General features: G+C 66.2%; 53 protein-coding genes and 1 pseudogene (2 of these 54 only partly in view). 32 read left to right on the top strand and 22 right to left on the bottom strand.

Annotated elements, in window-relative coordinates; genetic code table 11:
• Window positions 1-125: the final stretch of a rhodanese-like domain-containing protein gene (locus DAD99_RS07525; RefSeq protein WP_193341007.1), read on the top strand. The gene continues 1276 nt to the left of window position 1, outside the view; the window shows 125 of its 1401 coding nt (coding positions 1277-1401); its start codon lies beyond the left edge, outside the window; the stop codon is at window positions 123-125.
• A 286-nt stretch (window positions 126-411) separates the two neighbouring features.
• On the opposite strand, the gene DAD99_RS07520 is transcribed toward DAD99_RS07525, so the two are convergent.
• The 10 genes from DAD99_RS07520 to DAD99_RS07475 all read right to left on the bottom strand — a co-directional run bounded on the left by DAD99_RS07520 (window position 412) and on the right by DAD99_RS07475 (window position 12929).
• Window positions 412-1248, bottom strand: a complete 837-nt coding sequence (locus DAD99_RS07520) for a hypothetical protein (protein WP_193341006.1) — start codon at window positions 1246-1248, stop codon at window positions 412-414.
• A gap of 53 nt (window positions 1249-1301) precedes the next feature.
• Entirely contained in the window at window positions 1302-2519 is a 1218-nt protein-coding gene (locus tag DAD99_RS07515; RefSeq protein ID WP_227007780.1) for an N-acetylglucosamine-6-phosphate deacetylase, read from the bottom strand.
• Window positions 2520-2584: 65 nt separating this feature from the next.
• The gene (locus tag DAD99_RS07510; protein WP_185262204.1) at window positions 2585-3268 is read right to left on the bottom strand and encodes an N-acetylmannosamine-6-phosphate 2-epimerase; all 684 of its coding nucleotides are present in this window, start codon (window positions 3266-3268) and stop codon (window positions 2585-2587) included.
• Between the two features lie 85 nt (window positions 3269-3353).
• Window positions 3354-4298: an ROK family protein gene (locus DAD99_RS07505; protein WP_193341004.1), complete on the bottom strand. Its 945-nt coding sequence runs from the start codon at window positions 4296-4298 to the stop codon at window positions 3354-3356.
• 6 nt (window positions 4299-4304) lie between these two features.
• The gene (locus tag DAD99_RS07500; protein WP_193341003.1) at window positions 4305-5234 is read right to left on the bottom strand and encodes a dihydrodipicolinate synthase family protein; all 930 of its coding nucleotides are present in this window, start codon (window positions 5232-5234) and stop codon (window positions 4305-4307) included.
• 48 nt (window positions 5235-5282) lie between these two features.
• Complete coding sequence (locus DAD99_RS07495; RefSeq protein ID WP_193341002.1) at window positions 5283-6098, bottom strand: ABC transporter ATP-binding protein; 816 nt, start codon at window positions 6096-6098, stop codon at window positions 5283-5285.
• On the bottom strand, window positions 6095-8230 hold the full coding sequence (locus DAD99_RS07490) for a dipeptide/oligopeptide/nickel ABC transporter permease/ATP-binding protein (RefSeq protein ID WP_193341001.1): 2136 nt from the start codon (window positions 8228-8230) through the stop codon (window positions 6095-6097). The genes DAD99_RS07495 and DAD99_RS07490 overlap by 4 nt, the downstream gene beginning before the upstream one ends.
• Window positions 8231-8233: 3 nt before the next feature.
• Window positions 8234-9190 carry an ABC transporter permease gene (locus DAD99_RS07485; protein ID WP_193341000.1) on the bottom strand — a complete coding sequence of 319 codons (957 nt, stop codon included), beginning with the start codon at window positions 9188-9190 and terminating at the stop codon, window positions 8234-8236.
• Between the two features lie 161 nt (window positions 9191-9351).
• Window positions 9352-10974 (bottom strand): ABC transporter substrate-binding protein, encoded by a 1623-nt coding sequence (locus DAD99_RS07480; RefSeq protein WP_185262209.1) that lies wholly within the window; start codon window positions 10972-10974, stop codon window positions 9352-9354.
• 176 nt (window positions 10975-11150) lie between these two features.
• Window positions 11151-12929: an exo-alpha-sialidase gene (locus DAD99_RS07475; RefSeq protein WP_193340999.1), complete on the bottom strand. Its 1779-nt coding sequence runs from the start codon at window positions 12927-12929 to the stop codon at window positions 11151-11153.
• A 66-nt stretch (window positions 12930-12995) separates the two neighbouring features.
• On the opposite strand from DAD99_RS07475, the gene DAD99_RS07470 reads away from it, so the two are divergent.
• The 4 genes from DAD99_RS07470 (at window position 12996) to DAD99_RS07455 (ending at window position 16017) form a co-directional block, all read left to right on the top strand.
• Entirely contained in the window at window positions 12996-13934 is a 939-nt protein-coding gene (locus DAD99_RS07470) for a PfkB family carbohydrate kinase (protein WP_193340998.1), read from the top strand.
• Window positions 13935-14012: 78 nt separating this feature from the next.
• The gene (locus tag DAD99_RS07465) at window positions 14013-14831 is read left to right on the top strand and encodes an HAD family hydrolase (RefSeq protein WP_193340997.1); all 819 of its coding nucleotides are present in this window, start codon (window positions 14013-14015) and stop codon (window positions 14829-14831) included.
• A 103-nt stretch (window positions 14832-14934) separates the two neighbouring features.
• The gene (locus tag DAD99_RS07460; protein WP_185262213.1) at window positions 14935-15183 is read left to right on the top strand and encodes a hypothetical protein; all 249 of its coding nucleotides are present in this window, start codon (window positions 14935-14937) and stop codon (window positions 15181-15183) included.
• A gap of 27 nt (window positions 15184-15210) precedes the next feature.
• On the top strand, window positions 15211-16017 hold the full coding sequence (locus DAD99_RS07455) for a glycerophosphodiester phosphodiesterase (RefSeq protein ID WP_309233221.1): 807 nt from the start codon (window positions 15211-15213) through the stop codon (window positions 16015-16017).
• Between the two features lie 60 nt (window positions 16018-16077).
• On the opposite strand, the gene DAD99_RS07450 is transcribed toward DAD99_RS07455, so the two are convergent.
• The 3 genes from DAD99_RS07450 to DAD99_RS07440 all read right to left on the bottom strand — a co-directional run bounded on the left by DAD99_RS07450 (window position 16078) and on the right by DAD99_RS07440 (window position 20513).
• Window positions 16078-17028: an EAL domain-containing protein gene (locus tag DAD99_RS07450; protein ID WP_227007764.1), complete on the bottom strand. Its 951-nt coding sequence runs from the start codon at window positions 17026-17028 to the stop codon at window positions 16078-16080.
• Between the two features lie 270 nt (window positions 17029-17298).
• A complete protein-coding gene (locus DAD99_RS07445) occupies window positions 17299-18837 on the bottom strand; it encodes a bifunctional diguanylate cyclase/phosphodiesterase (RefSeq protein WP_193340995.1) in 1539 nt (512 codons plus the stop codon).
• A gap of 20 nt (window positions 18838-18857) precedes the next feature.
• Entirely contained in the window at window positions 18858-20513 is a 1656-nt protein-coding gene (locus DAD99_RS07440; RefSeq protein ID WP_309233220.1) for an ATP-binding protein, read from the bottom strand.
• Between the two features lie 103 nt (window positions 20514-20616).
• Between DAD99_RS07440 and DAD99_RS07435 the strand changes: the two genes are divergently transcribed.
• The 3 genes from DAD99_RS07435 to DAD99_RS07425 are packed head-to-tail and all read left to right on the top strand — an operon-like array spanning window position 20617 to window position 23077.
• The gene (locus DAD99_RS07435; RefSeq protein WP_219729678.1) at window positions 20617-21003 is read left to right on the top strand and encodes an STAS/SEC14 domain-containing protein; all 387 of its coding nucleotides are present in this window, start codon (window positions 20617-20619) and stop codon (window positions 21001-21003) included.
• Window positions 21004-21055: 52 nt separating this feature from the next.
• Window positions 21056-21913 carry a class I SAM-dependent methyltransferase gene (locus DAD99_RS07430; protein ID WP_193340993.1) on the top strand — a complete coding sequence of 286 codons (858 nt, stop codon included), beginning with the start codon at window positions 21056-21058 and terminating at the stop codon, window positions 21911-21913.
• Between the two features lie 39 nt (window positions 21914-21952).
• Window positions 21953-23077, top strand: a complete 1125-nt coding sequence (locus DAD99_RS07425) for a glycerate kinase (RefSeq protein ID WP_193340992.1) — start codon at window positions 21953-21955, stop codon at window positions 23075-23077.
• 110 nt (window positions 23078-23187) lie between these two features.
• Here the strand turns inward: DAD99_RS07425 and DAD99_RS07420 are convergent, their stop codons facing one another.
• Window positions 23188-23682 (bottom strand): DUF6328 family protein, encoded by a 495-nt coding sequence (locus DAD99_RS07420; protein WP_193340991.1) that lies wholly within the window; start codon window positions 23680-23682, stop codon window positions 23188-23190.
• A gap of 188 nt (window positions 23683-23870) precedes the next feature.
• On the opposite strand from DAD99_RS07420, the gene DAD99_RS07415 reads away from it, so the two are divergent.
• The 4 genes from DAD99_RS07415 (at window position 23871) to DAD99_RS07400 (ending at window position 27130) form a co-directional block, all read left to right on the top strand.
• Window positions 23871-24770 carry an SDR family oxidoreductase gene (locus DAD99_RS07415; RefSeq protein WP_193340990.1) on the top strand — a complete coding sequence of 300 codons (900 nt, stop codon included), beginning with the start codon at window positions 23871-23873 and terminating at the stop codon, window positions 24768-24770.
• A gap of 42 nt (window positions 24771-24812) precedes the next feature.
• On the top strand, window positions 24813-25328 hold the full coding sequence (locus DAD99_RS07410) for a hypothetical protein (RefSeq protein WP_193340989.1): 516 nt from the start codon (window positions 24813-24815) through the stop codon (window positions 25326-25328).
• A gap of 123 nt (window positions 25329-25451) precedes the next feature.
• Window positions 25452-26270 carry a GAF domain-containing protein gene (locus DAD99_RS07405; RefSeq protein ID WP_193340988.1) on the top strand — a complete coding sequence of 273 codons (819 nt, stop codon included), beginning with the start codon at window positions 25452-25454 and terminating at the stop codon, window positions 26268-26270.
• Complete coding sequence (locus DAD99_RS07400; RefSeq protein ID WP_193340987.1) at window positions 26267-27130, top strand: SGNH/GDSL hydrolase family protein; 864 nt, start codon at window positions 26267-26269, stop codon at window positions 27128-27130. The genes DAD99_RS07405 and DAD99_RS07400 overlap by 4 nt, the downstream gene beginning before the upstream one ends.
• 16 nt (window positions 27131-27146) lie before the next feature.
• On the opposite strand, the gene DAD99_RS07395 is transcribed toward DAD99_RS07400, so the two are convergent.
• Window positions 27147-28499, bottom strand: a complete 1353-nt coding sequence (locus DAD99_RS07395; protein ID WP_193340986.1) for a uracil-xanthine permease family protein — start codon at window positions 28497-28499, stop codon at window positions 27147-27149.
• A 187-nt stretch (window positions 28500-28686) separates the two neighbouring features.
• Here DAD99_RS07395 and DAD99_RS07390 point away from each other — a divergent pair, with 187 nt between their 5' ends.
• A complete protein-coding gene (locus DAD99_RS07390) occupies window positions 28687-29292 on the top strand; it encodes a malonic semialdehyde reductase (protein WP_193340985.1) in 606 nt (201 codons plus the stop codon).
• Between the two features lie 117 nt (window positions 29293-29409).
• On the opposite strand, the gene pgm is transcribed toward DAD99_RS07390, so the two are convergent.
• Window positions 29410-31080 (bottom strand): phosphoglucomutase (alpha-D-glucose-1,6-bisphosphate-dependent), encoded by a 1671-nt coding sequence (gene pgm, locus DAD99_RS07385; RefSeq protein ID WP_193340984.1) that lies wholly within the window; start codon window positions 31078-31080, stop codon window positions 29410-29412.
• 269 nt (window positions 31081-31349) lie between these two features.
• On the opposite strand from pgm, the gene DAD99_RS07380 reads away from it, so the two are divergent.
• Window positions 31350-32150: a nuclease-related domain-containing protein gene (locus DAD99_RS07380; protein WP_193340983.1), complete on the top strand. Its 801-nt coding sequence runs from the start codon at window positions 31350-31352 to the stop codon at window positions 32148-32150.
• 78 nt (window positions 32151-32228) lie between these two features.
• Window positions 32229-32795 (top strand): DUF4190 domain-containing protein, encoded by a 567-nt coding sequence (locus DAD99_RS07375; protein WP_185262228.1) that lies wholly within the window; start codon window positions 32229-32231, stop codon window positions 32793-32795.
• A gap of 117 nt (window positions 32796-32912) precedes the next feature.
• Here DAD99_RS07375 and DAD99_RS21565 read toward each other — a convergent pair whose 3' ends face one another.
• Together DAD99_RS21565 and DAD99_RS07370 are read right to left on the bottom strand one after the other, a co-directional pair.
• Window positions 32913-33116 carry a hypothetical protein gene (locus tag DAD99_RS21565; RefSeq protein ID WP_227007763.1) on the bottom strand — a complete coding sequence of 68 codons (204 nt, stop codon included), beginning with the start codon at window positions 33114-33116 and terminating at the stop codon, window positions 32913-32915.
• Window positions 33117-33199: 83 nt separating this feature from the next.
• A complete protein-coding gene (locus DAD99_RS07370) occupies window positions 33200-34681 on the bottom strand; it encodes an amidase (protein WP_193340982.1) in 1482 nt (493 codons plus the stop codon).
• Window positions 34682-34795: 114 nt separating this feature from the next.
• Between DAD99_RS07370 and DAD99_RS07365 the strand changes: the two genes are divergently transcribed.
• From DAD99_RS07365 to DAD99_RS07355, 3 genes are all read left to right on the top strand, one after another.
• Complete coding sequence (locus tag DAD99_RS07365) at window positions 34796-35122, top strand: rhodanese-like domain-containing protein (RefSeq protein WP_193340981.1); 327 nt, start codon at window positions 34796-34798, stop codon at window positions 35120-35122.
• 38 nt (window positions 35123-35160) lie between these two features.
• Complete coding sequence (gene pheA / locus DAD99_RS07360) at window positions 35161-36099, top strand: prephenate dehydratase (RefSeq protein WP_193341018.1); 939 nt, start codon at window positions 35161-35163, stop codon at window positions 36097-36099.
• Window positions 36100-36223: 124 nt separating this feature from the next.
• Window positions 36224-36433, top strand: a complete 210-nt coding sequence (locus DAD99_RS07355) for a hypothetical protein (RefSeq protein ID WP_185262232.1) — start codon at window positions 36224-36226, stop codon at window positions 36431-36433.
• Window positions 36434-36445: 12 nt separating this feature from the next.
• Here the strand turns inward: DAD99_RS07355 and DAD99_RS07350 are convergent, their stop codons facing one another.
• The gene (locus DAD99_RS07350; protein WP_193340980.1) at window positions 36446-37504 is read right to left on the bottom strand and encodes a diacylglycerol kinase family protein; all 1059 of its coding nucleotides are present in this window, start codon (window positions 37502-37504) and stop codon (window positions 36446-36448) included.
• A gap of 90 nt (window positions 37505-37594) precedes the next feature.
• Here DAD99_RS07350 and serS point away from each other — a divergent pair, with 90 nt between their 5' ends.
• Window positions 37595-38875 carry a serine--tRNA ligase gene (gene serS, locus DAD99_RS07345; protein WP_193340979.1) on the top strand — a complete coding sequence of 427 codons (1281 nt, stop codon included), beginning with the start codon at window positions 37595-37597 and terminating at the stop codon, window positions 38873-38875.
• Window positions 38876-39060: 185 nt separating this feature from the next.
• Window positions 39061-39918, top strand: coding sequence for an HAD family hydrolase (locus DAD99_RS07340; protein WP_193340978.1), 858 nt, complete (start codon window positions 39061-39063; stop codon window positions 39916-39918).
• 147 nt (window positions 39919-40065) lie between these two features.
• On the opposite strand, the gene DAD99_RS07335 is transcribed toward DAD99_RS07340, so the two are convergent.
• Window positions 40066-40665: a hypothetical protein gene (locus DAD99_RS07335; protein ID WP_193340977.1), complete on the bottom strand. Its 600-nt coding sequence runs from the start codon at window positions 40663-40665 to the stop codon at window positions 40066-40068.
• 161 nt (window positions 40666-40826) lie between these two features.
• Here DAD99_RS07335 and DAD99_RS07330 point away from each other — a divergent pair, with 161 nt between their 5' ends.
• A complete protein-coding gene (locus DAD99_RS07330) occupies window positions 40827-43262 on the top strand; it encodes a phosphoketolase (RefSeq protein ID WP_193341017.1) in 2436 nt (811 codons plus the stop codon).
• An 83-nt stretch (window positions 43263-43345) separates the two neighbouring features.
• Here DAD99_RS07330 and DAD99_RS07325 read toward each other — a convergent pair whose 3' ends face one another.
• Window positions 43346-44632, bottom strand: coding sequence for a carboxylesterase family protein (locus tag DAD99_RS07325; RefSeq protein WP_375372180.1), 1287 nt, complete (start codon window positions 44630-44632; stop codon window positions 43346-43348).
• A gap of 158 nt (window positions 44633-44790) precedes the next feature.
• Window positions 44791-45279, bottom strand: a complete 489-nt coding sequence (locus DAD99_RS07320) for an inorganic diphosphatase (protein WP_185262238.1) — start codon at window positions 45277-45279, stop codon at window positions 44791-44793.
• A gap of 154 nt (window positions 45280-45433) precedes the next feature.
• Between DAD99_RS07320 and dacB the strand changes: the two genes are divergently transcribed.
• The 11 genes and pseudogenes from dacB to folP all read left to right on the top strand — a co-directional run.
• The gene (gene dacB, locus DAD99_RS07315) at window positions 45434-46930 is read left to right on the top strand and encodes a D-alanyl-D-alanine carboxypeptidase/D-alanyl-D-alanine-endopeptidase (RefSeq protein WP_193340976.1); all 1497 of its coding nucleotides are present in this window, start codon (window positions 45434-45436) and stop codon (window positions 46928-46930) included.
• A gap of 508 nt (window positions 46931-47438) precedes the next feature.
• Complete coding sequence (locus DAD99_RS07310) at window positions 47439-48410, top strand: hypothetical protein (protein ID WP_227007762.1); 972 nt, start codon at window positions 47439-47441, stop codon at window positions 48408-48410.
• A 132-nt stretch (window positions 48411-48542) separates the two neighbouring features.
• A complete protein-coding gene (locus tag DAD99_RS07305) occupies window positions 48543-49676 on the top strand; it encodes a zinc-dependent metalloprotease (protein WP_193340975.1) in 1134 nt (377 codons plus the stop codon).
• Window positions 49677-49790: 114 nt separating this feature from the next.
• Window positions 49791-50861: a tRNA lysidine(34) synthetase TilS gene (gene tilS, locus DAD99_RS07300; protein ID WP_193340974.1), complete on the top strand. Its 1071-nt coding sequence runs from the start codon at window positions 49791-49793 to the stop codon at window positions 50859-50861.
• A 30-nt stretch (window positions 50862-50891) separates the two neighbouring features.
• A complete protein-coding gene (hpt, locus tag DAD99_RS07295; RefSeq protein ID WP_185262243.1) occupies window positions 50892-51443 on the top strand; it encodes a hypoxanthine phosphoribosyltransferase in 552 nt (183 codons plus the stop codon).
• 327 nt (window positions 51444-51770) lie between these two features.
• Entirely contained in the window at window positions 51771-52814 is a 1044-nt protein-coding gene (locus tag DAD99_RS07290; protein WP_193340973.1) for a LacI family DNA-binding transcriptional regulator, read from the top strand.
• 74 nt (window positions 52815-52888) lie between these two features.
• Window positions 52889-53179, top strand: a pseudogene (locus DAD99_RS07285) (glycoside hydrolase family 32 protein); the annotation flags it as partial.
• A gap of 11 nt (window positions 53180-53190) precedes the next feature.
• On the top strand, window positions 53191-53397 hold the full coding sequence (locus DAD99_RS22015; protein WP_309233219.1) for a GH32 C-terminal domain-containing protein: 207 nt from the start codon (window positions 53191-53193) through the stop codon (window positions 53395-53397).
• A gap of 177 nt (window positions 53398-53574) precedes the next feature.
• Window positions 53575-55641 (top strand): ATP-dependent zinc metalloprotease FtsH, encoded by a 2067-nt coding sequence (ftsH, locus tag DAD99_RS07275; protein WP_185262247.1) that lies wholly within the window; start codon window positions 53575-53577, stop codon window positions 55639-55641.
• Between the two features lie 10 nt (window positions 55642-55651).
• Window positions 55652-56296 carry a GTP cyclohydrolase I FolE gene (folE, locus tag DAD99_RS07270; RefSeq protein ID WP_193340970.1) on the top strand — a complete coding sequence of 215 codons (645 nt, stop codon included), beginning with the start codon at window positions 55652-55654 and terminating at the stop codon, window positions 56294-56296.
• 10 nt (window positions 56297-56306) lie between these two features.
• Window positions 56307-56995: the 5' portion of a dihydropteroate synthase gene (folP, locus tag DAD99_RS07265; RefSeq protein WP_193340969.1), read on the top strand. It continues 232 nt past the right edge of the window; the window shows 689 of its 921 coding nt (coding positions 1-689); it begins with the start codon at window positions 56307-56309; the stop codon falls past the right edge of the window.

Below are 56995 nucleotides of genomic sequence, written 5' to 3'. Positions count from 1 at the left end.
GCCAGTCCGGCGTACGGAACTCCGTGGCTGCCAGCGCCCTCCGCCGCGCCGGGTACGACGTCGTCGAACTCGACGGCAGCTACGCTGCCTGGAACGCCTTGCAGAACAGCGTTCCTGCTGTCTAAGCAGGCGTAGCGGTGCGAACACCAACTAAGTAAAACCAGGGTGCGGTGGTACGGCGCGTTCCATCCGTGCCACCGCACCCTGTTCAGCGACTCACCAACCAAGGAGAATCACATGTGCCGGGCAGTGAAATGCGAAAAATGCCACAAGACGACATGGGCCGGATGCGGCCAACACGTAGACGAAGTCCTGCGCGGAGTTCCCAGCTCCCAGCGCTGCCCCGGTCACGCGCGGGAGAGCCGGTCCGCGAGGGGCTTCTTCGCCAAACTCTTCGGGCGGTAGAGCTCCTTAGCCGCCCCGGAGATCGTCAGCTACGGCAGCCTGCGGCAGTACCAGCAGGTAGCCGGCCGGCATGTCGCTGCTCCAGCGTCGCGGCTCGCGGACCACGAACTGGGTCGCCAGCTGCTCGGGGGTGAGCAGGCTGTTGGGCGCGGGCGACGGACCCCATTGCCCGCTGCCGTGCGGGTAGAGCGGATCCTGGACGCGGACGCCGGTAACCGAGAACCCGGGGAACTGGCCCGGATCGCCGAGCGACTCGAACCCGCTCATCACCCACGCGTGGCGGCCGCTCCACATGACCAGCCCGACCGGCCGACCTGTGCCGGCGATGGCTCGCGCTGCGGTCTGCAGCGCGTCCTCGTAGCCGGCGATGCTGACGACGGCGTATGGACCCATCCCGGCCTCGGTCAGCACCTCCGCCCAACCGATCGGGTTGGCACCGTTGAACGAGTCGGATGACCGTGCCCGGGCCATCTCCCACAGTTCGTTCTGCTGGGCACGATCGGCCCACGTGCGGCTCCCGGTCTCGTCAGTGAGGTTGTGCGCCATCTGGATGCTCGCCGCAACACACCAGTCAAAGGTGTACTGCGGCACGAAGTCGCCCTCCTGATAGAGGTTTAGGGCGAACGCCTGGGGCGCCGCGGATGCCGTCGGCGCCGGGGTCGGCGTGGGGGCCGGAGCCCAGCGCGGGGTAGGGGTGACGTCGTCTGCGGCTGGCGAGGCCGAGGAGGTCACGGACGATCGATCCGTGGCGGCGTCGTCGAGGTCCACCACGGCAGTGCAGGCCGTGAGAAGGGACGCCAGGACAACGAGCCACGCCAGAAGACGGGCAGGGGCACCGGTCATAATCGAAAGTCTAGCGCGATGCGGCAGCCCAGTATCCCGCAGTCCATGCCGCGTTAAACGCCTACGGCGGGGCGTCCCAGCATGCGGCCGGCGCGCAGGACCAGGACGCGGCGGAAGCTGCGGTCCACTACGACGACGTCGGCACGCAGGCCCGCGCGGAGGCTTCCGATTTCGTGTTCCCGGCCGATGATGGCCGCCGGCACCGCAGTGGCTGACAGAACAGCGGCGGCCGGCTCCACCCCGGATTCAATGGTCCGCCGCACAACGTCCAGCATTGTGGCCGTCCCGCCGGCGAGCGTCCCGCCGGCGAGCGTGCCGTCGCTGAGCCGGGCCACGGCACCGCTGACGGAGACGGAGGCGGGGCCCAGCTCGTAGTCGCCGTCGGGCAGCCCGGTGGCGGCCATGGAGTCGGTCACCAGGACCACGTTGGCCGCGCCTACCAGCTCGAAGACCGTCCGGACCGTTTCGGGGTCCAGGTGCGCGCCGTCGGCGATGAGTTCGACGGCAATCGTGCCGGCCCTTGCCAGCCGGAGGCACGCGGCGACGGGTCCGGGGCTGCGGTGGTGCAGCGGCGGCATGCCGTTAAAGAGGTGTGTGACGGTGGGGCGCGATACGGTCCCCAGGCCGGAGGCCGCCAGCAGCTCCGCCGCCTCGGTGAGGGAGGCCGCCGTCGTCCGCGCATCCGCGTCAGTGTGGCCCAGCGACGGTGTGACGCCGTGCTCTCCGAGCGTGCGCACCACGGCGCCGGCACCGGGAAGTTCGGGCGCGTAGGTCATGGTCCGCAGGTGGCCGCCGGCCGCGGCCAGCAGCTCGCCCAGCATGGGGAGGTCCGGCTCGCGCAGGTACCGCGGATCCTGGGCGCCGCAGCGTGCATGGGAGAGGAACGGCCCTTCGGAGTGGATGCCCGCGATGAGTCCCTCGTCGGCGAGCTGCCGCAGGGTTGCCAGGCCACGCATCAGGTCCTCGCGGGACGCCGTAACCATGCTTGCCAGCAGCGTGGTGGTGCCGCTGCGGTGCAGGAAGTCCACGGCGGTCCTGGCAGCCTCGCTATCGCCGCTGGGGAAGTCGCCGCCCACGGCGCCGTGGCAGTGCAGGTCTACGAGGCCGGGCAGAATCATGCTGCCCGGCGGAAGGTTAAGTTCTTCAAGGCCCGGCAGCGATGCCTCGTCCAGGCCCCCACGGGGCCCCACATACGCGATCCGGCCGTCCGCGACGGCCACCACAGCGTCGGCCTGGGCCGATCCGTCGGTCAGGACCGTGCCGGCCAGCAGGTAGTTCCCGGCCTCGGCGCCGGCGGGCTGTGTTTGTTCCGGCTGTGTTTGTTCCGGCGGCGGGTTCACTTCAGGGCCTCGGCGAACCAGCCGGTGATGGTGGCCGGGTGCGTGATCGCGGTACCGACGACGACGGCGAACGCGCCGGCGTCGAGGCACTGCCGGGCCTGGGCGGGGGAGTGGAGGCGGCCTTCGGCGATGAGCGGCACGCCGAAGCCCGCGGCGGCGATCTGCTCCAGCAGTTCCAGGTCGGGGCCGTGCGTCTTGGGGCGCTCGCCGGAGTACCCGGAAAGCGTGGTGCCGATCAGGTCGGCCCCGGCCGCGACCGCAGCGGCAGCGTCGTCGAACGAGCCGCAGTCCGCCATGACCAGCGCGTGGGAATCCTGATGGATGCCCGCCACCGTCTGGGCCAGGGTCAGGCCGTCCGGACGCTCCCGCCGCGTGCCGTCGATCGCCACCACGTGTGCGCCCGCGTTGGCCACCGCCAAAGCGTGGCGGAGTGTGGGAGTGATGAAGACGCCGTCGTGCCCGTCCTTCCAAAGCCCGATCACCGGAACCTCCACCGCTGCCCGCGTGAACTGCACATCGGCCAGGCCTTGGACGCGGATAGCAGCGGCGCCGCCGATCACGGCGGAGGCGGCAAACTGCGCCGTGGTGCGCGGGTCCCGCATGGGCTCGCCCAAATACGCCTGGCAGGAGACGATGAGTTGCCCGCGCAGGGCTTCGAGGGCTTCGGGGGTCAGAATCACGGTCGGTTCCTCTGGAAGGTTGGCGGAGCGGGCTGACGATCGGGGTGGGGCAAGGTGGTCAGGCGGGGTGCTTTGGACGACGGAGTCAGGACGCAGTGGTGAGGACCAGCCGCGCGGCGCCCACCATTGCTGCGGCATTGCCGAGTTTAGCGGGCAGGACCGGGAGGCCGAGCAGGGCCGGCAGGAGTTCGGCGCGCAAGGCCCGTTCCATGGGGCGCCACCAGGGGGCGCCGGCGTCGGATAGCCCACCGGAAACCACCACTACCTCGGGGTCCAGGATATTCGCGAGACCGCCCACCGCCTGCCCTGCCGCGGCGGCGCCGAGGCCCACAGCTTTGATGGCCACGGCATCGCCGGAGCCGGCCCGGGCAAAGACTCCGCGGGCGTCCAGCACCGGCTCGTTGCCGCCCAGCCGCAGGTACGCCTCGCGGATGGCGGGCCCGGAGGCGACTGCCTCAACGTGCCCGGCGCCGCCGCAGACGCATGGCACGGGCAGGCCTTCGTGGAAAGCGTACGGGGAGGCGAAGTGGCCCACGTGTCCGCCCGCGTACCGGTGACCCAGGACCGGGTGCCCGGCCAGGACAAAACTGCCGCCGACGCCGGTGCCGAAGGCCACCAGGAGCGAACTGGTGGTTCCTGCGGCGGAACCCGTCCACGACTCGCCCAGGGCGTGCGCATGGACATCGTTCACAGCCTGTACAGCCTCCGGCGCCAGGCCGAGCCGGGCGGCCAACGCTGCGGTCAGCTTGGTCCCGGCCCACCCGAGAATGGCATCCGTAGCCGACACCACCACACCGCGTCCGGCATCGATGACCCCTGCCGAGCCAACCCCGACCCCCACCACGTTCAGGCCCTCTGCTTGAGCCCGGGACATGAGGGAAGAAATGAGCGCCGCAGTAGCGTCCAGGATCGCGTCGCTGCCATCCCGGTTCAGGGTAGGAATGGTCTCCGAAAACAAAACCTCCCCGTCCCCGGAAACAACCCCGGCAGCAGTCTTAGTACCCCCAAGGTCAACACCGATCGCGTACATCGTTCTCTACACCAGGCCGTTGCGTTCCAGGATGACGCGGATTGCCTTGGTCTCGTCCTCGTCCAGGGAGAGCATGGGGGCGCTCATGACGTTGGTCTTGATAACGCCCATGAGCTGCAGGGCGGTCTTGAAGGCGCCCAGGCCCGCGGCGTTGCCGGACATGCGGCCGGCCTTGGGGGTGTAGACGATCTCGAAGACGTCGGCCAGGCGGTCCTGTTCGGCTGCGGCCTGGGCCCAGTCGCCGGCCTGTGCTGCGTCGAAGAGGCGGCGGTAGCCGGCCGGGTCAACGTTGCCGAGGCCCGGAACAACACCCTGGGCGCCGCCCAGGAGGGCGCCGTCCACAACCACTTCGTGGCCGGTGAAGATGTCGAAGTTGGGGATGTCCTTGGCGGCCAGCAGCAGCTGGCGGAACGAGACGTCGTCGCCGGAGGAGTCCTTCACGCCGGCAATGACGCCCTCGCGGCCCAGCTCGACCAGAAGGTCGGTGGGCAGCTTGAAGTGGGTGCGCACCGGCACGTCGTAGGCGAAGACGGGGACGTCGACGGCGGCGGCGATGGAGCGGAAATGCGTGCCGTTCTCCTGGGCGTTGGAGATGGCGTAGTACAGGCTGGTGGCCACGATCGAGTCGGCTCCCAGCGCGATGACGCGCTTGGCTTCCTCAATGACGCGGTTGGTGGTCTGCTCTACGGCGCCCACGATGACCGGCACCTGGCCGGCGTTCACGCCTGCCACGGTCTGCACAACGAGGTCGCGCTCGCTGTTGGTCATGTGGGTGACCTCGCCGGAGGAACCCAATACAAACAGGCCGCTGACGCCGCCGTCGAGCAGGTGCTTGGTGACGTTTTCCAGCGACGGTACGTCGATGGCGCCATCGGCGGTGCGGGGGGTTACGACGGGCGGAATGACGCCCTGGAAACGGGAAGCGACGGTGGTCACGGTGTTCTCCAAATATTGATGGTTAGTCGAAAATTTCTGGCGGGAAGGCTAGATGTGGAGCAGGCTCGGGGCGGCGCCCAGGAGCTTCTTGGTGTAGTCGTTGGCCGGGCTGTCGAAGACCTGGGTCGCGGTGCCCTGCTCGACGATCTTGCCGAAGTACATAACGCAGATGCGGTCCGAGACGTAGCGGACGGTCTGGATGTCATGCGAGATGAAAACCATGCCGAGGTTCAGCTGGGTCTTCAGGTCCGAGAGCAGGTTCAGCACCTGGGCGCGGACGGAGACGTCAAGGGCCGACGTCGGCTCGTCCGCCACGATGATGTCCGGATCCAGCGCCAGGGCACGGGCAATCGCCACACGCTGGCGCTGGCCGCCGGAAACCTGCGACGGCGTGACTTCTGCCGCGGACTGCGGCAGGCCCACGAGGGCCAGCAGTTCCTTGACCTTCGCCGCACGGGATGCGGCGGTGCCGATGCCGTGGATCTGCAGCGGGTCGGTGAGGATGTCCTGGACGGTCATGCGCGGGTTCAGCGCCGTCGCGGGGTCCTGGAAGACCACGGACACGGAGCGGCCGAATTCCTTGCGCATCTGTGCGTTGCGCTTGATGGCGGGCTTGCCGTGGAACAGGACCTCGCCCGACGTCGGCGGCTGAAGTCCCACGAGCACGGACGCGAGCGTGGACTTACCGCAGCCGGACTCACCCACGATGCCCACGGTTTCGCCGCGGCTGATGGTGAAATCGACGCCGTCGACCGCTTTGACGATGTTCGGGCGGAAGAGCCCGCCGCCACGTGCGTGGTGGTAGACCTTGACGTCCTTGAGCTCGATGACCGGCTTAGAGCGTTGCTGTATTGAATGGCTCATTTTGCATCCTCCTTCAGGTGGCTCGCCCAATAGTGGTCCGCGTCCCCGCCGTTGGCGGCTCCCACCGACGTCAGGACCAGCTGCTGGTTGGGGTCGGCGTCGGACCGCAACGAACGCGGGGCGAAGCGGTCTCCCGGGGCGAAGTCCCGTGGGGACGGGACGGTGCCGGGGATCTGGTGCAGGCGCACGGCGTCGGCCTCGATGGAGAGGACAGCGCCGAGCAGGCCGCGGGTGTACTCATGCCTGGGGTTCTGCAGCAGCTCCGAAGCCTGTGCGGATTCCACCACCTGGCCGGCGTACATCACGGTGATGCGGTGGGCCAGGGATGCCACCAGGGCGAGGTCGTGGCTGACAAAGACCATGGCGAAGCCGAGCTGTTCGCGCAGTTCGTTGAGCAGGTCCACTACCTGTTTCTGGACCGTGACATCCAGTGCGGTGGTGGGCTCATCGGCAACCACGATCTTCGGCGAACGGGACAGGGCCATGGCGATCAGGACGCGCTGGCGCTGGCCGCCGGAGAGCTCGTGCGGGTAGCTGGCAAGCGTTCGGACCGGATCGAGCCTGACCAGTTCCAGCAGCTCGGTGGGGGTCTTGCGGCCGCCGCGCTTGGTCAGCTGCTCCATCTGGTCCTTGATCTTCATGGACGGGTTCAGGGAGCTCAGGGCGTCCTGGTAGACCATGGCGATCTGCTCGCCGCGCAGGCCTTCGTAGGCTTTGACGCTGCTGTGGCTGGTGGCCGGATCCAGCAGTTCCTTGCCGTCGAACTTGATGGACCCGGTGACCTGCGCGGTCTTGGGCAGCAAGCCCATGACCGCAAGGGACGTGATGGACTTGCCGCAACCGGATTCGCCCACCAGGCCCATGGTCTCGCCTTCGCGGACCGTAAAGGAGACGTTGTCCACAATCGCGGTGTCGCCGAAGCGGCCCGGGAAGCGGATGGACAGGTTCCTGACCTCGAGGACATTGCGCACTCCGGCCGGCACCTGGGGGAGTCGGTCGGTGCGCGTGGCCTCGATGGCGGAAAGCAGTTCCAGTTCCTTGTCCAGCAACAGGTGCGGGTTCGCCGCGGCCAGCATCGGATCGGAGAGGATGGCTGCCTCGTTGTAGTGCTCCTCGGTGAGGACGTCGCCGAAAGCGGCGCGCACGCCGTCGAGCTCGTGTTCTTCCACCACCGAAGGCTGGGCCACGGAAGTGCCGATCTGGGTGTCGACGCCGGCGCCCACCGCTGCGCCGGACACAACAGCCGATGCGCCGTCGTCGTCCTTTACTGCAGGTGCCTTGCGCAGTTTCGGGTTCACCATGGCGTCGGTGAGGCCCTCGGCGAGGATGTTCAGCGAGAGAACGGTGAGCAGGATGGTCACACCGGCAAAGGTGGTGGCCCACCAGCCGCCGGACAGGACCAGGTTGCGGCCGTAGGAGATCACGTTGCCCCACGACGGTGCGGGGTCCTGGACGCCGGCGCCGAGGAAGGACAGCGAGGCTTCGAGGATGATGGCGTCGGCCACCATCACCGTGGCGAACACCAGTACGGGGGCCGCGGTGTTGCGGACGATGTGCTTGAGCAGGATGTAGAAACGGCCTGCGCCGATCACGCGCTCGGCGCGGACGTAGTCTTCGCCGTACTGGGAGAGTACATTGGCGCGGACCACGCGGGCCAGCTGCGGGGTGTAGATGATGGCGATCGCGATGATGATGGTGGGAACCGAGTTGCCGAACGCGGCCAGCAGCACTGCGGCCAGGGCGATGCCCGGGAACGCCATCAGGATGTCCATCAGGCGCATGATCAGTTCGTTGATGGCCTTGCTGGACGTGGCGGCGAAGGAGCCCAGCAGGGCGCCTGCCAGGATGGCCAGGATGACGGCGCCGAGGCCGATCATGAGCGAGGACTGGGCGCCGAAGAGCAGGCGGGAGAAGATGTCGCGACCCAACCGGTCGGTGCCGAAGAAGTGCTCGGCGCCCGGCGGGGTAGCGGGGATGAAGGTCTCGAGCGGATCGTGCGGCGCGATGACGGGCGCGAACACGGCGGAGAGGACGATCATGATGAGGAAGAGGAGGGCGATGCGGGAGCCCCAAGGCAGGGCCTTGAAACGGATGCCCGGGGCACTCAGCCGTTCAGCAAGCTTGCTACGCATGAGCTATACCGTCCTGATTCTGGGGTTGATGAGCAGGTACAGGAGGTCCACCACGATGTTCACCAGAACGAAGGTGACCGAGATGGTGAGCACCACGCCCTGGACCAGGTTCACGTCCAGGTTGGTGATGCCGTTGAGGATCAGCTGGCCCATGCCGGGCAGGGCGAAGATCATTTCAATCACGACGGCGCCGCCGAGCAGGTAGCCCACGCGGAGTCCCAACACGGTCACCGGAGTCACCAGTGCGTTGCGCAGGACGTTCTTGGAGACCACTTCGCGGTAGGGGACACCGTTGCCGATGGCGGTGCGGACGTAGTCGCGGTCCAGCTCCTCCACCATCGAGGTGCGGACCACGCGGATCAGCGAGGCGGAGACCGGGATGCCGAGGGCCAGGGCCGGGAGGGCCATCGAGTTCAGCCAGCCGCCGAAGCCGGATTCCGGCGTCGCGATTCCCCCGGAGGGAAACAGGGGGCTGGCGCCGAGGGCGAACCACTGGATCAGGAGGATGCCGAGCCAGAACGACGGCGTGGCGATCGCGGCGATCGAGAAAACGCGGACCAGCTGGTCCTGCCATTTGTCGCGGTAGAGGGCGCCGAGGATGCCGAAGGTCAGGGACAGGACGATTGCGATCAGCACGCCCAGGAACGTCAGCTGCAGCGTCAGGGGGAACGCGGAGCCGATCATGGAGGCCACCGACTTTGCCGGCGGCGTGGTGACGCCGAGGTCCAGCTGCAGCAGCTTGCCGAGGAAGCTGAAGTACTGGATGACCAGCGGGTCGTCCAAGCCGTTTTCCTGGCGGTACTGCTGCTTCGCTTCTTCGCTGGCGCCGTCGCCGAGGGCGGAGCTTGCCTGGTCGCCGGGAGCGGCCTGCAGGACAAGGAAGACGAGCAAGGTGATGCCCAGGATCATCAATGGCAGTGCTGCGAGTCTGCGGCCAAGCAGACGCAATATCGTGACCAATTTGTTCTCCGGTTTGTTTGGTTGTGCCGCGGGGGCCGCGTCACGGGTGGTGCTTCTCAGCCCAGAGGGGCCATGGCCAGCGGGCCACAGCCCCTCTGCTGCGTCGAGTTGGTGATGCCGTCCCGGGAAGCCCCGGGTGCTGCGCTGGTTCTCAGCGCAGCTTAGGCGGTGCGTCCGACGTCGATGAACGACATACCGGTGGTGGGCAGCGGCTTGAAGCCGTTGAGCTTCTTGTCGTCCCAGGCGGAGGGCAGCTGGCGGTGGAAGATCGGGTACAGGGGAACTTCCTCGGAGACGAGGTCCACAATTTCGCCGGTGATCTTCTTGGCGTCTGCTGCGGCAGCCTGCGAGCCCTTGTTCATGAGCTCCTGCAGCTTGGCGCGTTCCGGGGCGGTCCAGTAGGCGCGCTTTTCCATCCAGGTGGCGCCCGAGTAGAACCAGCTCAGGAGCAGGTCCGCGTCGTTGCCGAAGACTGAGGGGTCGCCGGGGGCTGCGACAACTGAGTAGTCGCCGGTGCCGACGCGGTCCGTGTACAGGGCGCCGGACTGCAGGCTCTTGACGGAGACCTTGACGCCCGGGATCTTGTTCCAGGATTCGAGGATCAGCGGGGCAACGTCCTTGACCCAGGCGGTGTCCGTGGTGAGCAGCTCGAATTCGAGGCTCGTGACGCCGGCTTCCTTCAGCAGGTCTTCGGCCTTCGTGACGTCGTAGCCGTAGACGTTCTTGGCCTTGACGTAGTCCGGGTGGCCTTCCTGGAAATATGAGCTGGCCGCCTTGGCATTGCCGAACAGGGCCTTCTTAATGATGGCTTCCTTGTCCAGGCCGTAGTGCAGGGCCTGGCGGACCAGCTTGTTGTTGAACGGGGCCTTGTTGCAGTTGAACATCAGGAACATCAGGCCGAAGGACTGGACTGATTCAACCTTGACCTTGGACTTCAGGCCGTCGATGTCCAGGTAGGGGACGTCCTCGATGGCCTGGACACGGCCGGACTGGACGGCGGTGACGCGGGCAGCGGCGTCGGAGAGCAGGAGCCAGGTCATGCCCTTGGCCAGTGCCGGCTTGGGGCCGTTGTAGTCTGCGAACGCTTCGAAGACGATCTTGTCGTCCTTGGCGGCGGAGATGAGCTTGTAGGGGCCGGTGCCGACGGGCTTGGCGTCGAAGGCCTTGAGGTCCGTGGCCAGGGCCTTGGGGACAACCTTGACCACGGAGATGCGGGGCCCGAAGCCGGGGAAGGCGTACTTGAGGGTGAACTCAACCGTCTTGGCATCCAAGGGCTTGACGTCCTGGATGAACGGGATGAACTGCGAGAACAGGGACTTGTTCGCCGGGTCCATCACGCGGGTGAAGGAGAAGGCGACGTCTTCGGTGGTGACCGGGGTGCCGTCGTGGAACTTGGCGCCTTCGCGGATGGTCACCTGGTAGGTGGTGTCGTTGACCTTCTTGGGGTCCGACGCCGCCAGCGCGTTGTACGGCACGCGGGTGGCCGGGTGCAGTTCGATGAGGCCTTCGAAGATGTGCAGGTTGGCGGCCATCGGAGTGGCGCCTGAGGAGCTCAGCGGGTCGAAGCCGGTGGAAAGGGCATAGGAGATGCCCGCTTCGATGGTGAGGTCCTTGTTGACTGCCGCAGCGCTCGCGGAGTCGCCGGTGGTGGTAGCTGCCGGGCTGCCGCACGCGGCGACAGAGGCGGTGAATGCTGCAGCGGCGCCCATGGCACCGGTGAGCTTGAGGAAGTTCCGGCGGCTGGCGTCATTGACCAGCGGCAGGTTCTTGGTGATGTTGTTCATGAGGGCCTCGCCATTCCAGAAGGTTTATCGGATGTAGGACGTCCGAGCTCGTATGTCGACTGTAAGCGTCATCACAGGTTCACGTCAAGCGCCGATTCCCTCCGACGCTCTCTCACTTCCTGCGGGCTTCCCCCGGACGCTCTCTCACGTCCTGCGGGTTTTTGGCGGACGCTCTCTCACCCGGGCGCGATGACGCCGCCGGAGCCGGTGTCAAACCTGAAAGCACGACGGCGGCGCTCGGCAGTGCCGCCGCGCTCGCCGGTCATTTCAAATGCCACCTCGTAGGCCACCTCGGCGTAGCCGCGCGCCACATCGGCCGCGGTGACGGTGTAGCCGGGAGTGAAGTAGAGGGCTTCTTCCCCGGGGCCAAGGTCCGCGGCGGGGAAGGCGTCCGAGCCGGGACCGGACAGCCGGACCGAGGTTGCCGGCAGGGGGCCGTCATTGCGTGCCCGGCCCGTGAAGGCCAGGATGTCCCCGGCCTTGTAGCCGGGAATGATGGGGCCGTAGTTCAGGTCCTGTGCCTCCCGGGTGCCAATGACCTGCGCAGCTTCGGCCGAGTAGCCCTGTCCGATTTCCTTCCAGGTGTGCACGCCCCAGTCCTCGCCGCCGGACTGCATGACGTGGAACTCGCCGGCGTTTTGCCAGGCCTTCGGCCGGCCGGGCGTGATGGACCGCAGCTCCATGTCGAACACAAGGCCGTCGGCGTCGTTTGGCGCGCTTACCCCGCCGGCGGACCCGGGCGGAGTGACCCCGACGGGGCTCCCAGTGGCGGCGCTGCCGGAGCCGCCGGGAATGTGGGCGGTGAGCTGTGCGGTGAGTTGCAACGCAGGCACCGAGGCGAACACGATTTCCCGGTAGCCCTGGCGTTCGTAGAGGACGCCGACATTGCCGTCGGGGAGCCGGGTTGCCGTCGAATAGGCCGAGCTTCCCGGGCAGAGGATCAGCTTGGCGGGCCAGCTGCGCCCGTTGTCGGCGGACAGGCTGATCACCGTGTTCCGCCGCAGCGCGGTGTCCTGGTTGTTGGTTGCCAGTAGCCATGTATCCGTGGCCTCGTCGGCGAATGTAGTCAGGGACGGCAGGCCGTCGAAGCGGACCAGGGAGCCGTTGTCACCCGGGTCGGGGAGGTCCTCGACGGGACGCAGGGCGCTCCACGTGGCCCCGCCGTCGTCCGATATTGCGGCAAGGCGGCGCGGCGTGCCGCGGCTGTGCAGCAGGAGCCGGCCATCCTGGAGGGCGGCAACCTTGTTCTCGTTGGGGGCATGGCCGTGCGTCCTGGCGGCGATGAGCTCCCCGAGTGTCCAGGTGTCGCCGTGGTCGTCGCTGTACGCCGAGGCGGCCATGATCTCGCCGCCGGCCAGGACCACAAACTGCTGCACCAGCCGGCCGCGGTGAGGGCCGGTGTGGATCTGGATGCCCTGCCCGGCCGCGGCGAAGATTCCGGTGATGTCCGGCTCGCCCGTACTTGGCCCACGCGTGTGAACCGGCGGGCGGAGCTTGAGCTGGGCGGTGATCCTGCGGTGCTGCCAGGTCAGGCCGTCGTCGTCCGAGTAGCTGAGATCGCAGTGCTGCACATCGTCGTCGGGCTCCAGCCCGGCTGTCGCTTCGAAGAACCCGGCGTGCGTTCCGGCGGCGTGGAACATAAAAATCCGGCCGGTCTCAGCGTCCACCAGGAGGCTCGGATCGCCGTAGCCGTTGAGGCCGCTGCCCGTCCTTACTACCTGCTGTTTGCCCCACGTCCTGCCGTTGTCCGTGCTGCGGCGGAGCAGGAGGTCAATCGGGTTGGGCAGGTCATCGAGGTTGGGGCGGCCGTCGTAGGCGGCCAGCAGGGTGCCCTGCCGCGAAACGGCGAGGGCGGGGATCCTGTATTGCCGGTAGCCGCCGGTGCCGCGGACCGCCAGGACGTGTTCGACGTCCGGTATGGCAGCCATCATTGGCTGGGGGACATGGGATGTCATATCTCCATGGTAAGGGACACGTAACACGCCTGTGTAGGCGGGCGCATGTCTGGCAGAGTTATGACCATGCTCACAGTTATCGGCGAAGGCCTTGTTGACGTTGTCCAGCGCGCTTCCGGAATCGAAGCCCACGTGGGCGGCAGCCCCCTTAACGTCGCGGTGGGTCTGGCCCGCCTCGACCATGCCGTGCAGTTCGTCGGCCGCTACGGCCGCGACGCCTACGGGGATTCGGTGGCAGCGCACCTGCGCTCCAGCTCCGTTATGCTGCCGCTGGGCCCCGATGAGCTGCCTACCAGCGTGGCTACCGCCGTAATTGACGACGACGGCGCCGCCACCTACACGTTCGACCTCGTCTGGGAGCTTCCCGGGCTGGCGGACCGCCTCGCTTATATGCTGCAGGGAACCACCCTGCTGCACACCGGCTCCATCGCCACGATGCTGGCGCCGGGCGCCGCGGCGGTGCTTGCCGCCGTCGAGCACGCCCACCCCGCCGCCACGATCAGTTTCGATCCCAACTGCCGGCCCAGCATCATCATCGACGTGGATTATGCACGGACGCAGACCGAGAAGTTCGTCACGCTCTCGGACGTGGTCAAGGCCTCGGATGAGGACCTGGAGTGGCTGTACCCGGGGGTGGACGTGCTTGAATCGGCGCGCCGCTGGCTGTCGCTGGGCGGGTCCGAAGGGCCGGCCATTGTGGTTGTCACCCGCGGCGCGGCCGGACCATGGGGCATTACGGCTGCCGGTGAAGCCGCGATCGACGCGCCCCGCGTGGAAGTGGCCGACACCGTAGGCGCCGGTGATTCCTTCATGGCCGCCCTGCTCTCCGGGATCGTGGACCGGGGCCTGGACGGTGCGCAGAACCGGAAGGACCTGCGCGAACTTCCGGCCGAGGGCCTGGCGGAACTTCTGGCGCACGCAGCCCGCGCGGCGGCCGTTACTGTTTCCCGCCCGGGCGCCAACCCGCCCACGCGTGCCGAACTGAACGAGGTTCCGGCGGAATAGGAGGTTCCGCCACATCGACTGCTTTTTGCCGCCGGCCGTGGCGACCTTCGCATCGTTCGCCCCACGTAGACTGGCAGGATGCGGCTGGTAGCAAGTGATATTGACGGAACGATTCTTGGGCACGACGGAAAGATCAGCGACCGCACCGTCCGGGCCTTCCACGCCTGCAGGGACGCAGGCATCGAGCTCGTTTTTGTCACCGGCCGCCCGCCGCGCTGGCTGCACCCGCTGGAGGAACAGCTGGGCCACACCGGCACGGTCATCTGTTCCAACGGCGCCGTGGTGTGGGACCTCGAAGCGGACCGGCTGGTTTCCGCCCGGACGCTGGGCATGGATGCGGTGCTGGAACTGCGGCGGATCATCAAGGAACTGCGCCCGGCCGCGCTCTTCGCCGCGGAAACCCTGACCGGATTCCATCTGGAGCCCGGTTTCATCGAGAACGGTTCGAGCGAGCTGCTGGCAGAATTTAACCCCGCCCCGCTGGCCGAAACGCTCACCTCGGACGACGCCGTCGTGAAGTTTCTGGCGATTGTCAGGGATGGCACCGCAGACGACTTCCTGGCAGCCGTGCGGCCCGCCGTCGCCCATCTCGCGTCCGCCACGCACTCCGCACCGACCGTGGCGATGCTTGAACTGTCTCTTCCCGGCGTCAACAAAGCCGTCACCCTCGCCGAATACGCCAAGGCGCTGTCCATTGATGCCGCCGACGTCGTGGCGTTCGGGGACATGCCCAACGACGTCGAAATGTTGCGTTGGGCGGGCCACGGGTACGCCATGGCCAGCGGCCATCCGGACGCCATCATCGCCGCCGGGCAGCAGGCACCGCACTTTGACGACGACGGCGTGGCCCAGATCCTCGAAGCCAGGCTCGCGGCGCTGGGGGTAAAGCTCTCCTGACCCCGGCTTCCGGGCCGGGAATTCACAGGAGCCGCTCACCTCGCGTTCACCTTTGCCATTTACCGTGGGTTACGGATAAACATCCGCAGCTGAAGGGGTAGTCATGGCAAGAAACGGCAACCAACGCGCGGCCGAGGCGCCGTTGCGCCCGGCAGAGCCGGCTGCGCACTGGAAGGCACTGAAAGAGGGTGACCGCGTCCGCGTCCGCCTCACCCCGGGATACGAAACCGGCGGGTTCGTGGATGCCATCACGTGGGACCACACCGCTGTGTGGGTGGACCTCGACGACGGCCACGGCCGCACGCTGCTGCACTGCAGCGACGGCGTGGAGATTGTGCCGCAGGACGCATAGCCCGGCGGCTCCGGTACGCTCGCAAACGTGACTCAGTCGTTTTTTGATGCTTCCGACGGTGCTGGCCGTCCCCCGTGTCCCATCGCCCTGGCCCACCGCGGATTCTCGCGGGAAGGGCTGGAGAACTCGATGGCCGCGTTCCGGGCCGCCGCCGAACTTGGCTATGAGTACCTTGAGACGGATGTGCACACCACCTCCGACGGCGTGCTGCTGCTCTTCCACGACGACACCCTGGACCGGGTCACAGACGGCCGGGGCCGGATTTCGGAGCTGACCGCCGCTGAGGTTTCCACCGCGCGGATCGGCGGGCTCGAGCCCGTGCCGCTGTTCGACGACATGCTGAGCGCCTTCCCGGCTGCCCGGCTGAACCTCGACGTCAAAGACTGGAAGTCGGTGCAAAGCCTGGCTGCCGGCATCGAACGGCACGGCGCCCATGACCGGGTCCTGGTGGCCAGTTTCTCAGACCGCAGACGCCGGGCGGTGCTGAAACTGCTGAGCCGTCCGGTGGCTTCCTCGGCAGGGATGGTGACGAACGCGCTGTTTGTCCTGCTGGGCCCGGTGCTTCCGGCTGCCTGGCTGCGCCTGGCGCTGCGGGGACCGTTGAGCGATGTCCAGGCCCTGCAGGTTCCGGTCCGCTACGGGGCGGTCCGCGTGGTGACGGCTGCCTATGTGCGGCGGGCGCACGCCCTGGGCCTGGTGGTCCATGTGTGGACCATCAACCACCCGGCTGAGATGCACCGGTTACTTGACCTGGGCGTGGACGGGATCGTGACGGACCGCGCGGATCTCCTGAAGCAGGTCTTGCGGGAACGCGGCCAGTGGCCCGGCGGCTGACCGGTTCCAGGGAGTCTGCGCCGGGTGCACTGCGCAGGACTGCGGTGCATTTCCGCGCAGTCAGGAGCCGCCGGGACCTTGGATGGCGTGGTTGGCAGCGAGGCGGCGGAGCCCATCGGGGTCCAGTGGCGTATTCCACGCCGCCCAGTCCTTCGGCCGCACGGAGGGCCGCCCCAGCAGGAAGCCCTGGCCGGCGCTGAAACCCAACTCCGTAAGGACATTCAGTTCCTCGGTGGTTTCGACTCCTTCTGCCACCAAAACGCTGCCTATCTGCTCCGCGAAGTCCACCAGGCACGCGGCCAGGGCGTGCTGGGAGGTGTCCGTGTCCACGCCGCTGATCACATTCCGGCCCAGCTTGATGAAGTCAGGCCGCAGATGGAGCATTCGGCTCAGGGCGCCCGCGGTGGGGTGCGAATCATCGATTGCAAGGCGCAGCCCCCGTTCACGGAGCGGCGTAATTGCGGAAATGAAATGCGAGTATTCCTCGTCCGGAATTTCGTCCGTTAATTCGAGCACAATTCGGTCTATTGGCAGCTCGATGTGTTCAAACAATTCGGGGAGCCGGGGATCCAGGCATGATATTGGGGAGATGTTCAGGGAGACGTAGAGGTGCGCGGGGAGTTTCGCTGCAGCTGCGGCTGCGGACGCGAGGGCCGAGAATTCCAGATTGGCGCCCAGGCCAACGGCGGCCGCCTCGGCGAACCAGATTTCCGCGCCTGCGCCGTCGTCGCTGACAAAGCGTGACAACGCCTCTACACCCATTACGGTTCTGGATTCGAGGCCGTAGATCGGTTGGAATGCGGTCATCAGCATCTGGTTTTCCAGCAGCGAGCTGATTCGCGACAGGCTGCGGAGCGAATCCAGCCGCTCGGCCAGTTGGGGCGGCATGGCACTGAGGGGCTGCGGGAAACGGGCAGTGTCCGGAGCGCCGGCTTCTTCGCCGTCCTGTTGTTGGCGCTCCAGAAGATACTCCAGCAGGGCCCGTTCCGGCGCGCCTGGATTTTCTCCCAAGCGGTCGCTAAGGCGCTGACGTATTGCCGCCCCGGCAGGATCAGAATCCCCGAGGACCCCAGCAATAACTCCCCAAGCTTGTATCCGAACCGTCATTAGCAACGCCCCCAGTTGACGAAGTAATGGCTCCTTGGCCTCTTTATTTTCAAATTTCCAGATACCTTCGGAATGCTCTACTTCTGATTAAAGCCGATCTTCCTGACCGCGAAGAATCGGATGCTGCCTCTTGATCGTATATCGGGATGATCGAAAAGCGCAGCCCAAAATCGATCAACCTCTATTACTCTCGGATGAAGTTTCCGCCAACAGCGCAGGAAGCTCTTCGGGCGGGACGGGCTTGCTGAAGAAATATCCCTGTGCGCTGAGGCACCCGAGGTTCCTGAGGTGCTCGGCCTGGTCCGCTGTTTCCACGCCCTCCCACACGGCTTCGAGCCCGCAGGCGCGCACCAGTTGAAGGACGGCGGCCACCAGTGCAGGCTGGCTGGGGTCCGTGCCCAGTCCCTCAATCAGGGACCGGTCCACTTTGACCCGGTCCACTGGGAGCCGGCGCAGGTAGCTGATGGAGGAATACCCGGTACCGAAGTCGTCAATTTCGATTCCGACGCCCAGTCCGCGCAGCCCGCCAAGGGAGTACCGGTCCAGTTCGTTGCCCCTGACGATGGCCGCTTCCGTCAGCTCCAGGACAACCTGCTCTGGGCGGACGCCCGTCTGCTTGAGCACGGCGCGGACGTCCTCGATGAACTGCAGGCTCTGCAGATCAGTTGCGGAGATGTTGATCCGGACGGAAAAGCTGCTGTCCACCAGTTCGGCATCAATCCAGCGGCGTAGCTGGCCGACAGCTGTGCTGAGCACCCACAGGCCCAGCTCGGAGATCAGTCCCGCATCTTCTGCCAGCGGGATGAACTCGTCGGGCATGATGCGGCCGCGGGTGGGGTGGTCCCAACGGATCAAGGCCTCCACGCCTTCGATGCGGCCAGTGCCCAGTTCAATCACGGGCTGGTAGTGCAGCATCAGGCCCTGGCCCTTGATGGCGGTCCGGAGGTCCTCCAGCAACTGGCTGCGGAGCTTGCGGATGAGCAGGAGCCCGGGTTCGAAGACGTGGAGCCGGTTCTGCCCCTCGGCTTTGGAGGCGTACATGGCCACATCGGCCTCCATCAGCAGGTCCTCGGCCCGCCGCCCGGACGCCCCGACGCTGAGTCCAACGCTCGCCCCGCAGCGGACCGTCCGGTCAGGAAGGTCAATGGGTTCCTTAATGGCCGCCAGGATGCGCTGGCCTACGACGGCGGCCTGGTCGGCGCCCGTGGCCGGCATAACGATGGCGAACTCGTCCCCGCCCAGCCGGGCTACAACGTCGTTGGTCCGGACGGCGCGGCGGATGCGTTGTCCCACGGTAACCAGTACCTGATCCCCGGCAGAGTGGCCGAGGGTGTCGTTGATGGATTTGAAGGCGTCAAGGTCAAGGAGGAGGATAACGGGCTGGCTGAGGGCATCGCCGTCGTGGTCCTGGGCGGACTTCAGTGCAGCCAGAAGCGCCGAGCGGTTGGCAAGGCCGGTGAGGGGGTCCTGCATGGCCATCTTCTGCATCTCGCGGTGGGCTTCGTGCAGCAGTTGCGTGCGGACCTCAACACGCTGCTCAAGCTCTTCGTAAATGATCTGGAGGTCCTCGGCCAGGAGGTTGGTGCCCATGATGATGGCGTCGAGCTCGTCCCGGGCCGGCGAAACGTCTATCCGCGACTGGAGGTCTCCGGAGGCGAGCCGGACGATGCCATCGAGCAGCTGGGAGAGCCTGGGGTCATCGTCAGCGAACATCTGGTGCCTCCTTCCCGCGTTCAGATTTCCTGGGGCCCGTGGGCTCCTAGGGGGAGGCTTACGGTGACAGTGGTGCCAACACCCAGCTCCGAGGTTACGCCAATGCGGCCGCCGTGGCGCTGGACGATGTCCTGGGTGATGGCGAGCCCCAGTCCGGTACCTGGAACCGCCCCGGACATCGCGTTCGAGGCGCGGTAAAAACGTGTGAAAACGTGGGCTATCTCGTCACTGGATATCCCCATCCCGGTGTCCGAGACGCTGACCGTCGCCCAGCGCGTGCCGGCTGCATCTTCCCGCGTCAGACTGACGACGTCGATTTGTCCTCCGCCGGGGGTGAACTTGATGGCGTTGGAGACCAGATTCGTAAAAACCTGCTGCAGCTGCACTTCGTCTGCCAGGATTTCCAGATCGTCTGGGGCCATCGACGTGGCAATGGCGACATTCTGCACTTTCGCGAGCGGCCTCAGCGCAGCGGTGACGATCTCGAGTGTCCGCGCCAGCCGGACGGGGGTCAGGTGCAGCGGACTTTGCTCGTGCCCGTTGCGGGAGACGCTGAGCATGTCCTCGATCAGCAGCCGCAGCCGTTCGGTGTTTCTTACAACGATGTCCAACATTTGGTGGACCTCGCTGGACACGGGATCGGACGTGTTCTCCTGGATCATGTCCAGGTAGGCCATGATCGATGTCAGCGGCGTGCGGAGCTCATGGTTGACGGTGGCCAGGAAGTCGGTCTTGGCTTTGTCCAGCTGCTGGAGTTGCTTGACTACCTGCTGCTGGCTGGTGATCAGGTGGCTTTGGATCAGGCCGTGGACGGTATTGCCGGCAACGTGCTGGATCAGTGCCAGCTCGGCCCGCGACCATTCCCTGGGGGAGTCCAGCTGGGCGATCCAGATAATTCCCAGCGACGAGCTGCCGTCCCCCATCGGGACGGCTACGGACGCGGCGGCGCGCAGTTGCGCGAGCTCGGCCGGCAGCCGGACATCGCCGGCGCCGTGCGGTGCGAACGCCCCGTCCGCCGTGAGGGCCTCAGCCCGCGCCCACAGTACGTCAGCGGTCCTGCGCACCGGGCCTTCATCCGTGCACAATCCGTCGGGCAGCGGGGCCAGACCGGGCCGGTGCCACTGGGCGGTAATGGGTGGCACCTTGTCGTCGTCGAACGTGGTCAGCCAGACCCGGTCCGCGCCGAAAGTCTCACCGAACCCCCGGACCACAATATCGGCGATCTGTTGCGGATGGTTGGTTCCGCGGACCGCCGCGGATACCTGCCGCAGCCTTTCGCGTAACGTCTCCGCTTCCTGCCGGGCTTCATTCCGGCGGGAGACCAGGTTGATCAGGGCAGTGGCACGGTGGACGAGTTCCTTGGCAGCGGGCGGTTTGGCGATGCTGTCCCGTACGCCGGCATGCTCCACCGCTTTGACTTCGGCCGGGCTGTCGAGATCAACGAGAACCAGCACAGGGGCGGTCGCGTCGACGTCGGAGAGCGAACTGTCAAGGACCAGGACGGAGGGCTCGCGCTGTTCCAGAAGGGCCGAAAGGCCGGTGGCGTTGTCCACAGCGCTGACCGTGAAGCCCGCCGCCTCGAGTGCCGCCGCGCTGGATTCCCGGCGCCCGGCGTCGGGATCCGCAACCACTGCCAGGTATGGCACGGTTGCGACGTGTGGTGTCTTCCCTGGCAACCTGCCTCCTTCGCCCCTGAGTAAGCACATGATTGCTCTTGACTGAGTACATTGTAGGGTGACGGAGCATCCCTGCTCCCATAAGTGTGTGCGGAAGGTAGTCGTGACGAGTCAGCCTGCAGAAGAGGCCAAAGCGGACCTGGCGCTGGACGAACTGGGTGTCGTCCAGCTCAAATGGCCGCAGGGTGTGTCCATCACGGAGTCGGACGCAGAGGCCGCCATGCGGAACGTCAACGACCTTTGCGGGGCCGGCCGCCATCCCATGCTGGTGGACATGGCCACCACGGCCCAGGTGAGCAGGGGAGCCCGTGCCGTTTTTGGCCGCCCCTGCCAGGCCTCCCGCATTGCGCTGCTCGGGGCGTCGCCGGTTGATAAAGTGCTGGCCAACTTCATCCTGGGCATCAACAAACTGCCCTGCCCCACCCGGTTCTTTACGTCCCGCGACGACGCCATGGCCTGGTTGTTGAAGGAACCCGCGGCCACAAGCTGAGCGGAACAGCCCGCAAACGGCTGCGGCGCGTTCTGGGTCCTATATTTGTCCTATGCCATCCCGCGCGAAAAAGGTGCTCTCCGCCTTGCGGCAGTACTTGATCCTGCCCAAGCTGATCAGACTGTCCATCTCTGCACCGAAAAACAGGACCGTGGCCTGGGACAGGTATTGGGCCGGAATCGCGAGGACGGGCGCCCGGAGTGACGTGCTGTGGGATTCCGGCACCGACCATGAGCTGCTGGGCTACGGGGACGTCCTGCGGCGGCACTTCGATCCAGGCCTTCCCGTGGTGGATGTGGGGTGCGGACATGGCGCATTCAGCCGCGCCCTGACGGCGTTTTCACCGAAGGTCCTGGGCGTTGACGTGTCCGCGCACGCGGTGGCCCGTGCCCGTGACGAATCGGCAGGAGTTGACGGTGTCAGCTACCTGGCCTGTGACATGACCGAGCCGGGAGCCGGCGCGAGTCTGGTGGAATCCACGGATGCCAACGTCTTTGTCCGTGGCGTCCTTCACGTCCTCGCGCCGGCCGAACAGGCCGCGCTGATGGAAAATCTGCGGCAGCTCGTAGGTGCCCGCGGCACAGTCTTCCTGGCGGAGACGAATTTCCAGGGCAACCCGGTGGAGTACGTCGCGCACCTGGGGGCGTCACTGCGCAGCATCCCGGCCCCGTTGGAGCTGGCCATCCGGAAACTGCCCATGCCGGGCCGCTTCGGACCGGAGGAGCTGGCCAGCGTGATGCCGAAGGACCGGTGGACGCTGGTGGAAGACGGTGCCGCAAGCATCGAGACCAACCCGCTGATCGACGAGGCGGGGAACAGCAGGATACCGGGCTATTTTGCGGTGCTCAAGCCCAAAAGTTCCGACGCCGGCCGGCCGGGTTCGTCCTGGGCTGTCCGCATACCGGATTAGGCAAGCGCTTTCCCGGAAGCGGCTGGCATGATGGACGGCATGCGCATTCTCATCGCTCCGGACAAGTTCAAGGGCTCGCTCACCGCCGCGGAGGCCGCCGCCGCCATCGCCGAAGGTGCGCTGCGCGTATACCCGGACGCCGTCGCCAACCAGTTTCCGATCGCCGACGGCGGCGAGGGCACCCTGGAGGCTGCCGTTTCGGCAGGCTACGAGGAGCGGCTCAACGCCGTTGTGGGCCCCATTCTTGCCCCCGTCGGCGCTGCCTGGGCCATCCGGAAGAACGCCGACGGCGGGGCTACCGCCGTCATCGAAACAGCCCAGGCCTCGGGCCTGGCTGAGATGGAACCCACCCCGGCCAACGCCTTGCGGGCCCACAGCTACGGCTGCGGGCAGCTGATCGCGGCGGCGCTCGACGCCGGAGCAACCGAGATTGTGTTGGGGCTGGGCGGATCGGCCATGACGGACGGCGGCAGCGGCGCCCTGCGTGCGCTGGGCCTCAAGCCGCTGGATGCCGCCGGCAACGTTGTTCCGTTGGGCGGCGGATCACTGGCCGACGTTGCAGCCCTCGATACCTCCGGGCTGGACCCGCGATTGTCCGCAGCCTCCTTCAGGATCGCCGTGGACGTCCAGAATCCGCTGTATGGCGCCACCGGCGCGGCCCACGTCTTCGGCGCCCAGAAGGGTGCCGACGGCGAGGCAGTTGAACAGCTCGACGCCGGTCTCCGCAACTGGGCGTCCGTACTCCGGGGGGCCACTGGCCGGGACGTTAACATTCCGGGAGCCGGGGCAGCGGGCGGCTTCCCGGCGTCGTTCCTTGCCTTCACCAACGCCCGGCTGGAAGGAGGGTTCGCGCTCGTCGCAGGGCTCACCGGACTCGCAGGTCAACTGGACAACGCTGACCTGGTGATCACCGGGGAGGGTTCCCTGGACTCGCAGTCGCTGACAGGCAAGGCCCCCATCGCCCTCGCGGACGCAGCCCGGGACCGAGGGATTCCAGTGATCGTGGTGGCGGGGCGGATACTGGTCACACCCGAGGACCTGGCAGGGCACGGCGTGGTCGCCGCAGCGCAACTGCTGGATGTTGCGGCCAGCCCGGAAGACGCCGTCGCCAACGCCGCAAGATACCTGGCCTGGGCCACCAGCCAGGTCCTCGAAGGCGCCTGAAGCCAGGGCCCCGAGGCCCGGTCCTTACTGCGGCTCTTTGGGCCCCGATGCTTAGGCTCCGGTTTCGTCACGCACCGTGATCCCCGGCGATTTGCCGGCTTGGCGGCCTGCTACCGTCCCGCTGCGCGTTTGTTGAGCCGCAGCGGGACGTAGATCAGCAGCACCAGGAGGACGGACAGCAGGATTCCGCCAGCGGTCAGGCCGGCGGTGCGGCCGCCCGTTACATCAAAGACCAGTGTGGCTGTCCCGACACTGAGCATCCCCACGCCGGCCAGGGCGAACTTGGTGATGGTGTCGGCGCTGGAGACCAGGGTTTCCTTGAGCCGTTGGCGGAAGAGCCTGCGGTGGACGCTGACCGGAAGCAGGATGAAGGCAGTGGTCAGCGTCGCGACCACTACGTTGACGAGATAAAGGCCCACCTGAAAAGCGTCCAGGCTCTCGAACCGGTTCTGGAAGGGCAGGGTCAGGAGGAAGCCCGCCAGGATTTGGACCCCGGTTTGCAGCACCCTGAGTTCCTGCAGCAGCTCAGCCCAGTTGCGGTCCAGCTGTTCCTCACGGGTTTCATTCCTCCCGGAGCTTCCGGTGAAGTCCTCAACTTCAGCCATGCTATTCCTCGCTCCCGGGGCATATCCGCGTGATCCAAAGCTAGGCCGGAGTTGCGCCAAAATCAACGTTTGATAAGTTTACTTATTATTTGCTCCGGATGGTGGACTTGCTCCTCCGTGCGGGATAGTTTCGAAGGGCCAGCGCAGGCAGGAGCCATTCGAAAACCGATCCAATGAAGAGGTGGACTATGAGCGAAACGCAGAAACGGACAGACCCGCCCACCGACCCCCGGTACGGCTTTCATTCCGGGCCCTTCCCGAAGCAGGAACAGAAGCAGCCGGGCCTGACTGCGCCCATGGACCCGAAGCCGGACCACGGCGAACTTAGCTACGAGGGGAGCGGTGCGCTGCGGGGTAAGGCTGCGCTCATCACCGGCGGCGACTCAGGAATCGGCAAGGCAGCGGCCATCGCGTTCGCCCGCGAGGGGGCAGACGTCGCAATTTCCTACCTTCCGGAAGAAGAGGAAGATGCCCAGGACACGGCCGACTGGATCCGCAAAGCGGGCCAGCGCGCGCTGCTGTTGGCCGGGGACGGCCGGGAAGAGGCCTTCAGCACCCGGATCGTCACTGATGCCGTGGCAGAATTCGGCGGCCTGGATGTGGTGGTGCTCAACGCTGCCTACCAGAAGAACCGCGAGAGTTTCGAGTCCCTGCCGACCGAGGAATTCGACCGCGTGCTCAAGACCAATCTGTATTCCCTGATCTGGACGGCCCGGGCCGCGGTTCCGCACCTGAAGGCCGGCTCGTCGATCATCACTACGGCTTCGATCCAGGCTTTCAACCCGTCGCCGGGGCTGATCGACTACGCCATGACCAAGGCAGCGCAGGTTGCCTTCACCAAGGCGTTGGCCCAGGAACTCGGGCCAAAGGGGATCCGCGTCAACGCTGTGGCCCCCGGCCCCATCTGGACCCCGCTGATCCCGGCCACGGAGTGGCCGGACAAGCTGCCCGCCTTCGGGCAGGATACGCCGTTGCAGCGGGCGGGTCAGCCGGCAGAACTCGCCGCGGCTTATGTGCTGCTCGCGTCCGATCAGGGGTCCTACATCTCCGGAGCAGTGCTGCCGGTGACGGGCGGCAAGGGCCTCTAACGAAGTTTGCACGTCAGATTCACATCCACTACAGGAGGAACCATGAGTCAGGACAACCAGCGCACGGAACCCGTCGAGGAAGTGGGCGGCTACGGCACGCCGACGGCGGAACAGGAGGCGGGCGGGGCGGACAGCAAGCAGTATGCCCAGCCCCGCGACGAAGAGGATTTTGATGCCGCCGGGCTCAATCAGAACAGCCCTGACGGTGAAACATTCGCCACCGGCACACCCAATCTCAGCCACCTCGATGAGGAAGACAAAGACAGCGCCGGCGAGCCGGGTGCCGGCCGATTCGGCGGCACTGATGACCAGCACCACGCCGAAAGCGACACCAATGATCCCGGGTTCGAGCCGGGAGAACCGCCCGTCCCGCGCGACGCCGACGTTCCCTCCGCCGAGGCCGAGATCAACGAGTCCAACGCCGACGCGCAGGGCACTGAATCCTTCTCGTCGGAATCGGGACAGGAGGCTGCCGGCCTGCCGGACGGCAGCGGAACCGACCTGCCCAAGGACAAATCACCGAACGATGACGAAGAGGAGAGTTTCGACGCCGGGTAGCCGGTGTTCTCCGCCGGGACTGCGGGTTTTGTGTGGGTGGGTCTTGCCCGCGGAGCGGTCACCGGACGTATCCTAGAAACAGGTTTTGCAGTGGGCCACGCGTTTCGAGCCTAGGCGTGGAACATGGCCGCGGAGACACAAGGGGAGCCGGGCCGGGAATCGCTTCCGGATCCCCAGGAGATGGTGTTCGACAGCACGGATGTCGAAGACTTCCTTGTGGCGGTTACCCGCGAGTTCATGCGCGACATCGATGGCGATTCCCGTGGTATCAGCTGGGCCGTCACCTTCTTCCGCTCCGGATCGGCCCGGACCGCAGCCGCGGGGAACGCCGCCGCGCGCGCCGCGGACGAAGAGCAGTGCTCGTTTGCGGACGGACCAGTGCTGGAAGCTGTTCGTGCGGGTGATTTTGTGCATCTGGCCGACGTCGCCCGCGACCGGCGTTGGCCGGGCTATGCCAGTGCTGCCGCTGACCACGGCGTCAGGTCGCTGCTGTCCACGACGGTTGTTGCAGCTGCCGAATGGAGTGCAGCACTGAGCCTCTACGCGTCCACTCCCCATGCCTTCACCAGCGAGGACATCATCAGGACGCGCAGGTATGCGCGTCAAGTGGCCCGGTCGCTGCGGATGGTGGTGTGTGTGGCGGAGCGGGCCGCAGCCGGCGCTCAGCTGGCGGTAGCCCAAAGCTCAACGGTGCTTATGGACCTGGCTGTGAGCACGCTTGAATCCGATTACGGGCTCGGCCATGATGCGGCCCTGCAGTACCTCCGGACCGTCGCACGGCACACCCGCCACGGGCTTCGCGAGACAGCTCTGAATATTGTGGCTGCCTCGCGCTCCGACCAGGCAGGTCGCGGCCGTGACAACGCCTCCGTCCTGGGACTCGCTGACCTCGAAACACCCGCGCTCCGCCAGGGCCACTACAAAACAGGGAGTACGGCATGAACGTCTGGAAGCAAGACATTGCAGCCGCGAGGGCCGCTCCGGACCCGGCGCCCCACCCGTGGCACCGGCTGGTTGCGTTGGGCGACTCCTTCACTGAGGGCATCGGTGACCCCGAGCCGCGCAGCGAGGGTGGCTTGCGCGGCTGGGCAGACCGCGTGGCCGAGGAACTCAGTGCGGACCAGCCCGATTTCGCCTACGCCAACCTGGCCGTACGGGGCCTGCTGGTACAGCAGATTTTAGACCAGCAGCTCGCTCCGGCGCTGGCGCTGAAGCCCGATCTGGTCACGCTCTCCGCCGGCGGCAACGATATTGTTTTCCGTCGCAGCGACCCTGACCGGCTCGCAGAAACGATCGACGACGGCGTGGGCCAGCTGGCCCGGTCCGGTGCCACCGTGGTCCTTTTTGCCGGGCCGGACTGGGGCGCGACGCCGGTCTTCAGCCAGATCCGCGGGAAAGTGGCCATCTTCAACGAGAACCTCCACGCGGTGGCCGCCCGCCACGACGCGGTCATGGTTGACCTGTGGTTCCTGCGCGAATTGTCGAGCGCGGGTATGTGGGACCCGGACCGGCTGCACTTCTCGCCTTTGGGCCACCACACCATCGCCGCGGCCGTGTTGAAGGCCCTGGGTGTCTCGCACACACTGGAGCCGTTCGAGCCTAAGCCGCCGCTGCCCCACAGCTGGAAGGAAGCCCGGACCGAGGACCTCATCTGGGCGCGCGAATATCTGGTTCCGTGGGTGATCCGGCAGTTGAGGCACCCGCCGGAAGCGGAGCTGACCGCCAAGCGTCCCAAGCCGCGGCCGGTTTTCGGCGTCGGAACCCCGCCCGGACCGTTTATCGGCGGCGGTCACGCAGCCTGACGCAGCAGCGGTAGGGTCAGCGCTTCTTCGGCGCCCGTTTCGCTGCTGCGTTGACGGCTGCCCTGACGGCGGGAGGCAGGCCCGCCTGCTCCGTTTCCGGTTCAGCCACCGAGCCGCGGGCCTTCGCGATGGCTTTCATGCCGTGGTAGATCACCAGGGCCGCGGCTGAGCCGAGGGCGATGCCCGTGAACGTCAGTTCCCCGATGGTCCAGGTGTAATCCGCGATGCCGATGATCAGCGCGACGGCGGCAGTGGTCAGGTTCACGGGGTTGGAGAAGTTCACCTTGTTCTGCACCCAGATCTTGACGCCCAGGATGCCGATCATGCCATACAGCATGGTGGCGGCGCCGCCCAGAACGCCCGGCGGGACCGTAGCAATCAGTTCGCCGAATTTCGGCGAGAAGCTCAGGACAATAGCGAAGACGCCGGCAACCCAGTATGCCGCCGTCGAATACACCTTGGTGGCCGCCATAACGCCGATGTTCTCCGCGTAGGTGGTGGTGCCGGAACCGCCGCCGAAGCCGGCAAGAACCGTGGCGGCGCCGTCCGCCATCAGCGCGCGGCCGGAGACGCGGTCGAGGTTCTGGCCGGTCATGGCCGCCACGGACTTCACGTGCCCGATGTTCTCGGCTACCAGGACCAGCACGACGGGGACAAAGAGGCCAAGCACGCCCACATGGAACTCGGGGGTCTGGAAGTAAGGCAGCCCGATCCAAGCGGCGGCCTCCATTTTTTCGTAGCTCACTTCGCCGCGCAGCATGGCCACGAGGTAGCCCACTACAACGCCCACCAGGATGCTGAGCCGGCCGACGATTCCACGGAAAAGTACGCTGACCAGGATGATGGTGGCGAGTGTGATGACGGCGGTGACGGGGGCGGCGTCGAAGTTCATCTTCGCGGCGGGGGCCAGGTTCAGGCCGATCAGCGCCACGATGGCGCCGGTGACGATGGGTGGCATCAGCCGGTTGATCCAGCCGGCGCCGAACTTCTGCACGATCGCACCGATGAGGGCCAGTGCGACTCCGGTGAGCACCACTCCGCCCAGCGCGCCGGGCACGCCGAACTGCTGTTGGGACGCCATGATGGGCGCGATGAACGCGAAGCTGGAGCCGAGATAGCTGGGAACGCGTCCCTTGGTGATCACCAGGAACAGCAGCGTGCCAATGCCGGAGAAGAAGAGAGTGGTGGCTGGCGGCATGCCGGTGATTATGGGAACCAGGAACGTGGCTCCAAACATGGCCACGACATGCTGCATGCCTACGCCGATGGTCAGGGGCCAGGCCAGCCGCTCATCCGGTGCAACCACGTGGCCGGGCTTAATCGATTTGCCGGTGCCGTGGAGCTTCCATTTCATTCCGAGCATGCTCATGGTCGGGGCCTTTCAAGGGGGTTGCCGCTGGGGCTGGGATCTTCCGGTGCAACAATACCGCGCGGTCCTGCTGTGGTGAACGTCACGTGCGCATAGGGAAGAAGGCGGGCGTGCTTGAAGTTACAACTATGGAAAGCAGACCGCCGGCCCATCATTTGCGATGAGCGGGCCCAGCGAAAGGTACGCCATGACTATTGCCCACGAAGAAGCGGTTATCGATTCGGCCGCCGTCGACGCCATTTTTGCCGAGGCCCGCACGGCCAACTCCTTCACCGGCGAGGTGACCGAGGACCAGGCCCGCGCCATCTACGAACTCACCAAGTTCGGCCCTACGGCTTTCAACTCCCAGCCCCTCCGCGTGACCTACGTCCGCTCGGACGAGGCGCGTGCCACCCTGGTTGACACCCTGGCCAACGGCAACAAGGCCAAGACCGCCTCCGCGCCGCTGGTTGCCGTCCTCAGCTACGACACCGCCTGGGCCGAGCAGTGGGACAACTTCCTGCCCGAGTACAACGCTCCGAAGGCCATGTACGACGCCGCCCCGGACCTGGCCGCGTCCACCGGCAACAACAACGCCCACCTGCAGGCCGGCTACTTCATCCTGGCCGTCCGGTCCCTCGGACTCGCCGCGGGCCCAATGACCGGAGCCGACTTCGGCGCCCTCGACGCCGCCTTCTTCCCCGCCGGCGACCAGAAGAGCTTCCTGGTGGTCAACATCGGCCAGGCCGGCGAAGACGCGTGGGGCGCAGCGAAGCCCAAGTTCAGCTACGAGGACGTTGTCCGCACCGTCTAGTCACAACCCGCTGCGGACTGACGACACGCAAATGCGCTGGCGCCCCTGGTATACCAGGGGCGCCAGCGCATTTCTGTGTCGCGGGGTATTTAGCGCGTCGCCAAGTGCCTGCGCAGATTAGGCGATGACGCCGTCCACCAGAGCCTTGGCCTCCGCCTGGACCTGCTTGAGGTGCTCCTCGCCCTTGAAAGACTCGGCATAGATCTTGTAGACGTCCTCGGTTCCGGACGGGCGGGCGGCGAACCAGGCGTTCTCGGTGACCACCTTGAGCCCGCCGATGGACGCACCGTTGCCGGGCGCCTCGGTCAGCTTGGCGGTGATGGTTTCGCCTGCCAGTTCCGTTGCAGTGACGTCCGACGGCGAAAGCTTGCCGAGCGCCGCCTTCTGCTCACGGGTGGCCGCTGCATCAATGCGTGCGTAGACGGGGGCGCCGAACTGGTCGGTCAGGCCCTTGTACAGCTGGGACGGGGACTTACCCGTGACCGCGGTGATCTCCGAGGCCAGCAGCGCCAGCAGGATACCGTCCTTGTCGGTGGTCCAGACGCTGCCGTCCAGCTTGTTAAAGGATGCGCCGGCAGATTCCTCGCCGCCGAACGCGCCTTCGCCGGACAGCAGCCCCGGCACAAACCACTTGAAGCCCACGGGGACCTCAACCAGTTTGCGGCCCAGGCTTTCCGCCACGCGGTCGATGATCGAGGACGAAACCAGGGTCTTGCCCACCACCGAGTTGGGGTTCCAGCCGCTGCGGTTGCGGTAGAGGTAATCGATGGCGACGGCGAGGTAGTGGTTCGGGTTCATCAGGCCGCCCACCCCGTCGACAAGAGGTGTCACGATCCCGTGCCGGTCGGCGTCGGCGTCGTTGCCGGTGGCGATGTCGAACGCGGCTGAACTGCCGCCGTCGGACATCCTGTTGATCAGGGAGGCCATCGCGAACGGCGAGGAGCAGTCCATCCGGATTTTTTCGTCCCAGTCCAGGGTCATAAACGCCCACTGCGGATCCACGGTCGGGTTCACCACAGTCAGGTCCAGGTGGTGGCGCTCGCCGATCTCGCCCCAGTAATCCACTGCCGCACCGCCCATGGGGTCGGCGCCGATGCGGACCCCGGCCTCGCGGATGGCGTCGAGGTTCAACACGGACGGGAGGTCGTCAACGTAGCTGCTGAGGAAATCGAACTTGCCGGTGCTGTCCGCGGCGAGGGCGTCGGAGACGGGGATGCGCTTCACGCCCCGCAGGTTGTTTTCCAGGAGTTCGTTGGCGCGGTTGGCGATCCAGCCCGTGGCGTCCGAATCGGCCGGGCCGCCGTGCGGAGGGTTGTATTTGAAGCCGCCGTCTCCGGGCGGGTTGTGGCTGGGCGTGACCACAATGCCGTCCGCCTCCGGGGTGCCGGGCTGGCGATTGTTGTTGTACGTGAGGATCGCGTGGCTCAGTGCCGGTGTGGGCGTGTAGCCGTGCCGTGCGTCAATCAGCACGTGCACGCCGTTGGCCGCGAGGACCTCCAGGGCGGAGTTCTGCGCCGGCTCGCTGAGGGCGTGGGTGTCCTTCGCCAGGAAAAGCGGGCCGGTGATGCCCTGCCCGGCGCGGTATTCCACGATTGCCTGCGTGATCGCGACGATGTGTTTTTCGTTGAACGACGCCTTCAGGCTCGAGCCGCGGTGCCCGGAAGTACCGAACGCCACGCGCTGGCCGGGATCACCCAGATCCGGCGTGATGTCGTAATACGCGTCGAGGAGCGCAGTGATGTCAACAAGGTCCTGGGGTTGGGCAACTGTGCCCGCGCGGCTAGCCATGGCACCAGCATGCCAGACGTGGGCGGGAGTCAAAACGCCTGGTCCATAATCCGGCCCCTATGACGCGGAAAGTCCCCTCCGGACTGTCTGCCGCAGGTAGTTAAAGCGAGTACCAGCCCCAAAAGTACCTATATACCGGCTCCCGGCGGCGCTGCTACTTTCGAAAGAACTCAGGATGGAATGCCCGACGGCGGGGCCACCGCCGTCGGGCAGTGCAGTTCGCGTCGGGCACTGCAGTGAGTCGGCACGCGGGAACCAGGGGGCAGGTCATGGGGGCAGGAGACGGCGCGGCCGAGCAGTCCAGGCTGGCGGCGGAACGTGCTCAGCGGCTGAAACGCCAGCTCGATCAGGCCGAGCGTGCCACGAAGCCGTGGGATGCCGGTGCGGTGGGCGAGCGTCTCGTGGCAGACAGGCTGAGCCGGCTCATTCCGCACGGCTGGTACCTGCTGAACGATGTCCACTGGCCCGGGCGGCCCAAAGCCAACCTTGACCATGTTCTTGTGGGGCCCGGCGGTGTGGTGGTGGTCGATGCCAAGAACTGGACCGGGGAGGTCCGGGTCTCCGGCGGTGTCCTGTGGCAGGGCCGTTTTGCCAGGACGCAGTCCGTGGACGGCGCATTGGCGCAGTGCGCCGCCGTCGCGTCCGTGCTGGCGCCGCCCCACCGGCGGTTCGTCCGCCCGTTGATCTGCCTCGCCGGGCAGCCGGACCTCTTCGGCATCACCAATTCCGACGTCGCCGTGGCAGGGGCCGACCGCGTTGTTGCTGCTGTCCTGGCGCTGCCCCCGGTGCTCCACCAGCAGACGGTGGTGGGCCTGTATGCGCACCTTGGCGAGCAGCTCACGCAGGAATCTGCTGCTCGACGTCCTGCGGTGAACTCGCTGACCGTGAAGTCGCCGACCGCCAAGCCGCTGACCTCGAAACTGGCGGCGGGACAGGCGGGCGGCGTCGGATCCGGACGCGCCAGGAAGTCGAGCGCACAGCACCACGCCGCAGGTGGGTTGACCCGGTTGGTGTTCCTGGCTGCCTTTGTGGTTTTTGCTGTCTACGTGCTGCCTTATTGGGGGCGGTAGGACGGGATGGCGGTGCCGGTAGGCCTGTATTGCAGGCGGCGGTAGGCTGGAAATCGAAGACTTCGAATGAGGAAAAACATGACTGATCAGCCAACTCCGCGCCCTGATTCGCAAGGGTCCGCCGCCCAGGGACCAGGCGATTCGCCGGCAGGCTACGAGCCGCCGCAGTTTGTGCCGCCGCAGGGCCCCAGCATTCCGGCGCCGCCTTTGTATGACCAGAATCAGTTCGGCCAGAACCAGTACACCCAGCCTGGTGCGTACAGCCAGCCCGGCGATCAGTATGGCGCGGCCTATGCCCAGCCCCCAAGCCCGTACGGCCAAGGCGCCAGCCCCTATGGCCAGCCGGCGTACGGGCAACCTGCTTACGGCCAGCCTGCCTATTACGGCATGCCGGTGCAGCAGCCCAAGGGCCTGAGCATTGCCAGCATGGTCCTCGGCATTTCGTCGGTCCTTCTTGGCTGGTTCATGATTCCGCAGATCGCTGCAATCATCACCGGCCATCTGGCCCTCCGCCGCGAACCGTCGGGCAAGGGCATGGCCATCACCGGGCTGGTCCTGGGCTACCTTTGCCTGCTCGGCTACGGAGCGTTCTGGCTGCTGCTCATCATCGGGCTGATGTCATACAGCACCACCTACGGGTACTGACCCCCGGCCGAAACTGGGGTCGGATGGCGGGGCAAGCTGGCCCGCCCGCGGCGGACTCCCAGGCAGCGGAAAGGCCCCCGCCAGGGGGCCTTTCTTCAGGCGGTCTGAACAACAAATTCAGACTCTCTCGCGCCGGCGTTCAGCGGCCGGTTCCCGGGCTTCGTGGGTCCTTCCGCGACGCGGGAAGGCCCAGAAAGTGAAGTCCTGGGCCGCGTAATGCGGCTCCGGACGGTCCGGCGGTGTTTCCTGGCGTTCTTCGGGTTTCCGGTCGGCTTGCTTCTTGGCACGCCAACCGAAATCCTCCATCGATGAATAGCACATCACAGACCTCCTCATAGTGGCTGCCCCTTAATCGTCCTCCGGATCGGCCCCGGAGTCGACCCCCGGAGCGGTTCAAACTGTCATCAGAAGCCGAGCTGGGCCGCCACCTGGAGCAGGACCAGTTCCGAGCCCGCCGGCCCCACGAGCTGGATTCCCATGGGCAGGCCGTGCGCTGGCCGCCCACCGGTCCAGTACACGGGAATCGTGATGGCCGGCAGGCCGCAGACGTTCACCATGGAAGACCACGGCGCGAATTCGCACTGCCTGCGGTAGTCGCCGTCGGCGTCCCCGGGCCATTCCGCGGCCGGCCACGGTTCGTCGCCGTGCGTGGCGCCGGTAAACCAGCCCACCGGGCGGGGCGTCTGCGCCAGGGCCGGCATCAGCATCAGATCCCAGCTGCCGTACTGCGTGATGGTGTCGCGTTCGAATTGCCGGAGGAAAGCCAACGCTTCATTGAGCTTTGATGCGCTGCGCTGCTGGGCCCGGCGCCTGAACGTGCGGGTCAGCGGGGCCAGGAGCGCTTCGCGGTGCGGACTGATCCGGGCGGTTCCGACGGCGGCGGTCCACGCAGTGGTGAAGGCGTCCGGGTAGCGGTTGTCGTAGCGGATGGCGGCTTCGCTGACGGCGTGCCCGGCGCGCTCCAGCATTTCCAGGCCCGTCTGCAGCGCGGCTAAGGTTTCGGGTTCCGGGGTTATCGGGAAGGTGGTGGACCAGGGGCTGTCCAGGGTCAGACCGATGCGCAGAGGACGCGGTTCGTGTCCCACGGCGCCGAGATAAATATTGTCAGGGGACGGCACCAGAGCATCCATCAGCAGGGCCGCGTCGGCCGCGCTGCGGGCCAGGGGCCCCGCTACCACCAGCCGGGCGGGGTCGCTTGAACTTTCGCCGGACGGCACCACGCCACGGCCGGGTTTGAGGCCCACCAGGCCGCAGGCGGCGGCCGGGATACGGACGGAACCGCCGCCGTCTGTCCCCGGCGCGAACGGAAGCAGGCCCGCGGCCACCGCGGCAGCGCTGCCTCCCGAGGAGCCACCGGAACTCCGGCTCGGGGCATGCGGGTTGCGCGACGGCGGTGCAATGCGGTTTTCGCTGTACGCCGTCAGCCCAAACTCCGGAACCTGCGTCTTGCCCAATGGGACAACGCCAGCGGCCTTGAGGACTGCGGCCAAGGTACCGTCGGCGAGTGCCGGTTTGTGGTCAAGTGCAGCGCTGCCGTGGGTGGTCATCACGCCGGCGACGTCGGTCAGGTCCTTGAACGCCACCGGCATGCCATGCAGGAGCGGCAGGCCGTCCGTCCTGGCCCCGGAGGCCTCCGCGGAGTCGGCTCCGAAGTCTTTTCGGAACCGGGCGAACCGTGCATCGGCGGCGGCCGCATCGGCCATGGCCTGTTCTGCAGTGATCGTGACAAAGGCGCCCAGCAGCGGATTCTGCTCGGCGATGCGGGCCAGGAAATGTGCGGCGACGTCCCGCGCTGAGAGCTCTCCTGTGCGGAGCGCATCCCGCAGTTGGACGGCGGTCAGTTCGTGGATGTCAGCGGTGGAACCGGTTGTCTGATCAGCGGGCAAAGCCCCTCCTCAGGGTCATTTAGAAGCGTAGCCTGCATCAGCTTTCGGCAGGCACGGCAGGGCGGCTGACGCTAGGCTGGAAGGAGACCCGTGATTCTCCGAAGAAGGACTCCCATGAGCGATTTCGATTCTGTGCCCGTCAACGACGTCCCGGCCGACGCCGTGATTCTGGACGTCCGCGAAGACTACGAATGGGTAGCCGGACATGCCGAGGACGCTCTGCACGTCCCTTTGGATCAGCTTCCGGCACGGCTTGACGAGTTGGACCCGGACCAGGACGTTTACGTTATCTGCCGCACGGGCGGACGGTCCTTCCGTGCTGCGCAGTGGCTCACCGGCCAGGGCTATACAGCCATCAACGTGGCTGGCGGAATGGACCAGTGGCTCGAGTCCGGCAAGCCGCTTGTGTCCGATAACGGCCTCAAGCCCCTCGTTCTGTAGTTCAACCCGTATCTGTGTCCATCACCCAAGAGGAATCCATGCCCGCGACGCCCGTTACGTACACTTTCCTTGGGCCTGAGGGCACGTTCACCGAAGCGGCACTGATGCAGGTACCGGACGCCGCCAAAGCCACGCGTAATCCGGCCGCCACCGTCAACGCGGCGCTGGACATGGTCCGCGACGGCTCTGCGGACGCAGCGATGGTCCCCATTGAGAATTCGGTCGAAGGCGGCGTCACCGCCACGCTGGACGCTATCGCCGGCGGACAGGAGCTCCGGATCATCCGCGAAGTCCTGGTGCCCATCAGCTTTGTCCTGGTGACCCGGCCCGGCGTGGAGCTGGCGGATATCCGCCGGATCTCCACCCACGGCCATGCCTGGGCGCAGTGCCGTCTGTGGGTGGACGCGAATATTCCGGGCGCGGAATATGTTGCGGGTTCCTCCACCGCTGCGGCCGCAATGGGGCTCCTGGGCGACGAAGCCCACTACGACGCCGCGATCTGTGCGCCCATCGTGGCCCAGGAGCAGCCGGGGCTGACCGTCCTGGCAGAGAACATCGGCGACAACCCGGGGGCCGTGACGCGGTTCATCCTGGTGAGCAGGCCGGGCATAATGCCCGAACGGACCGGTGCGGATAAGACCACAGTGGTAGTCCCGCTGCCGGAAGACCGTCCGGGTGCGCTGATGGAAATCCTGGACCAGTTCGCCACGAGGGGCGTGAACCTCAGCCGGATCGAATCCCGGCCGACAGGTCAGTACCTTGGCCACTACTTTTTCAGCATCGACGCCGACGGGCACATCGCGGATGCCCGTGTGGCCGATGCCTTGGCTGGGCTACACCGCATCAGCCCGGCCACCCGCTTCCTGGGCTCCTACGGGCGGGCAGACGCCCAAAGCCCCAGCGTCGCGCAACACACTTCGGACGAGGCATTCCGGGCCGCGCATGAATGGGTCGGGCAGATTCTGCAGGGGGAATGAACGCGGCTGGACGACGACCAAGGCTTCGCCCACAGCGTAGGTCAAGGTACTTCCGCGGGATAGTTACTGTGCGTATGCTTGCCTGATCCACCTGGGGGATGGCCCCTAACGAAGGGAGCAGGTCATGAATACCAGCAGCACAGACAATGACGGCCAGGGCATGATCGTTAATCCCAAGCCCGCAGTCGACAATCAGGACTGGGACGGCGACGACGCGGACCGCGCTGACCGCCTGCGCTTCGAAGAGGAACAGGCCATGATCCGTGAGCAGTCCGAGGCGCGTGCCGCGAAGGCCGCAGCCGAGGCTGAAGCGGTCAAGAAGGCAACTGCCTGAGGCCAGGGCTGCTTAGCCCTGCTGGCCTTTCACCCTGATCAGGAGAGACCGCGGCTCCACCCGGACGGTGAGCTTGGTGGCCAAACCGGATGTGTCGCCGTCGATTTGTGTGGGCATGGGCTCCGGGCACTTGATGACGATACGGCCGGCCCGGTACATCGTCATGATGGGCAGGTTGCCTTTATGTTTGAAGAGGATTTTCGCGTACATGGCGAGCCAGCCGATGGCGCTGCGGGGGCTCATGACCACCACGTCCAGCATGCCGTCGTCGATCATGGCTTCCGGGATGAAGTCGATCCCGCCCGGGACCAGCCCACAGTTGGCAAAGAGGACGCTGCGGATGTTACGGACCTGCTCAGGCTTGTCATCCAGTGCGACTGAGACCTTCCTTCGCCGCCCCGGCAGGTGACGCATTCCGGCTTCGGTATAAGCGAGCCAACCCACGGCTTTCTTTAGGCCGTCATTGGTATCAGCGAGTATTTCGGCGTCCATGCCGATCCCGCCGATCACCAGGAACGCGTGCTCGGAAGAGTGTCCCGTGCGGGAATTCTCGATGCCCATCCGCGCGGTATCAATGTAGCGTTGGTGGCCAAAAAGCGCTGTCTGCACGTTGGCGTGGAGGTCGTTGACATCCAGATCCACGTTTCGAGCCAGGAGGTTTCCCGTTCCCAGGGGAATCAGGCCCATGGCCACATCCGTATGTGCGAGGGACTCAGCCACCACGCGCACAGTACCGTCCCCACCGCCCACCAGAACGACGTCGGCCTTGTAGTCCAGCGCCGCCCGGGCCTGGGAGTACCCGGGGTCCTCGGCGGTCGTCTCGATGAAAAGAGGCGCGTCCCAGCCGGCGGCCAGGCAGGCGCGCTGGATGGCTTCCTTGGCTTCCGGGGCACGTGCCTTGACGGGATTGAGGATGACCACCACGCGTTGCTGGGTGAGGCCGGTTTCGTGTGCTTCTTCGTGGACTGCGCTGCGGATGTGCAGGGCTTTGAGCCTGCGGACGCCCCACCAGCTGGAGACGGCGAAGGCCAGCGCCGCCGCGCTCAGGACGTAAAGAAGCCAGTCGTTCATGGTGCTTCAACAGTAGCCCGGCCGCGGCGCCGCGATTCCCGCCGTCCGGCCAGGAGGTGCTGGGTCCGCCGGATTCGATACTCTTGTCTGGTGATCGACGTAAAAGAGCTCAGCGAAAACCCGGACAAGTTCCGTGCCAGCCAGCGCGCCCGCGGCGCAGACGAAACAGTGGTGGACGCGATCATCGCCGCAGACTCCGCGAGGCGGGCCGCCCTGATCCGCTTTGAAAACCTCCGCGCCGAGCAGAACGTTTTCGGCAAGAAGGTGGCGCAGGCCAAAGGCGACGAGAAGAAGGCCCTGCTCGCCGAGGTCAAGGAACTGGCCAACACTGTGAAGGCCGCATCGGCCGAAGCGGACGCCGCCCAGGCCAAGCAGGACGAACTGCTGCGCACCATCCCGAACCTCATTGAAGACGGTGTCCCCGAGGGCGGCGAGGACGACTACGTGGTGGTCAAGACCGTTGGCACGCCCCGAGGGTTCCCCGATTTCGAGCCGAAGGACCACCTGGAAATCGGTGAGCTGATCGGCGCGATCGACATGGAGCGCGGTGCGAAGGTGTCCGGCTCCCGCTTCTACTTCCTGCGCGGCGTGGGTGCACGCCTGGAGATGGCGTTGCTGCAGATGGCCATGGACCAGGCCATCGAGGCGGGCTTCGTGCCCATGATCACGCCAACTCTGGTGCGCCCCGAAACCATGCAAGGCACCGGCTTTGACGTAAAGCACGACGCCGAGATCTACCGTCTCGCTGAGGACGACCTTTACCTGGTGGGCACCTCCGAGGTTGCCCTGGCCGGGTACCATGCGGACGAGATCCTGGACCTGACGGACGGCCCCATCCGGTTTGCCGGGCAGAGCTCCTGCTACCGCCGCGAGGCCGGCTCGCACGGCAAGGACACCCGCGGCATCATCCGCGTGCACCAGTTCAACAAGGTGGAGATGTTCGTCTACACCACGGTGGAAAAGGCCGCAGCCGAACACGAACGGCTGCTGGCGTGGGAAGAGGAGATGCTGGCCAAGTGCGAGCTTCCGTACCGGGTGATCGACACCGCTGCCGGGGACCTCGGCATGTCTGCGGCCCGCAAGTTCGACTGCGAAGCCTGGGTTCCCACGCAGGGTGCCTACCGTGAGCTCACGTCCACCTCGAACTGCACCACGTTCCAGGCCCGGCGCCTGAACATCCGCGAGCGTGTGGTCAACGACGAAGGCGTAGCCAAGGGGACCCGTGCCGTGGCCACGCTGAACGGCACGCTGGCCACCACCCGCTGGATCGTGGCCATCCTGGAGCACCACCAGAACGCCGACGGCTCGGTCAACGTCCCGGCCGGACTGCAGAAGTACCTGGGCGGGATGGAAGTCTTCCCGGTCCTCTAGGCTCGCGGAGCCCTGGACGCAGGATTCATGGGTTTGTTCGCGGATCTGAACCTTGAAGGTCCGGATCCGCTGATACGCCCAGGAATACTCACACCGGGGATAACCAGTGAGTATTTACCGGCTGTTCACGGGCGTTGTGGCCTGCGTCCTAGCCGGTTTCAGGGGGTCTCTGGTCTACTGGACGTATGACTACATTGACTGAAACCACAGTCGCCGGCATCGATGACCAGCGGATCGCAAACGAAATCAGCACCACCAACTTCATGGTTGCCCTGGACGTGGACGGAACCTTGGTGGACCACGACGGCCACATGTCCGCCACTGTCCGTGAGGCCGCCCAGGCCGTGGTCGGCGCCGGGCACGACGTCCTCATCGCCACCGGCCGCTCCCTGAACGCCACATTACCCATCATCGAGCAGATCGGCATTGACCGCGGCTACGCCGTTTGCTGCAACGGTGGCGTGACGCTCCGGCTGGATCCGGACCTGACTGACGGCTACGAAATCATCCACAAGGCCACCTTCGATCCGGCGCCGGCGCTCCGTGCGCTGCGGGAGAAGCTGCCCACGGCTAAGTACGCGCTGGAGGACGAGGACGGCAACTTCCTGTCCACGGAACGCTTCCAGGATGCCAGCTTTGGCGTAGAAGCGATCGGCGTCGACTTCCAGACTCTCCTGGACGCCACCGCGGTCCGCCTGGTGGTGTTCAGCACAGAAAACACGCCGGAGGAATTCTCCGCAACCATCAAGGAAATCGGCCTGGCTGGCGTTACCTACTCGGTCGGCTGGACCGCGTGGCTGGACATCGCCGCGGCCGGAGTCACCAAAGCCAGCGCGCTGGAACGGCTCCGCGGCCAGTTGGGGATCGAGCCCCACCGGACCGTGGCCATTGGCGACGGCCGCAACGACATCGAAATGCTGGGCTGGGCCGGGCGCGGAGTCGCCATGGGCCAGGCCCCGGAGGAAGTCATCGCCGCCGCGGATGAGGTCACGCATTCAGTATTCGACGACGGCGCCGCGCACGTGCTGCGCAGTCTCCTTTAGGGGGCGTACTTGATCAGCCAAAACCCCGCTCAAATCTTCAACGTCGGCGCCATGGGGCGATCACCGGCGCAGTGCAGTGACGGCACACTGTAAAGGCGCCCAGCAAAAGGCGTGAGTCAGCAGCAAGCCGCGTGGACTCGGCCGCGGTCATCGCACCTCGAGGATGAGTGCCAGTAACCGCGAGGCGGCGGGACGGGCAGCGTGTTCTTCGTTCCACTGGGCCCTGGCCACTGCCTTGCTGACGGCCTGCGTGGTGATACCCAGTTCTTGGGCCACTGCTTTCTGCTGTCCGCGGACGCCGGGGGTCATGAGGTCCAGGACCCGCCATTCAGCCCCCGATCTGTCCCTCACAATGTGGCCCAAAAGCCGCAGCACGGCCTCGGCGTCGTGGGCGACGTCCGCCAGCGGTCCTTCCACGGCGACCGGGATGCGTTCTTTGCTGTTCCGGAGCCGGTCCACCGCGCGCCGGGCATAGATCAGGCCGTGGCCGGAGGCATCCTTGACCTGGTTGGGAAGTGGTTCATTGACCGGCCCGACGCCCAGCCCCACGTACCAGGAACCGCAGCGCAAGGCGATCAGTGCAGCTTCTACGGCCTGGTTCGGGCAGTCCACAATGCCTTGGACCTCGTCCTCCACAGAACGGTCGAAATCCAGGCGCGCGGGTATATGCCGCAGGTCCTTCAGCAGCTGCGGGACGCGGTCGCCGTCGCGCCGGCTATCCGTTTGGTTGATGGTCAACGTGAACATGTGGATCAAAGACTACCGGTTCGTCGTTGGCCCAAGGCAAGTCGGCGACCGGTCCTGATTCAGGCAAAACCAAGCCTGCCGGGAGGTTGTGCCACGTGCCGATACGTGTTGCGATGGAGGCTCAGCTGCCGTCGGCGGCGCGCAGCTACGTGAGGATCATCATGGCCGGCAGCACGGGGCAGGACGTCTTGGAGCAGGAAACACTGAACCTTGTGGACCGTTGGTGGCGGGCCGCGAACTACCTTTCCGTGGGACAGATCTACTTGCGCTCAAATCCGCTGCTGCGGGAGCCCCTCGCCGCGGACCACACCAAGTCCCGGCTCCTGGGCCACTGGGGCACCACTCCCGGGCTGAACTTCGTCTACGCACACCTGAACCGCGTGATCCGCCGAGACTCGCAGGAAATGCTCTTCGTTGCCGGTCCGGGCCATGGCGGTCCTGCTGTAGTGGCGAACGCCTGGCTGGAGGGCACGTACTCCGAAATCTACGGCCAGGTTGGCCCCGACGAGGCAGGAATGGCCGAACTCTTCCGCCAGTTTTCCTATCCGGGCGGCATTCCCAGCCACGCGGCGCCGGAGACCCCGGGTTCCATCAGCGAAGGCGGCGAACTCGGGTACGCGCTGGCCCACGCCTACGGGTCCGTGTTCGACAATCCCCAGCTGATCACCGCCGTCGTGATCGGGGACGGTGAGGCCGAAACGGGGCCGCTTGCCGCGAGCTGGCACTCGCACAACTTCCTGGATCCGGCCGCGGACGGTGCGGTGCTGCCCATCCTGCACCTGAACGGCTACAAGATCGCCAACCCCACCATCCTGGCGCGCATGCCGCAGGAACAGCTGGAGCAGCTGCTGCGCGGTTACGGTCACGAACCGTATTTCGTGACCGTCCAGGACCCGGACGACACGGAGCAGGCGCACCGGGACTTCGCTGCCGCCGTCGACACCTGCCTGGCCGGGATCCGCGCAATCCAGGACTCCCGTCGGGGCGGAGCGGACGGGGCCGGCGGGAAAGCACACGACGGCGGCACTGCAGCCGGTGCCCCAGAAAACGGCGCTGCGCCGCACTGGCCCATGATTGTGCTGCGCTCGCCCAAAGGCTGGACAGGACCGCGGATAGTGGACGGACACCAGGTTGAGGGCACCTGGCGGAGCCACCAGGTCCCGCTGACGGAAGTCCGCACCAACGGAGCACACCTCAAGCAGCTGGAGGAGTGGCTGAAGTCCTACCGTCCGGAGGAACTGTTCGACGCCGACGGCCGGCCCCGGCCCGACGTAGCCGCGAACGCGCCCGCCGGGAACCTCCGGATGAGCGCCACCCAGCACGCCAACGGCGGAATCCTTCGCACACCGCTGAAGCTGCCCGCCTACGCCGCCCACGCCGTTGAGGTCGCTTTACCGGGGACGGAACGGACCAGCCCCATGATCACCCTGGGCTCGTGGATGCGGGACGTCATCAGGCTGAACATGGAGAACTTCCGCCTCTTCGGGCCGGATGAAACGGCATCCAACCGGCTTCAGGCCGTCTACGAAGTGACCGACAAGGTCTGGCAGTACCGGATTGACGACGCCGACGAGCATCTTGCGCGTTCGGGCCGGGTTCTGGAGGTGCTCAGCGAACACCTGTGCCAGGGCTGGCTGGAAGGCTATCTCCTGACCGGCCGGCACGGGGTGTTCAGCTGTTACGAAGCCTTCATCCACATCGTGGATTCCATGTTCAACCAGCACGCCAAGTGGCTCAAGGTCCACCGCAAGCTCCCGTGGCGCCAGCCCGTGGCGTCGCTGAACTACCTGCTCTCGTCCCATGTGTGGCAGCAGGATCACAACGGTTTTTCGCACCAGGATCCAGGGTTCATCGACCACGCGGTGAACAAAAAAGCCGAGGTCATCCGCGTGTACCTGCCGCCGGACGTGAACACCCTGCTGTCCGTCATGGAGCACTGCCTGGCGTCCACCGACTACGTGAACATTGTGGTTAGTGGCAAGCAGCCATCGCCCACCTGGCTGGGCCCGGCCGACGCCGAGAACCACTGTCGGAGGGGACTGGGCATCTGGGAGTTCGCGGGTTCCGAAGTGGCTGGAGAGGACCCGGACGTTGTTCTGGCGTGTGCCGGGGACGTGCCCACGGTGGAAACGGTGGCCGCGGCCGAACTGCTGAAGCGGGGTGTCCCGGGGCTCAAGGTCCGGGTGGTCAACGTGGTAGACCTGATGCGGCTCCAGGACGCAAGTGAGCACCCGCACGGCCTTCCGGCGTCGGACTTTGACGGCATCTTTACCCCGGACAAACCGATCATCTTCGCCTACCACGGCTATCCCACGCTGATCCACCGGCTGGCCTATCGCCGCACCAACCAGGAAGGCCTGCACGTGCGCGGCTACAAGGAGGAGGGAACCACCACAACCCCGTTCGACATGGCCATGCTCAACGGGATCGACCGCTTCCAGCTGGCCATCGACGCTATTGACCGCGTACCCGGTCTGGCCGAAAAGCACTCGCTGCTGCGGCAAAGCCTTCAGGACCGGCGGATCCAGGCCCGCGGACACACCCGCACGCACGGCGAGGACCCGGAGGAGATCCGGAACTGGGTACTCAACGCCTGAACAGAAGCAACGCGGGGTCACTTACGGCCGGTCCGCCCGCCCAGGATGGGCCGGAAGTGACCCCGCGTTGCAATCATGGTGCGTCACATCGAGCGGTACTCGAGCGCGCCGGGAATTCCGCCCGTCTCACCCAATCCGTCGCCACGGGCGAAGGCTGCCCACAGCCGGCGCACCTCACGGCCCACAGCGTCGATCTCATCCCAGGTTGCGCCCTTGAGGAGCCCGGCGGAGGCCCAGGTCTGCTGGTTTCCGAACAGCAGGGGCAGATCAACCGTGTGGGCGGCCCGGTAGAAGTTCCCGGGCGCGCCCCAGGACAGCAGGTAGCTGTAGGCCTTGCCCCCCGCGCGGGCGTGGCGGCGGGCAAATTTGCGGGCGGATCGGCCGTAGACAGCCTCCGTCACCGCCCAATTAACGGCCCGCACGGCAACGTCACCCAGCAGGGGGACCTTGCCCAGCCAGCTGACCACTGGACTCCGGGGAAGGAACAGACGGGCCTCGTCGGAGGTGTGCCCGATCAGCACCTCGATGCCCGGGGCCGTGGCGTTCCAGGCCGCCTCAACGCGTGATTCCGGTGGCAGCGGGGCGTGCCCGTATTGGGTGCCGAACGGCATGGCTGCCATCAGGCCGTATTTCCGGGCCACCTGAGACACATGGCCTTCGATGTCCACCACGTCCAGCATCGGGGTGTCTTCCGTGACGGCTTCGGCCGCGATGCCCATGGCGCGGCTCATCTTGTGCCGGCCGCGGGTGATCCCCAACGGTGCACTCTGGATGATGGCCCGCTGGAACAGGGACGGCGCCTCCGGAGTGGCCATGAGGTGGACTACGGAGTCGCCGCCTGCCGACTGCCCGAACGCGGTGACGCGCCCCGGGTCGCCGCCGAAGGCCGCGATGTTGCGCTGCACCCACCGGAACGCTTCCAGCTGGTCCAGCAGGCCGAGGTTCGCGGGCCGGCCGGTGCCGGTGGCCAGGTAGCCGAACAAGCCCAGCCGGTAGGTCACGGACACCACGACGACCCGGTTCTCGGACACCAGGGACTTGGCGTCAAAGATCGCCAGGTCGCCGGAGCCCGACGTGTAGGAGCCGCCGTGCAGCCACACCATGACCGGGACGTGCTCGCCGCCGGCAAGCCCTTCCGGGACGGTGATCGACAGGCGATGGCAGTCTTCACTTCCGGGGAGCTCGCCATACCGGGTGCCCAGGATGTCGTCCAGGAACGGAACCGGGCCCTGCGGGCAGGCCGGTGCGAGGGTGGTGGCGGCATAGTCGGCGGTCCAATCGGACGCGGTCACCGGAAGTTGAAAACGGCCCGCGGTGGCGTAGGGAATGCCGGTGGCCCGCAGCACCGCACCGTCCCGCCACCCGGTGATCGGTCCGCACGGCGGCTGAAAATACGGCGGTTCAGAATACGGGGCACTCAAAGGCTGGAAACTCACCCTTCACCTTAAACCACAGCGCGGGGTCACTTCCTGCCCAATTCCGGAGGTGGAATGGGCGGGAAGTGACCCCGCGTTGCAGGCCGGTGGGATCAGTGCGTTGCCGGCACGTAACGCTTGATGGAGGCTTCCAGCTCGGCCTCGGCGGCGGCGCGGTCGCCCCAGCCCTCAGCCTTGACCCACTTGCCCGGCTCCAGGTCCTTGTAACGGGTGAAGAAGTGCTCGATTTCCTTGATCAGGAAGTCGCTGACATCGCTGATTTCCTGGATGTGGTCAAAGCGGGCGTCGACCGGGACGCACAGGACCTTGGCGTCGCCGCCGCCGTCGTCGGTCATGTTGAAAACGCCGATGGGGCGGGACTCAACGATGACGCCGGGGTGCAGGTCGAAGTCCTGCAGGAGCACCAGTGCGTCCAGCGGATCGCCGTCTTCGCCCAGGGTGTTCTCGAAGAACCCGTAGTGCGTGGGGTACTGCATGGAGGTGAAGAGAACGCGGTCCAGGCGGACGCGGCCGGTTTCGTGGTCAACTTCGTACTTGACTCGTGATCCCTTGGGGATCTCGATGGTCACGTCGTGCTTCATGGAATGCTCCTCGGCAATTGCAGGGGGTTCGCGGCACAGGAGACGAACAACAAAAAGGAGTGTCGGTGCCGCCGACTACTATTGAGGATATAGCGAGAGGCCCAGGTTTCAGGAACTTGCGGGGAAATTTCAGGACTTGAGGACCAGCACCAACATGAAGGAAACATCGGGCGCCGCAGGGATAAGGGCGGCGTTCCGGCGCACGGTTCAGCGCGGGCTGCAGGCCTGGCCCACCGCGCTGCTCTTGGCCGTGATCGTTATCCTGGCACTCCCCGCCGTGTGGCTGGTAGCCCCTGCTTTCGTCGTCCCGCCGCCGGCAGCCACGCCGGTGGTGCCCGCCTGGCAGCAGCTCCCGGCCACGCTTTCCCCCCGGCAGGGCCTGGCTCCGCTTGCGGAGTGGGCGCCCGTTCCGCTGCCCGCCGCTGTCGCCGCGCAGTTGGACGCCGTGTTAAAGCCCGACGGCGACGGCAGCTTCACAGGGCTGGTCCAGGATGCGCTCACTGGCCAGGTCCTGTTTGACCGGGGCGGTTCGGAGAGCCGCATCCCCGCCTCCAATATGAAGCTGCTCACCGCTGTGGCCGCCCTCCGGGCGATCGGGCCGGACCACCGTTTCGGCACCAGGGTTCTAGCTGGGCCCGCCAGCAATCAGGTGGTGCTGACCGGCGGCGGCGACGTCCTCCTGGGCGCCGGTGAATCCGCGCCCAACCAGGTAATGGGCCACGCAGGGCTCGCCACCCTGGCCACCGCCACCGTGGACGCGCTCCAGGCCATTGGAACAACCGGCGAACTGAAGGTCCTGGTGGATGATTCCCTGTTCAGCGGCCCCGCCTTGAACCCCGTCTGGGCTGACGGGGACGTTGCAGCGGGCGAGGTGGCGCCCTTGTACCCGCTGGCACTGAACTCGGCGCGCTTTGACCCGGCTGTGGCCACCGGCCTGCGCCCCCAGGACTCTGCAATCACCGCCGCGGAGGCGTTCGCCGCGCAGCTCAAGACTGCAGGCGCCGCTGCGGGACTCACGGTAGCGGCCGGCGTCGACCGTTACACTGCGCCTTCCGGCGATGCGCCCCCCGCTGAAGAGCCGGCGGTCCTTGCCGAAGTCCAGTCCGCCACGATGGGCCAGCAGGTGGACCTGATGCTGCAGACCTCGGACAACTACCTGGCGGAGGTCCTGGGCCGGATGGCTGCGTCGGCGGCCGGGGAGCCCGCCAGCAATGACGGCGCCACCTCAGCAGTCCGCACACAGCTCGTGAACCTGGGGATCCCCACGGACACCATGCGCCTGGCCGATGTGTCCGGTCTGGCGTTGGCCAACCAGGTCTCTGCCCGCCAGTTCGCGGAAGTGGTGCGTGCCATCACCACCGGGCCCGACACCCGTTTGCGGGCTGCGCTGGATGGATTTCCGGTCGCCGGGCTGACCGGAACCCTGGACACCCGCTACGGGGATGACACCACGGCCCGCGGTGCCGGTCTGGTGCGGGCCAAGACCGGGACTTTGAACTCGGTGATCGCTCTCAGCGGCTACGTGGTGGACGCAGACGGCCGGCTCCTGGTCTTCTCCTTCATCGGCAACGACATGAAGCCTGGCGCCGCCGGGAACAGGGAAGCCCTGGACCGGGCCGCCACGGCGCTCGCCGCCTGCGGCTGCCGCTAACCTGTTCCTACCGTAACCGGGTTCCTACCGTAACCGCTGCCCTGCCCCACAATAGCGGGGCCGGGGCAACACCGTTCGGGCGGGTCCCGACTGCTGTTATGCGGGCAGGCTCTTTTTATGAGCACGTACTTGCGGCGGGCGGAAAAACAAGTACCGGCTACTCGTGACACTTGACGAAGGCCGGCCCTACACTCGACCACACACGGGGCTCCGTGTTTGGCAACGCAAAGAACCTCCGACGTCGAAACGTCATGAAGGGGTGAGGCTGGTGTCCATTTCCGATCAAATTCCGTGATGCCGCCCCGACCCTCTCCCGCCGAGACGCGGCACGGCATGACCTTGTGCTTGCAGCCGCGCGTTCGGCGGCTCTCCGCGCTCCATAGAGGGCGTCTTCGGATCGCCTCGGACCCGGCGCGGTTTCGACAGCGCTGCCCCTCGGTGAGCTCCGAAACGGGGCGCCCGTGGCAGTTGCTGAAAGCAATGAATTCCGACAGCGAAGGCCACAATCATGTTCCAGCCAAGTAAGCAACCATTAGCCCTCAGTTCCGCTTTCACGCTGCTCCTGACGATGTCGACTGTGGCGTCGTGCGCGGCGCCGAATGCCGGGCAGGCGCAGCCCAACTCCACCGGCACTTCGGAGCCCGCATCGCCGTCAGGGTCACCGACAGCGACGTCGCAGGCGCCAGAGCTGTGCGGGCCAGGGTCTGCGATCAACTTCGACAAGACGGCCTTCCAAGGCTCTCCGACGATCAACAACAAGTGGTTTCCGCTAAAGCCAGGCACAAAGTACACCACCACCGGTACGGTCGTCGCTGAAGATGGCACCACCGAGCGGAGGGTCACACACACCGTAACTGGCCTGACCAAGGTCATTGACGGCGTGAAAACCCTCGTGATGTGGGACCGCGATTACCAGGACGGGGCGCTGGTTGAATCGGAGCTGGCCTTCTTTGCCCAGGATAACGCTGGAGCGGTTTGGCTCTTCGGTGAGTATCCCGAGGAGTTCGAAAACGACAAATTTATTGGGGCGCCCAATACTTTCATCCACGGGATTTCCGGGAGCCAGGCCGGAATTGCAATGCAAGCGGAGCCCCTGACCGGCACTCCGGAATATGTTCAGGCGCACGCCGCTTCGGTAGGTTTCTTGGATTGCGGAGGTGTCATCCAGGAGGATGTCGCGCTGTGCGTCCCAACAGGCTGCTACGGAGACGTGCTGGTGATTGACGAGCACAATCCGCTGGAACCGGATGTAGGCCATCAGCGTAAGTACTATTCAGCCGGGACAGGGCTGGTAAAGGTGACAGCTGAGAGTGGTGTGAAACAGGAAACCCTGGACCTCGTCAAAGTTGAACACCTCTCGGACGCCGAACTGGCAGACATCAATAAACGAGCACTCGCGCTTGACCAACACGGATATGAGGTCAGCAAGGAGGTCTACGCCAACACGGCTCCTGCCGAAGTTGCCACCAAGACTCCGTGACGCGAGTGAAGGACAGCGCAACCGGCCGATTTCTGAAACGAACTACAGGCGCAGGTCACCGGATGCCCCGAGTCGTTCGCCGGTCAGCGAACTTAAGGACCATCCGCCGTCCGCTGTGATGTGATGGGGACTATGGAGTCCACTGCGCGTGATTCGTCAGCCCCGGCATCGTCCAGCCCGGCCCAGGCCCTGATCAACTGGGACCTGGCCGCGTCCACAGCGGCCCGGCTGGCCTCCGCGGGGCCCACCCTCAACTCGGCGGAAATCGGCGAAGCGGTGGACAGCCTGCGCCGCCTCGCGGACGCCTCCGTCCCGCACGTCCACGAAATCACGGGCCTCGAAGCCGCAAGGGACCTCCGCGACTCCTCTGTCCTGGTGGTGGACCGGGCCAGCTGGGCCAAGGCCAACACGCAGAGCTTCGCCGTGATGCTCAAACCCGCGATGGAAAAAATGCTCGAAAGCCGCCGCGGCAATGTCAGCCCGGCGGCGGCCAGCGTCAGCGGCGCCATCACGGGCAGCCAGCTCGGCGCTGTCCTGGCGTTCCTGTCCAGCAAGGTCCTGGGCCAGTACGATCCCTTCGCCGCGCTGGCCGAAGGTTCCAAAGCGCCCGCCGCCGGCCGCCTGCTTCTTGTGGCGCCCAACATCGTGGCTGTGGAGCGCGAACTCAACGTCGCGCCGGAGGATTTCCGGCTCTGGGTCTGCCTGCACGAACAGACTCACCGGGTGCAGTTCGCCGCCGCGCCCTGGCTCCGCCACCACATGCTTTCCGAGATCGACAACCTCAGCGGGCACCTGCTGGGCAACGTTGATTCGCTGATGGAGCGCGCGTCCGCCGCCGCACGGTCCCTCAAGGACCGGACCGCCACCGGCAATACTCCCGGCCGCGGCGCCATCCTGGACCTGCTGCAGAACCCCGAGGAAAAGGCGTCACTGTCCCACCTGACGGCCGTGATGAGCCTGCTGGAGGGCCACGCCAACGTTGTGATGGACGCCGTCGACGCCAGCATCGTCCCCTCCGTCAGGACCATCCGGCAGCGCTTCACCGACCGTGGCAAGGACCGCGGCGTGATGGAGAAATTCATCCGCAACCTCCTGGGCCTGGACGCCAAGATGCGCCAGTACTCCGACGGCGCAAAATTTGTCCGCTCGGTCGTGGCTGTGGCCGGCATGGAGGGCTTCAACCGGGTGTGGGAATCCGCCGAAAACCTCCCCACCGAGCCCGAAATCCATGACGCCAAGCAATGGGTTGACCGGATGGGCCTGTAGGTGCCCCACGCCCCCAATGTGCCGGACGCCCCAGGGGTTCCGGACGCCCGTACGGCTTCACGCGGACGACGGCGGCCCGGCAGGCTCGCGCCCGTCGTCGGCAAGGCGCGCAAAATGGTCCAGAACGCCCTGGCAGAGGCCGGCTATCCGGAGCACGTGCTGGTGGCCTGCAGCGGTGGTCCCGATTCGATGGCCCTCGCGGCGGTGGCGGCCTATTTTGCCCGCCGCGGCCACGTTGACGGGCACGCCCTGACGGTGGGCGCGGTGGTGGTTGACCACCAGCTGCAGGAAGGCTCGGCCCAGGTGGCTGCCGTCGCTGTCCAGACACTGAAGGAACTGGGCCTCTCCCCGGTGGACCTCCGGACCGTTACCGTCGCCAGCGCCGGGATGGGGCCGGAAGCCGCCGCCCGGGATGCCCGCCACGCAGCGCTGGAGGCTGCGGCCAGGGACTACGGGGCCACCGCTATCCTGCTCGGGCACACTCTGGATGACCAGGCCGAACAGGTCCTGCTGGGGCTTGCCCGCGGCTCCGGCACACGCTCGCTGGCCGGCATGCGGCCTGCCCGCGGCCTGTTGCTGCGGCCGTTCCTGGGCCTGCGCCGCGCGGATACCCTGGAGATCTGTGACGTCGAGGACCTTGAGCCCTGGCACGATCCCAGCAATTCGGACCCGTCGTTTGCCCGCTCCCGGACCCGGGTGGAAGTACTGCCGCTGCTCGAGGAAAAACTCGGACCCGGCGTGGCTGAATCGCTGGCCCGGACCGCGTCCATCCTGCAGCTGGACGCTGACTATCTGGAGGACGTGGCAGATCGCACATTTGCTGCCTTGGCCGAGCGGTCCGGATTCGAGGTCGGCCTTCCGGAGGAGGCCCTGGGGGAACTTTCCCCAGCCATCAGGTTCCGGGTCATCGCCAAGGCAGCGGCCGACGTCGGGGGCCAACAGCCCAGCTACCAGCGCCTTCTGGCAGCGGAAGCGCTGCTGCGCCGGCAGGGTTCTGCCGGTCCCGTGGAGCTGCCCGGCGGTGTGAGCGTGTACAGGCTGTCCCTCGCCGAGCTGGCCCAGCGGGACGCGGCGGAAACGCGGCCCGCGACCCCGGACGGGCCCGACGGCGGTGCCCCCGTTCCCCGTGAAGCGGCCCGCTGTGGGAAGCTAGTATTCCGGCCTCAAAAACCGCCCCAAGAATAGTCGCACCCCGCATCTACACAGGAGCCATTGGTGGATTCAAACGACGTCCAGGCAGACCTCAAGCACGTTCTCTACACCAAGGAACAGATCCAACAGCGGATCGCTGAGCTCGCTGCGCAGATCGACAAGGACTACGAAGGCCGCGAAATCCTTCTGGTCGGTGTACTCAAGGGCGCTGTGATGGTTATGGCCGATCTCGCCCGCGCGCTCCACAGCCACGTTTCGATGGACTGGATGGCAGTGTCCTCCTACGGCTCCGGCACCCAGTCCTCGGGTGTTGTGCGGATCCTGAAGGACCTGGACACGGACCTGATGGGCAAGGACGTTCTTATCGTCGAAGACATCATCGACTCCGGCCTGACCCTGTCCTGGCTCAAGACCAACCTGGAATCCCGCGGGACCTCTTCTGTGGAGATCTGCACCGCGTTCCGCAAGCCCACGGCCGCCAAGGTGGAGATCGACGTCAAGTACGTCGGCTACGACATCCCCAACGAGTTCGTGGTGGGCTACGGCCTGGACTACGCCGAGAAGTACCGCAACCTGGACTTCGTGGGCACGCTCGCCCCGCACGTTTACGAGTAAAGATCCAGGCACGGCAATGCCGGCGGCGGCCTCTTCGGAGGCCGCCGCCGGCATTTAAGCTGCCGAACCTACCGGGTCTGGACCTTAAGGCGTCGCCCGGAACCTGATAAGGGCGGGAAGCCCGGGCATTGGCGGAGGCAGGGTGACGCACAAGTTATTGCAGATAGGGCTGCTAACGCCTTTAGGGCCACACCCGCGGTCGGTATGTAGGCGGCGTATGCACTTGTGGCCCAGTAACCTGTTCAGGCCCTGGCCATGCCAGGGAAGCGATTACCCGTCTGTAGCCTTACTGGTACCGCACCAACACCATCAGGACGTGGAAGACCAATGACCAATAGATCAGTCGGTATCAAGGAAGTAGCAGTCGCCGCCGGCGTGTCTGTGACCACGGTTTCCCACGTCCTCAATGCCGTGTCGTACGCACGGATCAGCCCGGAAACCCGGGGCAAGGTGAAATCGGCCGCCGAGCAGCTCGGCTACGGTCCCAACCGCCTGGCCCAGGCGCTCCGCACCCAGCGGACCGGGATGCTTGGCCTGGTCAGCGAGGACATCGCCACCACACCCCATGCAGGACGCATCATCCTGGGCGCGGACGAGGCCGCCCGTGCCCGCGGCTACAACCTGATGATCATCAACACGTCCGGGTCCGCGAGCCCCGAAACCAGGGACGCCGACGTCGAGGCCCTCCTCGAGCGCCGCGTCGACGGCATCCTCTACGCCACCATGTACCACCGCCAGGTGCAGGTGCCGGTCAACCTTGGCAGCGTGCCGTCCGTTCTGGTGGACTCCGTCAGCACCAGCGGCAGCATCACCGCCGTGGTGCCGGACGAGGAGGGCGGTGCCCGTGCCGCCGTCGGAATCCTCCTGGCGGCCGGCCACACCCGCATCGGCTTCCTTAACAACACCGACGATGTCCCCGCCACCCGGGACCGCCTCCGCGGCTTCCGGGCCACACTTTCGGAGGCAGGGCTCGACGGCGACGCGGCACCTGTCGAATCGGAGGTCTCCGAAGTGCAGGGAGGCTATGAGGCGGCCCGCCGGATGCTGCGGCGCGACGACAGGCCCACCGGGCTGTTCTGCTACAACGACCGGATGGCCATGGGCGCCTACCGCGCCGCGGCGGAGCTTGGGTTGTCCATCCCCGGGGACCTGTCCGTGGTGGGCTTCGATGACCAGGAGCTCATCGCGGCGAACCTGTACCCGGCCCTGACCACTGTGGCCCTGCCGCACTACGAAATGGGTGCCTGGGCCGCCGATAACCTGATCGACGCCATCGAGGGCAAGACGGATTTGGCCCTCATGGCGCTCCACCCGACCATCTTGGACTGCCCGCCGGTGCGGCGCGATTCGGTGGCGGCACCCACGCGCTGACCGCTGTTGCGATAGGCCAGTTACAAGGGCCAAGGCCAGAACCTACCCACACCAGACCAAAGGACCCGCCACCGATGTCCAGTTGCCTTGATGACGCACGCCCGCAGACGGACCCGGCCGGAACGCCGCACCTGCGTCCAGCACTCCATTACACGGCGCGGGACACCTGGCTCAATGACTCCAACGGCCTGGTGTTTTACCGTTGTACGTACCACCTCTACTACCAGAACAACCCGGATGGGAACGTGTGGGGCACCATGTCCTGGGGCCAGGCAACGTCCACTGACCTGGTGCACTGGACCGAACAACCCGTGGCTATCGCCTGCGACGATGCCGAGGACATCGACTCCGGCAGCGTTGTGGTGTCTTCGCGTCCGTGGAGTCCGCCCCCGTGCCCCTGGAGGACGGCGTGCTCAGGCTGCGCATCGTCGTCGACCATTGCTCGGTTGAGGTGTTTGCCCAGGGTGGGAAAGTGGTCCTGACCGACCTGGTCTTCCCGCGCGTTGGAAGCAAGGGTTCGTCCGTGTTTGCCGAGACCGGCACGGCTATCCTCCGGAAACTGGCTGTCGCCGCAGCCAGCTGACCTGCGGAGTTCCGCTTTACCGTCCACATCCCGCTACGCCCAGAGGGAACTTTTGCGCAGCACCGTGCGTGAATTACTCCGAACGGTGTATAGCTAGTAGCTGATGCAGGACCACACGCGCGCAGACTCACTCGCCGTGCAGCACTACCAGGAGGGACGGGGCCAGCCCCCGAACAGATGAAAGCTAAGAGTTTCTTGAAGGGCCCGGGCATCTGGATCGTTGTTGTGATCGCCATGCTCCTTGTGGCTTTTGCAACACTGGCTCCCGGTGGTGCGGCACGGATCGATACGGACAAGGGCCTTGAGCTCCTTGCCGACAGCGGCAAGGTTGAGCAGGCAAAAATCTTCGACGGCGAAAACCGCGTTGACCTGACCCTCAAGGACAACCTGGATGTCAACGGGCAGGACAAGGGCAAGAGCGTCCAGTTCTTCTTTGTCGACGCCCGCGCCACCGACGTCGTCAAGGCCGTCACGGCTGCCAAGCCCGCCAACGGCTACACGGACCAGCCGATCGAAAGCAACTGGTTCTCCGGCCTGCTTTCGCTGCTTATCCCCGTCATCCTGCTCGGTGCGCTGTTCTGGTTCCTGATGACCCGGATGCAGGGCGGCGGCTCGAAGATCATGCAGTTCGGCAAGTCCAAGGCCAAGATGGTCAACAAGGACATGCCGCAGGTGACCTTCGTTGACGTAGCCGGTGCGGACGAGGCCGTGGAGGAGCTCCAGGAAATCAAGGAGTTCCTGCAGGAACCGGCCAAGTTCCAGGCCGTGGGCGCCAAGATCCCCAAGGGCGTGCTGCTCTACGGCGCTCCGGGAACCGGCAAGACCCTCCTGGCCCGTGCCGTCGCCGGCGAAGCCGGCGTGCCGTTCTTCTCCATCTCGGGCTCGGACTTCGTCGAAATGTTTGTCGGCGTGGGCGCGTCCCGTGTCCGCGACCTCTTCGAGCAGGCCAAGGCCAACTCTCCGGCCATCATCTTTGTTGACGAGATCGACGCCGTCGGACGGCACCGCGGTGCCGGGATCGGCGGCGGCAACGACGAACGCGAGCAGACCCTCAACCAGTTGCTGGTTGAAATGGACGGCTTCGACGTCAAGACCAACGTGATCCTGATCGCGGCCACCAACCGCCCCGACGTCCTGGACCCGGCCCTGCTGCGTCCCGGCCGTTTTGACCGACAGATCTCGGTGGACGCCCCGGACCTGATCGGCCGCGACCAGATCCTGCAGGTGCACGCCAAGGGCAAGCCGATGGCCCCGGGCGTTGACCTCAAGGCCGTGGCGAAGAAGACTCCGGGCTATACCGGTGCAGACCTCGCCAACGTCCTGAACGAGGCAGCCCTGCTGACCGCGCGCTCCAACGCCAACCTCATCGATGACCGCGCCCTCGATGAGGCCATCGACCGCGTTATGGCAGGCCCGCAGAAGCGCAGCCGCGTGATGAAGGAACACGAACGCAAAATCACCGCATACCACGAAGGCGGACACGCCCTGGTGGCGGCTGCCCTGCGGAACTCGGCGCCGGTCACCAAGATCACCATCCTCCCCCGCGGCCGGGCCCTGGGCTACACCATGGTGGTCCCGGAGAACGACAAGTACTCCATCACCCGCAATGAACTGCTGGACCAGATGGCCTACGCAATGGGCGGCCGCGTGGCGGAAGAGATCGTCTTCCACGATCCCTCCACGGGAGCCTCCAACGACATCGAAAAGGCCACCTCCACGGCCCGCAAGATGGTCACCGAGTTCGGTATGAGTGAGCGCGTCGGCGCGGTACGCCTGGGCCAGGGCGGCGGCGAACCCTTCCTGGGCCGCGACGCCGGGCACGAGCGCAACTACTCGGACCAGATCGCCTTTGTGGTGGATGAGGAAGTGCGCCGCCTGATCGACCAGGCGCATGACGAGGCGTACGCCATCCTCACCGAAAACCGGGACGTCCTGGACCAGCTGGCCCTGGAACTCCTGGAACGGGAGACCCTCAACCAGGCCGAGATCGCGCACATCTTCACGGACATCCGCAAGCGTGACTTCCGCGAGGTGTGGCTGTCCAAGGAAACACGTCCGGTCCAGCAGGCCGGCCCTGTGGAGTCCCGCCTGGAGAAGTCTGAGCGCGAAGCCCAGGAGGAAGCCAAGGAAGCCCGCCTCGAGGAACCGCTGGATGCGCTGCCGCCGCACCCGCAGGGTGTCCCGGATGACGCTGCGTTCCAGGGCGGCATCCCCGACTCGGGGCCTGACGCCACGCACGGCTAAGCTTTCTCCTGTGACTCACATCGACGACGACGACGCATCCGCCTCCGCCGGACACCCGGCGGAGGACGGATCCCACCACAATAAGCACGAGAAGGTGGACCGGCCCCGGATCGAGGCGGCCGTCCGTGAAATCCTCCTGGCCATTGGCGAGGACCCGGACCGCGGTGGCCTCGTAGACACCCCCAGGCGGGTGGCCAAGGCCTACGCCGAGGTGTTCGCGGGACTGCACCACGATCCCGCTGACGTCCTCTCCACCACGTTTGACCTGGACCACGAAGAACTGGTCCTGGTCAAGGACATCCCGTTCTACTCAACGTGCGAGCACCACCTGGTGCCGTTCCACGGGGTTGCCCATGTCGGCTACATTCCCTCCCACGACGGCAAAGTGACCGGGCTCAGCAAGCTGGCACGCCTCGTGGATATCTACGCCCGGCGCCCCCAGGTGCAGGAGCGGCTCACCACCCAGATCGTCGAAGCAATGGTCAGCCACCTCAAGCCGCGTGGCGCGATCGTCGTTGTCGAATGCGAACACATGTGCATGTCAATGCGCGGTGTCCGCAAGCCCGGAGCAAAGACCGTCACCAGCGCGGTCCGCGGGCAGCTTCATGACCCGGCCACCCGTGCCGAAGCCATGAGCCTCATCCTCGGAAGGTAAGTAACAGACCATGGACTCACTCGCTGCAGCCCCGGGAACCGGGCCCGCGACATCTCCGCTGCCCATCCTGCGCAAACCGCGCCCGGCCGCGACATTCGCGGACCTGCCCACCGGCCGCACCCTGGTGATGGGCATTCTGAACGTCACCCCGGACTCCTTCAGCGACGGCGGAAAGCACCCGACGGCGGACACGGCCATCGCGGCGGGCCTGCGGATGTTCTACGCCGGAGCGGACATCATCGATGTCGGCGGCGAATCGACGCGTCCCGGCGCGGAGGATGTAACCCTGGAGGAAGAACAGCGCCGGGTGATCCCAGTCATCGAAGCCCTGGTCAAGGCGGGCGCCCTGGTCAGCATCGACACCACGCACGCCGCTACGGCCGCTGCTGCCCTAAAGGCCGGCGCCGCCATCATCAACGACGTTTCCGGGCTGACCATCGAGCCGGAGATGGCCGAGCTCGTAGCCGCGTCCAAGGTGCCGTATGTCCTCACGCACCGCCGCGGCGACGCCCGCACTATGGACTCCCTGGCCCAGTACCAGGACGTTGCCGGCGAAGTGGTGGCTGAACTGGCCGGCGTCCGCGACAAGCTCTATGCAGCCGGGGTGGGCGAAGAGCAGATCATCGTGGACCCGGGCCTGGGCTTCGCCAAAAACGACGCCCAGAACTGGGAGCTTCTGCAGCACCTGGACCAGCTGGA

Origin of the sequence: Pseudarthrobacter sp. AB1, assembly GCF_014926485.1 — a bacterium.
Taxonomy (GTDB): Bacteria; Actinomycetota; Actinomycetes; order Actinomycetales; family Micrococcaceae; genus Arthrobacter.
The sequence above is the reverse complement of the archived record's forward strand: the minus strand, read 5'-3'. Positions and strand labels throughout refer to the sequence as shown.

What these genes read in the sequence shown, in the direction of transcription:
- DAD99_RS07520 (WP_193341006.1), bottom strand. Translation starts at nt 1,248, where the DNA reads ATGACCGGTGCCCCTGCCCGTCTTCTGGCGTGGCTCGTTGTCCTGGCG.
- DAD99_RS07505 (WP_193341004.1), bottom strand. Translation starts at nt 4,298, where the DNA reads ATGTACGCGATCGGTGTTGACCTTGGGGGTACTAAGACTGCTGCCGGG.
- DAD99_RS07495 (WP_193341002.1), bottom strand. Translation starts at nt 6,098, where the DNA reads ATGAGCCATTCAATACAGCAACGCTCTAAGCCGGTCATCGAGCTCAAG.
- DAD99_RS07490 (WP_193341001.1), bottom strand. Translation starts at nt 8,230, where the DNA reads ATGCGTAGCAAGCTTGCTGAACGGCTGAGTGCCCCGGGCATCCGTTTC.
- DAD99_RS07480 (WP_185262209.1), bottom strand. Translation starts at nt 10,974, where the DNA reads ATGAACAACATCACCAAGAACCTGCCGCTGGTCAATGACGCCAGCCGC.
- DAD99_RS07475 (WP_193340999.1), bottom strand. Translation starts at nt 12,929, where the DNA reads ATGACATCCCATGTCCCCCAGCCAATGATGGCTGCCATACCGGACGTC.
- DAD99_RS07470 (WP_193340998.1), top strand. Translation starts at nt 12,996, where the DNA reads ATGCTCACAGTTATCGGCGAAGGCCTTGTTGACGTTGTCCAGCGCGCT.
- DAD99_RS07465 (WP_193340997.1), top strand. Translation starts at nt 14,013, where the DNA reads ATGCGGCTGGTAGCAAGTGATATTGACGGAACGATTCTTGGGCACGAC.
- DAD99_RS07460 (WP_185262213.1), top strand. Translation starts at nt 14,935, where the DNA reads ATGGCAAGAAACGGCAACCAACGCGCGGCCGAGGCGCCGTTGCGCCCG.
- DAD99_RS07445 (WP_193340995.1), bottom strand. Translation starts at nt 18,837, where the DNA reads ATGTTCGCTGACGATGACCCCAGGCTCTCCCAGCTGCTCGATGGCATC.
- DAD99_RS07430 (WP_193340993.1), top strand. Translation starts at nt 21,056, where the DNA reads ATGCCATCCCGCGCGAAAAAGGTGCTCTCCGCCTTGCGGCAGTACTTG.
- DAD99_RS07425 (WP_193340992.1), top strand. Translation starts at nt 21,953, where the DNA reads ATGCGCATTCTCATCGCTCCGGACAAGTTCAAGGGCTCGCTCACCGCC.
- DAD99_RS07420 (WP_193340991.1), bottom strand. Translation starts at nt 23,682, where the DNA reads ATGGCTGAAGTTGAGGACTTCACCGGAAGCTCCGGGAGGAATGAAACC.
- DAD99_RS07415 (WP_193340990.1), top strand. Translation starts at nt 23,871, where the DNA reads ATGAGCGAAACGCAGAAACGGACAGACCCGCCCACCGACCCCCGGTAC.
- DAD99_RS07410 (WP_193340989.1), top strand. Translation starts at nt 24,813, where the DNA reads ATGAGTCAGGACAACCAGCGCACGGAACCCGTCGAGGAAGTGGGCGGC.
- DAD99_RS07405 (WP_193340988.1), top strand. Translation starts at nt 25,452, where the DNA reads ATGGCCGCGGAGACACAAGGGGAGCCGGGCCGGGAATCGCTTCCGGAT.
- DAD99_RS07400 (WP_193340987.1), top strand. Translation starts at nt 26,267, where the DNA reads ATGAACGTCTGGAAGCAAGACATTGCAGCCGCGAGGGCCGCTCCGGAC.
- DAD99_RS07395 (WP_193340986.1), bottom strand. Translation starts at nt 28,499, where the DNA reads ATGAGCATGCTCGGAATGAAATGGAAGCTCCACGGCACCGGCAAATCG.
- DAD99_RS07390 (WP_193340985.1), top strand. Translation starts at nt 28,687, where the DNA reads ATGACTATTGCCCACGAAGAAGCGGTTATCGATTCGGCCGCCGTCGAC.
- pgm (WP_193340984.1), bottom strand. Translation starts at nt 31,080, where the DNA reads ATGGCTAGCCGCGCGGGCACAGTTGCCCAACCCCAGGACCTTGTTGAC.
- DAD99_RS07380 (WP_193340983.1), top strand. Translation starts at nt 31,350, where the DNA reads ATGGGGGCAGGAGACGGCGCGGCCGAGCAGTCCAGGCTGGCGGCGGAA.
- DAD99_RS07375 (WP_185262228.1), top strand. Translation starts at nt 32,229, where the DNA reads ATGACTGATCAGCCAACTCCGCGCCCTGATTCGCAAGGGTCCGCCGCC.
- DAD99_RS21565 (WP_227007763.1), bottom strand. Translation starts at nt 33,116, where the DNA reads ATGTGCTATTCATCGATGGAGGATTTCGGTTGGCGTGCCAAGAAGCAA.
- DAD99_RS07365 (WP_193340981.1), top strand. Translation starts at nt 34,796, where the DNA reads ATGAGCGATTTCGATTCTGTGCCCGTCAACGACGTCCCGGCCGACGCC.
- pheA (WP_193341018.1), top strand. Translation starts at nt 35,161, where the DNA reads ATGCCCGCGACGCCCGTTACGTACACTTTCCTTGGGCCTGAGGGCACG.
- DAD99_RS07355 (WP_185262232.1), top strand. Translation starts at nt 36,224, where the DNA reads ATGAATACCAGCAGCACAGACAATGACGGCCAGGGCATGATCGTTAAT.
- DAD99_RS07350 (WP_193340980.1), bottom strand. Translation starts at nt 37,504, where the DNA reads ATGAACGACTGGCTTCTTTACGTCCTGAGCGCGGCGGCGCTGGCCTTC.
- DAD99_RS07340 (WP_193340978.1), top strand. Translation starts at nt 39,061, where the DNA reads ATGACTACATTGACTGAAACCACAGTCGCCGGCATCGATGACCAGCGG.
- DAD99_RS07335 (WP_193340977.1), bottom strand. Translation starts at nt 40,665, where the DNA reads ATGTTCACGTTGACCATCAACCAAACGGATAGCCGGCGCGACGGCGAC.
- DAD99_RS07330 (WP_193341017.1), top strand. Translation starts at nt 40,827, where the DNA reads ATGGCCGGCAGCACGGGGCAGGACGTCTTGGAGCAGGAAACACTGAAC.
- DAD99_RS07320 (WP_185262238.1), bottom strand. Translation starts at nt 45,279, where the DNA reads ATGAAGCACGACGTGACCATCGAGATCCCCAAGGGATCACGAGTCAAG.
- dacB (WP_193340976.1), top strand. Translation starts at nt 45,434, where the DNA reads ATGAAGGAAACATCGGGCGCCGCAGGGATAAGGGCGGCGTTCCGGCGC.
- DAD99_RS07310 (WP_227007762.1), top strand. Translation starts at nt 47,439, where the DNA reads ATGTTCCAGCCAAGTAAGCAACCATTAGCCCTCAGTTCCGCTTTCACG.
- DAD99_RS07305 (WP_193340975.1), top strand. Translation starts at nt 48,543, where the DNA reads ATGGAGTCCACTGCGCGTGATTCGTCAGCCCCGGCATCGTCCAGCCCG.
- tilS (WP_193340974.1), top strand. Translation starts at nt 49,791, where the DNA reads ATGGTCCAGAACGCCCTGGCAGAGGCCGGCTATCCGGAGCACGTGCTG.
- DAD99_RS07290 (WP_193340973.1), top strand. Translation starts at nt 51,771, where the DNA reads ATGACCAATAGATCAGTCGGTATCAAGGAAGTAGCAGTCGCCGCCGGC.
- ftsH (WP_185262247.1), top strand. Translation starts at nt 53,575, where the DNA reads ATGAAAGCTAAGAGTTTCTTGAAGGGCCCGGGCATCTGGATCGTTGTT.